The 47,394-nt window shown below is 68.8% G+C and carries 33 protein-coding genes and 1 pseudogene; 18 read left to right on the top strand and 16 right to left on the bottom strand.

The annotated features are described in order from the left end of the window. Positions 1 to 69: 69 nt before the first annotated feature. From ACFV2X_RS48725 to ACFV2X_RS48715, 3 genes are all read right to left on the bottom strand, one after another. Entirely contained in the window at positions 70 to 1,014 is a 945-nt protein-coding gene (locus ACFV2X_RS48725; RefSeq protein WP_385629144.1) for an aminoglycoside phosphotransferase family protein, read from the bottom strand. A gap of 118 nt (positions 1,015 to 1,132) precedes the next feature. Further along, complete coding sequence (locus ACFV2X_RS48720; protein WP_385629141.1) at positions 1,133 to 1,645, bottom strand: ferritin-like domain-containing protein; 513 nt, start codon at positions 1,643 to 1,645, stop codon at positions 1,133 to 1,135. Positions 1,646 to 1,702: 57 nt separating this feature from the next. Continuing rightward, positions 1,703 to 2,251 carry a hypothetical protein gene (locus ACFV2X_RS48715; protein ID WP_385629139.1) on the bottom strand — a complete coding sequence of 183 codons (549 nt, stop codon included), beginning with the start codon at positions 2,249 to 2,251 and terminating at the stop codon, positions 1,703 to 1,705. 290 nt (positions 2,252 to 2,541) lie between these two features. On the opposite strand from ACFV2X_RS48715, the gene rimP reads away from it, so the two are divergent. The 8 genes from rimP (at position 2,542) to ACFV2X_RS48675 (ending at position 11,031) form a co-directional block, all read left to right on the top strand. Further along, entirely contained in the window at positions 2,542 to 3,084 is a 543-nt protein-coding gene (rimP, locus tag ACFV2X_RS48710) for a ribosome maturation factor RimP (RefSeq protein WP_385629136.1), read from the top strand. A gap of 2 nt (positions 3,085 to 3,086) precedes the next feature. Continuing rightward, on the top strand, positions 3,087 to 4,079 hold the full coding sequence (gene nusA, locus ACFV2X_RS48705) for a transcription termination factor NusA (RefSeq protein ID WP_089510706.1): 993 nt from the start codon (positions 3,087 to 3,089) through the stop codon (positions 4,077 to 4,079). A 97-nt stretch (positions 4,080 to 4,176) separates the two neighbouring features. Next, a complete protein-coding gene (locus tag ACFV2X_RS48700) occupies positions 4,177 to 4,467 on the top strand; it encodes a YlxR family protein (RefSeq protein ID WP_385629133.1) in 291 nt (96 codons plus the stop codon). Positions 4,468 to 4,645: 178 nt separating this feature from the next. After that, a complete protein-coding gene (gene infB / locus ACFV2X_RS48695) occupies positions 4,646 to 7,771 on the top strand; it encodes a translation initiation factor IF-2 (protein WP_385629131.1) in 3,126 nt (1,041 codons plus the stop codon). Positions 7,772 to 7,894: 123 nt separating this feature from the next. Then, complete coding sequence (locus ACFV2X_RS48690) at positions 7,895 to 8,191, top strand: DUF503 domain-containing protein (RefSeq protein WP_089510703.1); 297 nt, start codon at positions 7,895 to 7,897, stop codon at positions 8,189 to 8,191. A 71-nt stretch (positions 8,192 to 8,262) separates the two neighbouring features. Next, positions 8,263 to 8,781 carry a 30S ribosome-binding factor RbfA gene (rbfA, locus tag ACFV2X_RS48685; RefSeq protein ID WP_385629126.1) on the top strand — a complete coding sequence of 173 codons (519 nt, stop codon included), beginning with the start codon at positions 8,263 to 8,265 and terminating at the stop codon, positions 8,779 to 8,781. Beyond that, entirely contained in the window at positions 8,778 to 9,710 is a 933-nt protein-coding gene (gene truB, locus ACFV2X_RS48680) for a tRNA pseudouridine(55) synthase TruB (protein WP_385629124.1), read from the top strand. Before rbfA ends, truB begins: the two co-directional genes overlap by 4 nt. 337 nt (positions 9,711 to 10,047) lie before the next feature. After that, on the top strand, positions 10,048 to 11,031 hold the full coding sequence (locus ACFV2X_RS48675) for a bifunctional riboflavin kinase/FAD synthetase (protein WP_385629122.1): 984 nt from the start codon (positions 10,048 to 10,050) through the stop codon (positions 11,029 to 11,031). Between the two features lie 117 nt (positions 11,032 to 11,148). Here ACFV2X_RS48675 and ACFV2X_RS48670 read toward each other — a convergent pair whose 3' ends face one another. Then, positions 11,149 to 14,829: an SCO5717 family growth-regulating ATPase gene (locus tag ACFV2X_RS48670; RefSeq protein ID WP_385629121.1), complete on the bottom strand. Its 3,681-nt coding sequence runs from the start codon at positions 14,827 to 14,829 to the stop codon at positions 11,149 to 11,151. 499 nt (positions 14,830 to 15,328) lie between these two features. On the opposite strand from ACFV2X_RS48670, the gene ACFV2X_RS48665 reads away from it, so the two are divergent. Further along, positions 15,329 to 16,876: a hypothetical protein gene (locus ACFV2X_RS48665; protein ID WP_385629118.1), complete on the top strand. Its 1,548-nt coding sequence runs from the start codon at positions 15,329 to 15,331 to the stop codon at positions 16,874 to 16,876. A 39-nt stretch (positions 16,877 to 16,915) separates the two neighbouring features. Here ACFV2X_RS48665 and ACFV2X_RS48660 read toward each other — a convergent pair whose 3' ends face one another. The 3 genes from ACFV2X_RS48660 to eccE all read right to left on the bottom strand — a co-directional run bounded on the left by ACFV2X_RS48660 (position 16,916) and on the right by eccE (position 19,403). Further along, positions 16,916 to 17,146 (bottom strand): DUF397 domain-containing protein, encoded by a 231-nt coding sequence (locus ACFV2X_RS48660; RefSeq protein ID WP_014175992.1) that lies wholly within the window; start codon positions 17,144 to 17,146, stop codon positions 16,916 to 16,918. A gap of 206 nt (positions 17,147 to 17,352) precedes the next feature. Continuing rightward, on the bottom strand, positions 17,353 to 18,219 hold the full coding sequence (locus tag ACFV2X_RS48655; RefSeq protein ID WP_385629115.1) for a hypothetical protein: 867 nt from the start codon (positions 18,217 to 18,219) through the stop codon (positions 17,353 to 17,355). After that, positions 18,219 to 19,403, bottom strand: coding sequence for a type VII secretion protein EccE (gene eccE, locus ACFV2X_RS48650; protein ID WP_385629113.1), 1,185 nt, complete (start codon positions 19,401 to 19,403; stop codon positions 18,219 to 18,221). Before eccE ends, ACFV2X_RS48655 begins: the two co-directional genes overlap by 1 nt. Before the next feature lie 359 nt (positions 19,404 to 19,762). Here eccE and eccB point away from each other — a divergent pair, with 359 nt between their 5' ends. From eccB to ACFV2X_RS48620, 6 genes are all read left to right on the top strand, one after another. Further along, the gene (gene eccB / locus ACFV2X_RS48645) at positions 19,763 to 21,334 is read left to right on the top strand and encodes a type VII secretion protein EccB (protein ID WP_385629111.1); all 1,572 of its coding nucleotides are present in this window, start codon (positions 19,763 to 19,765) and stop codon (positions 21,332 to 21,334) included. A 3-nt stretch (positions 21,335 to 21,337) separates the two neighbouring features. Beyond that, positions 21,338 to 22,615 carry a type VII secretion-associated serine protease mycosin gene (mycP, locus tag ACFV2X_RS48640; RefSeq protein ID WP_385629109.1) on the top strand — a complete coding sequence of 426 codons (1,278 nt, stop codon included), beginning with the start codon at positions 21,338 to 21,340 and terminating at the stop codon, positions 22,613 to 22,615. 133 nt (positions 22,616 to 22,748) lie between these two features. Next, entirely contained in the window at positions 22,749 to 23,216 is a 468-nt protein-coding gene (locus ACFV2X_RS48635; RefSeq protein WP_385629106.1) for a hypothetical protein, read from the top strand. A gap of 1,667 nt (positions 23,217 to 24,883) precedes the next feature. Then, positions 24,884 to 26,146 carry a type VII secretion-associated serine protease mycosin gene (mycP, locus tag ACFV2X_RS48630; RefSeq protein WP_385629103.1) on the top strand — a complete coding sequence of 421 codons (1,263 nt, stop codon included), beginning with the start codon at positions 24,884 to 24,886 and terminating at the stop codon, positions 26,144 to 26,146. Between the two features lie 256 nt (positions 26,147 to 26,402). Continuing rightward, positions 26,403 to 26,807 carry a WXG100 family type VII secretion target gene (locus tag ACFV2X_RS48625; protein ID WP_385629101.1) on the top strand — a complete coding sequence of 135 codons (405 nt, stop codon included), beginning with the start codon at positions 26,403 to 26,405 and terminating at the stop codon, positions 26,805 to 26,807. 88 nt (positions 26,808 to 26,895) lie between these two features. Next, positions 26,896 to 27,201, top strand: a complete 306-nt coding sequence (locus ACFV2X_RS48620; protein WP_358646122.1) for a WXG100 family type VII secretion target — start codon at positions 26,896 to 26,898, stop codon at positions 27,199 to 27,201. Between the two features lie 231 nt (positions 27,202 to 27,432). Here ACFV2X_RS48620 and ACFV2X_RS48615 read toward each other — a convergent pair whose 3' ends face one another. From ACFV2X_RS48615 to eccCa, 9 genes and pseudogenes are all read right to left on the bottom strand, one after another. Then, positions 27,433 to 29,571 carry a hypothetical protein gene (locus ACFV2X_RS48615; RefSeq protein ID WP_385629099.1) on the bottom strand — a complete coding sequence of 713 codons (2,139 nt, stop codon included), beginning with the start codon at positions 29,569 to 29,571 and terminating at the stop codon, positions 27,433 to 27,435. 29 nt (positions 29,572 to 29,600) lie between these two features. Further along, positions 29,601 to 30,074 carry a hypothetical protein gene (locus ACFV2X_RS48610; protein ID WP_385629096.1) on the bottom strand — a complete coding sequence of 158 codons (474 nt, stop codon included), beginning with the start codon at positions 30,072 to 30,074 and terminating at the stop codon, positions 29,601 to 29,603. 1,664 nt (positions 30,075 to 31,738) lie between these two features. After that, positions 31,739 to 32,359 (bottom strand): annotated as a pseudogene (locus tag ACFV2X_RS48605) (DUF6531 domain-containing protein). Beyond that, positions 32,250 to 32,951 (bottom strand): hypothetical protein, encoded by a 702-nt coding sequence (locus tag ACFV2X_RS48600; RefSeq protein ID WP_385629148.1) that lies wholly within the window; start codon positions 32,949 to 32,951, stop codon positions 32,250 to 32,252. Before ACFV2X_RS48600 ends, ACFV2X_RS48605 begins: the two are co-directional and overlap by 110 nt. Positions 32,952 to 33,439: 488 nt before the next feature. Beyond that, complete coding sequence (locus ACFV2X_RS48595) at positions 33,440 to 34,645, bottom strand: IS256 family transposase (protein WP_385629146.1); 1,206 nt, start codon at positions 34,643 to 34,645, stop codon at positions 33,440 to 33,442. Between the two features lie 225 nt (positions 34,646 to 34,870). Then, entirely contained in the window at positions 34,871 to 35,443 is a 573-nt protein-coding gene (locus tag ACFV2X_RS48590; protein ID WP_385629094.1) for a hypothetical protein, read from the bottom strand. A gap of 7 nt (positions 35,444 to 35,450) precedes the next feature. Continuing rightward, positions 35,451 to 37,751: a hypothetical protein gene (locus ACFV2X_RS48585; RefSeq protein WP_385629092.1), complete on the bottom strand. Its 2,301-nt coding sequence runs from the start codon at positions 37,749 to 37,751 to the stop codon at positions 35,451 to 35,453. A gap of 9 nt (positions 37,752 to 37,760) precedes the next feature. Then, positions 37,761 to 38,174 (bottom strand): hypothetical protein, encoded by a 414-nt coding sequence (locus tag ACFV2X_RS48580; protein ID WP_385629090.1) that lies wholly within the window; start codon positions 38,172 to 38,174, stop codon positions 37,761 to 37,763. A 304-nt stretch (positions 38,175 to 38,478) separates the two neighbouring features. Then, entirely contained in the window at positions 38,479 to 42,435 is a 3,957-nt protein-coding gene (gene eccCa, locus ACFV2X_RS48575; RefSeq protein ID WP_385629089.1) for a type VII secretion protein EccCa, read from the bottom strand. Positions 42,436 to 42,610: 175 nt separating this feature from the next. Here eccCa and eccD point away from each other — a divergent pair, with 175 nt between their 5' ends. The 3 genes from eccD to ACFV2X_RS48560 all read left to right on the top strand — a co-directional run bounded on the left by eccD (position 42,611) and on the right by ACFV2X_RS48560 (position 47,352). After that, entirely contained in the window at positions 42,611 to 44,077 is a 1,467-nt protein-coding gene (eccD, locus tag ACFV2X_RS48570) for a type VII secretion integral membrane protein EccD (RefSeq protein WP_089510714.1), read from the top strand. A gap of 301 nt (positions 44,078 to 44,378) precedes the next feature. Beyond that, positions 44,379 to 44,666, top strand: coding sequence for a 30S ribosomal protein S15 (gene rpsO, locus ACFV2X_RS48565; protein WP_014175967.1), 288 nt, complete (start codon positions 44,379 to 44,381; stop codon positions 44,664 to 44,666). A 433-nt stretch (positions 44,667 to 45,099) separates the two neighbouring features. After that, positions 45,100 to 47,352, top strand: coding sequence for a polyribonucleotide nucleotidyltransferase (locus tag ACFV2X_RS48560; RefSeq protein WP_385629085.1), 2,253 nt, complete (start codon positions 45,100 to 45,102; stop codon positions 47,350 to 47,352). Positions 47,353 to 47,394: the final 42 nt, after the last annotated feature.

The raw sequence follows: 47,394 nt of genomic DNA, 5'->3' as shown, positions 1-47,394 counted from the left end.
CCCGCGCCCCCCCCCCCGCGCGCCCCGGCCAGGACACGGGGAGGGACGCGGGAGGGGCGCCGGGCCGGCCTACAACCAGCCCGCGAACTCCAGCAGCAGCTCGCCCCGCCGCCGGTCGCCGACCGCGGCGTGCCGCAGCCCGGCCTCGACCGCGCGGAACAGCGTCCAGCCCCGCAGCCGGTCCCGGTCGACGTCCAGTGAGTCCGCCAGCTTCGCGACGCGGCGCCGCGCGGCCGCGGCGGGCCCCGAACCGGCCGCCAGGTCCTCGAAGCGGTCGAGCACCAGCTGCGCCAGGTCGTACGCCCGCTCGCCGACCAGCGGCGTGGGCCCCACGGCCAGCCACGGGGCGCGCTCCCCGGCCAGCACCTTGCCCTGGCGGAAGTCGCCGTGCAGCAGGAGGTGTTCCGGTGCCTGCCCGGACAGCGCTTCGCGCAGCTCCAGCGACTCGTCGACGAGTGGCCGCGCGTCCACCGCCCAGGTCCCGGCGGCGATCAGCCGCAGCGTTTCGACCCCCTCGCCGGTCCGGGCCGCGACCGAGTCGTAAGGGTGCCCCTCGGCAGGCGCCACCCACAGCCGGCGCACCGTGCCCGCCGCCTCCAGCAGCGCCTTGGCCTCGGGGAGCGAGCGCAGCGACACCGCGCTGTGCAGCCGCTCCAGCAGCAGCGCCCCGCTCTCGGGGTCGTCGCGCAGCAGGTGCACCGCGCCCCAGCCGTTCCAGTGCGCGAGCGCCGCCCGCTCATGCCCCGAGTACGGGCCCGGCACCGGGAACTTGAGCGTCGCGGGCGTGCCGTCGGCCTGCCGTACGAGCACGATGAGGCTGCTCCGGCCGCCCGGGCTCGGCACCCGCTCGAGCGTCAGTTCCCAGGCCCGCAGCTGGTGCGCGACCAGCTCGGGCAGTTTGGCCAGCCAGACGCGGGCCGGGCTCTCGGGGTCGTTGCTCAGCGAGTCCAGCAGCCGCTGCGGCAGGGTGATGGGGGCCGCCTCAGGGCCTCCGGGCTGCGGTGCCGATACCATCGCCGAGCTGTCCCCTTTTCATCTGCTTTGTGCGCGGTTACGTCTGCAGCTCACCGGCTTCCGTACGGGTTCGGTCGAGACTGCCGACAGACCATGATCCAACAGCCGCGGCCGACCGTCACAACTCGCCCGCGGACGCGCTCGCCGAGGGCACCCCCGGCGTCGGGCCTGGCGCGGCGGCGCGTTCGGTGAGCCCAGGGAAGGCTACGCCGCTGCCCCGCCAGCGCACCGCGCGGACCGCCGCCTCGCGCAGCGCCCCGGCCGCCTCGCGGCGCAGGGCGCCGTCGGCGGCCCGCACCAGATCGGCGTAGACGGCGGCCACCCGGTTCTCCAGCTCCGCGGCGAGCCGCACCGCGGCCGCGGCGTCCGGCACCGCGAACGGCAGCGCGTAAGCGGGCGCCGCGCCCTCCGGCGTGCCACCCAGGTCGCGCACCGTACGCGCGAGCGCGTCCCGCCGCGCCCGATGCGCGGCGTACCCGTCCCGGGCCTCTTGCAGCCGGTCGTCACCGATCCGCCCACCGACCACGCCGTACCCGTAGACCGCGGCATGCTCGGCGGCCAGCGCCGCCTGCGTGGCCTTGAGCGCCATGGCGCGTTCCTCGCGACGCGCGCGAGCCGTCGAGGCGGTCATCTCAGTCCCCTTCCGCGGCGCCCGGCGCCGCTGTTCGGTAGTTGTCGGGCGGCGGGGTCATGAGTTGCCCGATGTGAGCAGGTACGCGTGGGCGGCGCCGCAGGCGGCGATCGAGGCCAGGAGACGGGCGAGCTCGGGTGGGGCGTCGCGGAGCGCGGCGGTGCGGGTGTCGGCGGTGTGGCGTTCGGCGCGGGCGAGCGCGGCCAGCGCCTTCTTCTCGTCCTTCGGGACATCCGGGACACGCGTCGCGCCCGCGGAAGCGGACGGGGACGCGGAAGCGGAAGGCGAAGCGGAGGAGGGCGAGGCGGGCGCGGACGCGGGCGCGCGGAAGGCCTCCAGGTGGCGGGCCGTCTCCTCGCGCAGCGGCCGCAGCCGGTCCGCCAGCTTCGGATGCGCGTCGGCGGTCGCGTCGTAGCGCGCCAGAAGCGCGGCGGAGTCGCGCGCGCCCCGGGTGCGCAGCCGCTCCTCGCCCGCCCGGGCCCCGGCCGCGTCGGGCCGGGACCCGGAGTCGTCGGAGCAGCCGGCCAGCAGCGCGGTGGCCCCGATCGCACCGCCGGCCAGCAGGAGATTCCGCCGACCCGGGGACGGAGACGGGGACCGGGACACGGACGAGGGCGAGGACGAGGGGCGCGGCGGCTCGCCAAAGGACGAGCCAAAGGACAGGGGCGCGCGGGCAGGGCGCGGGGGCGGTGGGGGAGTCGTGATCGGCACGTTCCTCTTTCCCGGCTGCGGCCGCTCACGGCCGCCATTGGTGATCACAGCAGGCGAGCGTACCCTCGCGCGGGGCGACCACCTGGCACCAGCCACCGAATCGTCAGTCGGCCGCCGGAACGGATAGGCTTTGACCTGACACGCGACCTTCCCACAACAGCACACGCGGCCGAGGAGTCACCCGGATGAGCACCACCCAGAGCGAGAGGCTGCGCGGACTGCTGGAACCGCTCGTCAGCGCGCGGGACCTGGATCTGGAAGAGGTCGAGGTGACGCCGGCCGGGAAGCGGCGCGTGCTCCGTATCGTGGTGGACTCCGACGACGGCGTGCAGCTGGACGCGTGTGCGGAGCTGAGCCGGGCGATCTCGCAGACGCTCGACGACACCGACGCGATGGGCCAGCACCCGTACGTTCTGGAAGTCACCTCTCCCGGTGCCGACCGTCCCCTGACCGAGCCGCGCCACTACCGCCGGGCCGCCGGCCGTCTGATCAAGGCGCGGCTGGCGGAGGGCGGCGAGCTGGTCGCACGGATCACCGCGGTGGACGACGACGGGCTCGACGTGGAGGTGCCGGGCGTGAAGGGGCGCAGGCCCACCGCCCGACGGCTGGCCTTCAAGGAGATCTCCAAAGCACGCGTGGAGATCGAGTTCAACCGTAAGCCCGCTGAGCCCGCCGACACCGCCGAGAAGGCCGCGGGCGCGAGCGACGAGAGCAAGGAGGAGGCGTAGCCGTGGACATCGACATGAGTGCCCTGCGGGGTCTGGTTCGGGAGAAGGAGATCTCGTTCGACCTGCTGGTCGAGGCGATCGAGTCGGCCCTCCTCATCGCCTACCACCGCACGGAGGGCAGCCGCCGCCGGGCCCGTGTGGAGCTGGACCGGGCGACCGGCCATGTGACGGTGTGGGCCAGGGAGGACGCCGAGGACCTGGCGGAGGGCGAGGAGCCCAGGGAGTTCGACGACACCCCCTCCGGTTTCGGCCGGATCGCCGCGATGACCGCCAAGCAGGTCATCCTGCAGCGGCTGCGGGACGCCGAGGAGGAGATCACCTTCGGCGAGTACGCGGGGCGGGAGGGCGATGTCGTCACGGGCGTCGTCCAGCAGGGCAAGGACCCGAAGAACGTCCTGGTGGACATCGGCAGGCTCGAGGCGATCCTGCCGGTGCAGGAGCAGGTCCCGGGCGAGGACTACGCGCACGGCACCCGGCTGCGCTCGTATGTCGTGCGCGTCGTCAAGGGCGTGCGCGGCCCGTCCGTCACCCTGTCGCGCACCCACCCGAACCTGGTGAAGAAGCTCTTCGCGCTCGAGGTGCCGGAGATCGCGGACGGCTCCGTGGAGATCGCGGCGATCGCGCGCGAGGCGGGCCACCGCACCAAGATCGCCGTTCGTTCCACCCGTTCGGGTCTGAACGCCAAGGGCGCGTGCATCGGCCCGATGGGCGGCCGGGTCCGCAGCGTGATGGCCGAGCTGCACGGCGAGAAGATCGACATCGTGGACTGGTCCGACGACCCGGCGGAGCTGGTGGCGAACGCGCTGTCACCGGCCCGGGTGAGCAAGGTCGAGGTGGTGGACATGGCGGCGCGCTCCGCGCGCGTCACCGTGCCCGACTACCAGCTCTCCCTCGCGATCGGGAAGGAAGGGCAGAACGCCCGGCTGGCTGCCCGGCTGACGGGCTGGCGGATCGATATCCGGCCCGATACGGAACAGCCCGCCGAGCAAGGCTGATTCACCGGACGGCCGTCCGGGATTCAGCCGAAAACATCTGGCTGTCCGATCACATCCCCCAAGGGGTGCGGTCGGCTCAGGGAGGTAGACTTAATCAGTGTCTGGCCGCACGCGTGCTTGCGCATGCCCTGAGAGAACCTGTGTGGGATGCCGGGAGCGGGCGGCCAAGGACGATCTGCTGCGGATCGTGACGGCCGAGGGCGCGTGCGTCCCCGACCGGCGCGGTACGCTGCCCGGTCGGGGTGCTTATGTGCATCTCACACGGGTCTGCCTCGACCTGGCGGTCCGCCGCCGGGCTTTTCCCCGGGCCTTCAGGGGGCCGGGGCCGCTCGACACCACGGCGCTGCGCCGCTACGTCGAGCACGCCGAGCAGGCAGCGGCGCAGTAAGAAGGCGCGTAAGCAGCCGTAAGAAGCAAGAAGAACGGCACGGGTCACCGTGCGGTCAGGTACCTCGCGAGTCGGAAGTAGGTCGAGATTGCGATGAGCACTCGATGAGTACGCGATGAGTACGCCCATGAAGTAGCGACGGTCCGGCGGACGACCACCCCGGACCAGAAGGAGCGAAGTGGCTAAGGTCCGGGTATACGAGCTCGCCAAGGAGTTCGGAGTTGAGAGCAAGGTCGTCATGGCCAAGCTCCAAGAACTTGGCGAATTCGTCCGTTCGGCGTCTTCGACGATCGAAGCGCCTGTTGTTCGCAAGTTGACTGACGCTTTCCAGCAGGGCGGCTCCGGCCGGGCCGCTGGTAAGCCCTCGGCGCCGCGCAAGGCGGCGCCCGCCAAGCCGTCCGCGCCCACTCCGGCGTCGGCGGCACGTCCTGCTGCCCCCAAGCCCCCGACCCCCGGCCCCAAGCCGGTCGTGGCGGAGGGCCCCAAGAGCATGCCGTCGGCGCCCACTCCGGGCCCGCGGCCCACCCCCGGCGCTCCTGGTGCCCCTGGTGCACGGCCGACCCCCGGCCCCAAGCCGGCTCCGGCCCAGCCCGCGGCTCCGGCGCAGCCCGAGTTCACCGCCCCGCCGTCGCCGGCCCCGGCGGCCCCGCGGCCCACCGGCGCCAAGCCGGCTGGTCCGGGCAAGCCCGGCGGTGCCCCCGGCCCGCGCCCCGGCGCCCGTCCGGGTGGCCCGGGACAGGGTCGTGACCAGGGTCAGGGTGGCCGTCCCGGCGGCGCTCCGCGCCCCGGCGGCGAGCGCGCCCCGCGTCCGGGCGGTCCCCGTCCGGCCGGTCCGCGTCCGGGCAACAACCCCTTCACCTCCGGCGGCTCCACCGGTATGGCGCGCCCGCAGGCGCCCCGTCCCGGCGCCGCCCCGCGCCCCGGCGGCCAGGGCGGCGCCGGTCCGCGTCCGCAGGGCGGCCAGGGTGGCGGGCAGCGTCCCGCCGGAGGCCCTGGTGGCGGACACGGCGGTCCCCGTCCCACCCCGGGCGGAATGCCGCGTCCCCAGGGCGCGCAGGGTGGCGGTCCCCGTCCCGGCGGCGGCCCGCGCCCGAACCCGGGCATGATGCCGCAGCGTCCCGCCGCGGGCCCGCGTCCGGGCCCCGGTGGCGGCGGTCGCGGTCCCGGCGGCGCCGGTCGTCCCGGTGGCGGCGGCGGTCGTCCGGGCGGCGGCGGCTTCGCCGGTCGTCCCGGTGGTGGCGGTGGCGGCGGTGGCCGTCCCGGTTTCGCCGGCCGTCCGGGTGGTCCCGGCGGCGGCGGTGGTGGCGGCGGCTTCGGTGGCGGCGGTGGCCGTCCCGGCTTCGGCGGCCGTCCGGGTGGTCCCGGTGGCCGTGGTGGCACGCAGGGCGCCTTCGGCCGTCCCGGCGGTCCGGCGCGTCGTGGCCGTAAGTCGAAGCGGCAGCGTCGCCAGGAGTACGAGGCCATGCAGGCCCCGTCCATCGGCGGCGTGATGCTGCCGCGCGGCAACGGCCAGACGGTCCGGCTGTCGCGGGGTGCCTCGCTCACCGACTTCGCGGAGAAGATCAACGCCAACCCGGCGTCCCTGGTCCAGGTGATGTTCAACCTGGGCGAGATGGTCACCGCGACGCAGTCCGTTGCCGATGAGACGCTGCAGCTCCTCGCCGACGAGATGAACTACAACATCGAGATCGTCAGCCCGGAGGAGGAGGACCGCGAGCTTCTCGAGTCCTTCGACATCGAGTTCGGCGAGAACGAGGGCGGCGAGGAAGAGCTCGTCTCCCGTCCGCCGGTCGTGACCGTCATGGGTCACGTCGACCACGGTAAGACCCGACTGCTGGACGCGATCCGCAAGACGAACGTCATCGCGGGCGAGGCCGGCGGTATCACCCAGCACATCGGTGCGTACCAGGTCGCCACCGAGGTCAACGGCGAGGACCGGAGGATCACCTTCATTGACACTCCGGGTCACGAGGCGTTCACCGCCATGCGTGCCCGCGGTGCCAAGTCGACCGACATCGCGATCCTCGTGGTGGCGGCCAACGACGGTGTGATGCCCCAGACGGTCGAGGCGCTGAACCACGCCAAGGCGGCCGATGTGCCGATCGTGGTCGCGGTCAACAAGATCGACGTCGAGGGCGCGGACCCGACCAAGGTGCGCGGTCAGCTGACCGAGTACGGCCTGGTGGCCGAGGAGTACGGCGGCGACACCATGTTCGTCGACATCTCCGCCAAGCAGGGTCTGCACATCGACGACCTCCTGGAGGCCGTCATCCTCACCGCCGACGCCTCGCTCGACCTGCGGGCCAACCCCGTCCAGGACGCGCAGGGCATCGCGATCGAGGCGCACCTCGACCGCGGCCGCGGCGCCGTGGCCACCGTGCTGGTCCAGCGCGGCACCCTGCGGGTCGGCGACACGATGGTGGCCGGCGACGCGTACGGCCGCGTCCGGGCGATGCTCGACGACAACGGCAACGCGCTGGAGGAGGCAGGCCCCTCGACCCCGGTCCTGGTGCTCGGTCTCACCAACGTCCCCGGCGCGGGCGACAACTTCCTCGTCGTCGACGAGGACCGCACCGCCCGCCAGATCGCCGAGAAGCGCGCGGCACGCGAGCGCAACGCGGCCTTCGCCAAGCGGACCCGCCGGGTGTCGCTGGAGGACCTGGACAAGGTGCTCAAGGCCGGCGAGGTGCAGCAGCTCAACCTCATCATCAAGGGCGACGCGTCCGGTTCGGTCGAGGCCCTGGAGTCCTCGCTGCTCCAGCTCGACGTGGGCGACGAGGTCGACCTGCGGGTGCTGCACCGCGGTGTGGGTGCCGTCACCGAGACCGACATCGACCTGGCGACCGGCTCCGACGCCATCGTCATCGGCTTCAACGTGCGCGCCGAGGGGCGTGCCACGCAGATGGCCGAGCGCGAGGGCGTGGACGTCCGCTACTACTCGATCATCTACCAGGTGATCGAGGAGATCGAGGCGGCCCTGAAGGGCATGCTGAAGCCGGAGTTCGAAGAGGTCGAGCTCGGTACGGCGGAGATCCGCGAGGTCTTCCGCTCGTCCAAGCTGGGCAACATCGCGGGTGTTCTCATCCGCTCCGGCGAGGTCAAGCGGAACACCAAGGCGCGCCTCCTCCGCGACGGCAAGGTCATCGCGGAGAACCTCAACATCGAGGGTCTGCGCCGCTTCAAGGACGACGTCACCGAGATTCGCGAAGGCTTCGAGGGCGGTATCAACCTCGGCAGCTACAACGACATCAAGATCGACGACGTCATCGCCACCTACGAGATGCGCGAGAAGCCGCGCGGCTGACGCGCTGCTGCTCATCCGGGGCCGGTCGGCGGAGTATTTCCGTCGATCGGCCCCGGCCATTGCGTGTACGGTTTCGAAGAGCCTGCACACCTAAGGCCCCACGGGTGGCTTGACCCGGACTGCATGTATGTAGGGACGCTGTCCTTCGACCTGCTCCTCGGCGACGTACGGTCGCTCAAGGAGAAACGCTCCGTCGTCCGCCCGATCGTCGCCGAACTGCACCGCCGCTACGCGGTGAGCGTGGCGGAGGTCGGAGACCAGGACCTCTACCGCAGGGTCGAGATCGGCCTCGCGGTGGTCTCGGGGGACGCGAGCCATCTGACGGACGTACTCGACCGCTGCGAGCGCTGGGTCGCCGCACGGCCCGAGGTGGAACTGCTGTCGGTGCGGCGCCGGTTCCACGGCAGCCACGATGAATAGCCGTGTGAGTGCATGAACGCTGAGCGTCCCCGACCATCGATTGTCGAACCGAAGAAGAGAGAAGAAGACGCATGACCGACACCGCGCGGGCACGCAAGCTGGCTGACCGCATCCGGGTCGTGGTCGCGGAGACCCTGCAGCGGCGGATCAAGGACCCGCGGCTCGGCTACGTCACGATCACCGACACCCGGGTCACCGGTGACCTGCGGGAGGCGACCGTCTTCTACACGGTCTTCGGTGACGACGAGGAGCGGGCGGCCTCCGCGGCGGCTCTGGAGAGCGCCAAGGGCGTGCTGCGGTCCGAGGTCGGCCGGCAGACCGGGGTGCGCTTCACCCCGTCCCTGACGTTCGTCCCGGACGCGCTGCCGGACAACGCCCGGACGATCGACGACCTGCTCGCCAAGGCCAAGGCGGCGGACGCCCAGGTGCGCGAGGCGTCCTCGGGCGCCACGTACGCAGGTGACGCCGACCCGTACCGGAAGCCCGGCGAAGAACCCGGGGAGGCCGAGGAGGCTGCCGAGGGTCCTGTCGCCGCCGACGGCGCCCGCGATGGCGCCCGCACCGATGGCAAGGGCTCCTCGGACGCATGACGCGCAAGGGACGGGCCGGCTCCACGGCCCCGGACGGCCTGGTGATCGTCGACAAGCCGGCCGGCTTCACCTCACACGACGTCGTGGCCAAGATGCGCCGCTTCGCCGGGACCCGGCGGGTCGGCCACGCCGGGACGCTGGACCCCATGGCCACGGGCGTGCTCGTGATCGGCGTGGAGAAGGCCACCCGGCTGCTCGGGCATCTGGCGCTGACCGAGAAGGGTTACTCGGCGACGATCCGGCTCGGCCAGACCACCGTCACGGACGACGCGGAGGGGGAGATCACCTCCTCCGCCGGCGTCGCCGGGACGGCCCTGACCGCCGTCGAGGCCGTTGAGGCCGTCAAGGCCGGGATCGCCGCGCTGACCGGGGACATCATGCAGGTGCCCTCCAAGGTCAGCGCGATCAAGATCGACGGCAAGCGCTCCTACGCACGGGCGCGGGAGGGTGAGGACTTCGAGATCCCGGCACGGCCGGTGACCGTGTCGTCCTTCACCCTCCACGCGCACCGCGAGGCCAAGGCGGAGGACGGCACCCCCGTCCTCGACCTGGACGTCACCGTGGTGTGCTCCTCGGGCACCTACATCCGGGCGCTGGCCCGCGACCTGGGCGCCGGTCTTGGCGTCGGCGGCCATCTGACCGCGCTGCGGCGCACCAGGGTCGGTCCGTACGGGCTGGCCGCCGCCAGGACGCTGCCGCAGCTGGAGGAGTCCCTTCAGATCATGCCCATCGCCGAGGCCGCGGCCGCCGCCTTCCCGCGCTGGGACGTCGACGAGGACCGGGCCCGGCTGCTGGGCAACGGCGTACGGATCGGCATGCCGGAGCGAGAGGAGACCGGGCCGGTGGCGGTCTTCGGTCCGGAGGGGCGCTTTCTGGCCCTGGTGGAAGAGCACGAGGGCAAGGCGAAGAGCCTGGCCGTGTTCGCCTGAGGCTGCCCGTCTCAGGGGTGCTGCCCGAAGCGTGGCCCCCTTGGGCCGCTCCGCACCGCGGGGCGGCCTTCGCCGTTCCGCGGTGCGTCGCGCCCCCCTTTACCCCCCTAGGGTCTCTGTCCACCCCAACGCCCGAATTCACCCCATCGAGCAGGCGCTCAGGAGGGTCGGCGGGAGCGGAAGGGGGCGCGTTCCGGTGTGTGGGCACCGCTGTCACCTGCACGGACGCCGGTCGGGGCGGCTTGTCGTGCCGACCGATGCGAAGCGTACGCCGACGACATGGCAGTCTTAGACCTGCGAAGTGGACAGACATGAGTTCGGGCGAGGAGCGGGCACAGTGCAGCGCTGGCGTGGCTTGGAGGACATCCCCGAGGACTGGGGACGCAGCGTCGTCACCATCGGCTCCTATGACGGGGTGCACCGGGGACACCAGGTGATCATCAGCCGTACGGTGGCGCGCGCTCGTGAGCTGGGCGTACCGGCGGTCGTGGTGACCTTCGACCCGCACCCCAGCGAGGTCGTGCGGCCGGGCAGCCATCCGCCGCTGCTCGCCCCGCACCACCGGCGGGCCGAGCTGATGGCCGGTCTTGGCGTGGACGCGGTGCTGATCCTGCCCTTCACAGCGGAGTTCTCCCGGCTGTCGCCCGGCGACTTCGTGGTGAAGGTGCTGGTCGACAAGTTGCACGCACGGGCCGTGGTGGAGGGCCCGAACTTCCGCTTCGGCCACAAGGCCGCCGGGAACGTCGCGTTTCTGCAGGAGCTCGGCACGACGTACGACTACGAGGTCGAACTCGTCGACCTGTACCAGCGCGGGGCGGCGGGCGGCGGTGAGCCGTTCTCCTCCACCCTGGTGCGCCGGCTGGTCGCCGAGGGGGACGTCGCGGGCGCCATGGAGGTCCTGGGGCGGCCGCACCGCGTCGAGGGCGTGGTGGTGCGCGGTGCCCAGCGCGGTCGCGAGCTCGGCTTTCCGACGGCCAACCTGGAGACGCTGCCGCACACCGCGATCCCGGCCGACGGGGTGTACGCGGGCTGGCTGACGGCCCAGGGCGAGGCCATGCCGGCGGCGATCTCGGTCGGCACGAACCCGCAGTTCGACGGTACGGAGCGCACGGTCGAGGCGTACGCGATCGACCGCGTGGGCCTGGACCTGTACGGCCTGCACGTCGAGGTGGACTTCCTCGCCTATCTGCGCGGCCAGGAGACGTTCTCGTCCATCGAGGCCCTGCTCGAGCGCATGGCGGTCGATGTGAAGCGGGCCCGTGAGCTGGTCGAGGCCGCCGACTCTCCCGAGGCCGCCTTCCGGGTCGGCGACAGCCGCTGACGCTGCCTGCGCGGCGGCGGCCCAGGCGGGGACCGGACGACGAAGACGAAGACGCCGGGCGGGCTGGATCCATTCAGCCCGCCCGGCGTCTTCGTACCTGCCTCGCCGGCGCGGCGCTCAGCCCTGGGGCCCGCCCGGCTGCTGCTGCCAGCCCTGCCACGGCTGCCCGGGCTGGCCCGGCTGCTGGCCGTGCTGAGCGGGCTGGCCCGGTTGCTGGGCCTGCTGAGCGGGCTGGCCGGGCTGGCCCGGTTGCTGGGCCTGCTGTCCCGGCTGCGCCGCGCCCGGATAGGGCTGCTGAGGCTGCTGCTGCCAGCCCTGTTGCGGTGCACCCGGGTAACCGGGTTGAGCCGGCTGACCGGGCTGCGGATACCCGGGCTGCGGCTGTCCAGGCTGCCCCGGTTGACCGGGTTGCCCGGGCTGTGGGTACCCCGGCTGTCCCGGGTACTGGGGCTGGTGCTGCTGCGGGTACGGCTGCTGAGGCTGCTGCCCGTACGCGTCGCCGTGCTGCTGCCCTGGCAGCGGCGGAGCCATCTGCGGCGGCTGCTGGCTGCCGTCCGCCGTCCACAGCCCCTGTGCCTGCTGCGCGCGGGCGAAGTCCTCGGCGACCATGGCGGAGAGGTTGAAGTACGCCTCCCGGGTCTTGGGCCGCATCATGTCCAGGTCCACCTCCGCGCCCGCCGACAGATGCTCGTCGAACGGCACGACGATCACGCCCCGGCACCGGGTCTCGAAGTGCGACACGATGTCCTCGACCTTGATCATCTTGCCGGTCTCCCGCACCCCGGAGATGACCGTGATGCTGCGCGAGACCAGATCGGCGTAGCCGTGGGCGGAGAGCCAGTCGAGGGTGGTGCTGGCGCTGCTGGCGCCGTCCACGGAGGGGGTGGAGATGATGATCAGCTGGTCGGCGAGGTCGAGGACCCCGCGCATGGCGCTGTAGAGCAGGCCGGTGCCCGAGTCGGTGAGGATGATCGGATACTGCTTGCCCAGTACGTCGATGACGCGGCGGTAGTCCTCGTCGTTGAAGGTCGTCGAGACCGCCGGGTCCACGTCGTTGGCCAGGATCTCCAGACCGGAGGCCGCCTGCGAGGTGAACCGCCGGATGTCCATGTAGCTGTTGAGATACGGGATCGCGGTCACCAGGTCGCGGATCGTCGCCCCCGTCTCGCGGCGCACCCGGCGGCCGAGCGTGCCCGCGTCCGGGTTGGCGTCGATCGCGATGACCTTGTCCTGCCGCTCGCTGGCGAGGGTGGAGCCCAGAGCGGTGGTCGTGGTCGTCTTGCCGACGCCGCCCTTGAGGCTGATCACCGCGATGCGGTAGCAGGACAGGACGGGCGTACGGATCAGCTCGAGCTTGCGCTGCCGCTCGGCCTCCTCCTTCCGGCCACCGATCTTGAACCGCGAGGGCCCGCTGTTGTTGTTCTTCTTGGGCTTCTGCTTGCCGCGGATCAGCCGGTCCGAGGACAGCTCGACCGCGGCGGTGTAACCGAGCGGGGCCCCCGCGCCGCCCGCCGGGCGCTGCCGCTGCTCAGGGTTGATGACGGGCCAGCCGCCGGTGCGCGGGTCGAGGGGGGAGTCGTTGTTGTCACTGCTGGGCGTGTTCGCGGCCTCGCCGGGGCGCGGGTAGCCGTAGCCGTCCTGCGGGTTCTGCTGCGGGTAGCCGTAAACGGCCTGGGGGCCGGGCGCGGCGGGGCCGGGCTGCCCGGTCTGCGCGGCGGGGGTGCCACCGGTGGGGGTGGCGTCGGCGGGGCGCGGGAAGCCGTAGCCGCCCGGCTGGCCCTGCGGGCCGGGTGCGGCGGGTCCTTGTGCGCCCTGGCCCTGGGGCTGCTGTTGCGGGTTTCCGGGTCCGGCGGCCGGGCCGGGGAAGCCGTAGCCGCCCTGCTGCGGGCCTGCCGGGGGCTGGCCGACGGCCGGGGGCGTGGGCTGTGCGGGATTCGGAACGGGGGCTCCGGGCTGCGGATATCCGTAACCACGGTTGTCAGGGCCGGGTTGCGCCGGACCGCCCTGTGGCACGGCGCCCTGTGGCACGGCGCCCTGTGGCACGGCGCCGTGCGGACCAGGCGCGTTCATGGCCTGGGGCGGTACGGCCTGCCCGGCGATCGGGGTGCCGTCGACAGGAGTGCTGTCAACGGGGCGCGGGAAGCCGTAGCCGCCCGGCTGGCCCTGCGGGCCGGGGGCGGCGGGTCCCTGCGCGCCCTGGCCCTGGGGCTGTTGCTGCGGGTTTCCGGGTCCGGCGGCCGCGCCGGGGAAGCCGTAGCCGCCCTGCTGCGGGCCCGCCGGGGCCTGGCCGGGGGCAGCCGGGGAGGCCTGAGGGCCGGTCGGGGTGCCGGGGGCGGGCTGCCCCTCGGTGCCCGGGGCCGGTGGCGGCCACGCGGCGGCCTGCTGTGCGAACGAGCCGTCCGCACCGGGCCCGCCGGTCGCGCCGGGCGCCTGCTGTGGGGCGTCCGTACGCTGCTGCGGAAGCGGTGCGCCCGGACCCGCGGCAGCGGCGCCCTGGGCCGGCCACGCCGCGCCCGGGACGGGCTGTGCGCCGCCACCCGGCGCTTCGGCCGCGCCCGGCGCGCCCGTAGCACCGCCGGCGCTCTGCGGCGCGGCGGGCTGGAAGTCCGGGGGCAGCGGTGGCAGACCGGCCTGCGGAGCGCCCGGCGGGGCCCACGCGGCGGGCTGCTGGCCGGACTGCGGCGGCTGCCCGGCGGGCGGCGCGTCCTGGGGCCCGGGCTCGGAGCCCTGGCCCTCAGGCGGCACAGGGCCCGCCCCTTCGGTGCTCTTGGCTCTGCGCTCGGCGATGTCGCGGCGCAGGGCGGCGGTGGAGAACCGCAGGGTGCCCTCGCTGCGCACATCGCCGCTCTGCGCCGCGTCGGTGGGCGCGGGAGGGGCCGGGGGCACGTCGGCGGGAACAGCATCGGACGGCTCGGCCCCACCAGTTGCGGCGCCACCAGCCGCGCCGACGCCAACGGGGCCACCGGGACCATCAGCGCCGCCGGCCCCGTCGCCCGCCCGCTCCGCGATCTCACGGTGCAGGGCGGCGGGGGAGAACCGCATGGTGGCGTGGCCACCCACGTCGCCGGAACCGGAACCGGAACCGGCACTCGAACCGGAACCGGAACCGGAACCGGAACCGCCGGGCTGCGGCGCCGCGTCGTCCCGGACGTCGCCGGAACCGGCGGCGGCCGTGCCGGCGTCCGCTGTCGTGGGGCCCTCGGCGGCATCGGCGACCTGGGGAGCCGCGGGCTCCCGCCCCTCGGGGGCGTCGCCCGCGCCCGGGGCCTGGCCCGCCGCTTGGCCGTCCCCGGCCGGTCCCTCCCCACCGGCCCCGGACGGCGACGCGGTGTCAGCTGCCGGGGCGTCAGCCGTGGGATGGGCGGGAGCCGTGGAAGGGGCGGGAACGCTGGGCTGGAGCGTGTAGTCGGATGAATCCGGCAAATCCGACGGCGCGCCCGACGCTTGGGGTCGCTCGGCAGTGAACTCGCCCGCGGCCTGCCCCACGGGCGTTCCGGCGGGGGGAGTACCGGGGGCGGGCGCACCCGCCGCCGGCCACGCGGGTGTGAAGCCGTTCGGCTCGGGAACCCCGGGCGTAGTCACCGGACCGCCCGCCGGGGGCGGAGGCGGCGCCGATGCGCTCCCGCCGATCCCGGCACCCGGACCGCCCGGAGTCGCCGACGACGAGGCGTTCTGCGTGTACCAGGCAGGCGGGGTGTAATCGATGGTGAATTCGCCCGTGTGCTCGGTCTCCGCGTCGGACCGATCATCGCCGGGTGTGGTTCCGCCCGCGCGGATCTCGTCCCGATCGCTACTCACAATGCCTCCTGGTGTGGTCGAGCACCTTTGAAATTCTTGGCGAGGCCGATCGTTGCCGATCGTTACTGTCGTCCGACCGCTCGGCTTTCCCCGTTGCGACGCCGGGAACCCGAGATCAGGTTCTCCATCGTGCACACCAAGACTAATCACCATGGGCGCCGTGGGGGCAGGCCCGTCCCCGCCCTCAAACCTGTCCGGTACCGGACGCACGTGTCATGGCAACATCCCGTACGCCGCGCGCACACTTTCTCCTTGTACATCTCGGCGCGCTGTGACGCCCAATACGCCCACGGCCCGGCCCGCGTACGGACCGGCCAGCGCCAACAGATGGCCGCACGACCATCGGTGTACCTCTGCCCCGGGTGATACAAAGATTCCCCGCTCGAATGCCCTTCGTACAGCGGGATCCCGACCGAATCGCTCCTTTCCGGGAGGAACGGCCTTCTGGATCGCGGGGGGAGGCCGACCGGTCCGAGGACCCGGGTAAGAGGTAAGCGCGATGCCGCAGCCGCCCCAGCCCCCCGACCGGCCGCCGTCGCCTCCGGCGGGCGGCGGACGAGAGCGTGACAGACGTCGCAAGTCCCTTGTCGTCGGCGCGGCCGTGGCCGCCCTGTTCGCGGTGGGAGCCGGGGTGTGGGCCGCGGTGGGGCACGGCGGCGGGCGGTCCGACGCCGGGCCGAGGACGCGGGACACCGACCGGGCCGGACGGCATACGGACGTGGTCCCGACCGGGCCCAGCGGCGGGACCGGCACCACCAGCGGTCGGCACGGCGGTGAGAGCGGCCCCGACGATGCGCGCCGACCGGGCGAGGCGAGGGTGCTGTTCCGGAAACCCGCGCCCCAGGCCCCCAAGACCGGCGCCGACATCCCCGGCTTCTGGGTGATGGACGGTTATGTCGTCAAGCCCGTCCAGAACCGGGTCATCGCCTACGGCGACCACGGCGAGCCCAAGTGGACCGTCAAGCTCCGTGACGCGGTGTGCGCGGTCCCCGAATCCCCCACCGACGGCAAGGTGGTCATCGCCTACCGCGGCGGCGGTAAGGACGAGTGCGGTCGGCTGGCGCTCATCGACCTCGACAAGGGCGTCAAGCTCTGGGACCGGCGCGCCCCGTATACGGCCCCCTCCGCACCGGGCGCCCCCACCCCAGGAGCCGCCACTCAGGGCGCCTCCCCTCCCCATGCCCCCACCGCCTCCGGCGGCGACCACCTCGGCATGGGCCTGGCCCAGAGCGGTGATCTCGTCGGCCTCTCCTGGTACGGCGGTTCGGCCGTCCTCAAGGTCGACGACGGGCGCCAGGTCTCGCCCGGCGCACCCGGCCCGGGCTGCGATGTGGACGGCTTCGCGGGCGGCCGGGCGTTGCTGCGCGCCTATTCCTGCGACGACGGCACCGCGGGGCTGCAGCGGATCAACACATCCACGGACGAGGTCTCCTGGACCTACCGCGTACGCAAGGGCTACAAGGTCAGCACGATCTTCTCCACCGCCCCCGTCGTCGTCGCCCTCGCCGATGACCACCACAAGTCGGGTGGCGTTCTCGCGCTGTCGGATCGCGGCAAGCGGCGCTCGTCCCTCGATCTGGGCAAGCGGTCCTATCAACCGGAGTGCGGCCTCGACCTCTTCGGCACCAAGCTGGGCGGCTGCCGGGGCGTCGCGGTCTCCTCGGACACGCTCTACCTCCCGACCGAGCTGACGCTGGCCCGCGATGGGCGCCCGAGCAGCGAGATCCACGCCTTCGACCTGAGGACTGGGCAGCGGAAGTGGGCGGCCAAGGTGCCCGGCCGGACGCTGTTTCCGCTGAGCGTGGAGGGCGGGGCCCTGATCGCCTACGAGGAGCCGACGGACCGTACGGCGGGCTCCGTCGTCGGCATCGGCACGGGCGGAGGCAGGCCCAGGACACTGCTGCGGCTGCCGAGCGCGACCCGGGTCGCGGAGGCCGGCCTCGCCTCCGCGACCCGGGTCTACCGGAACGGCGTTTTCTATATCGCGTCCGACCGGTTGACGGGTTCGGGAGCGGCCGAAGAGATGATCATGGCTTTCTGCCGCTGACCGCCGTCCCCTGACCGCCGTCGGACCGCTCACCGCGGCTCACTGCAGGTCGAATTCACCGTCCCGCGCGCCGAGCACAAAGGCGCGCCATTCGGCTTCGGTGTAGCGCAGCACCGTCTCGGGATCGGCCGAGTTCCGCATGGCGACCGCGCCGCCCGGCAGATAGGCGATCTCCACCCGGTCTTCGGAGGCGCTGCCGGGCGCGCTGAGCCACTCGACATCGGAGATGTCGAGCGCGTACAGCTCTGCCTTCTCGTTGGCGTCGGCCATTGGTGCGTACGTCCCTTCGGAAACTGCGGAAACTGCGGAAAGCCAACGTGTTCACGGAAAGGAGCCGCGTGGACACTGTCGCGGCCAGTGTCGTCCGCCGAGCGCGCCGAGGCAATCGAACTTGACAGCCGCCCCGGAGCCCTGAAGCGCGGCCCGGCCCCTCGCTCGCCTGACTCGGCCCATCTGCCCGTCAGCCCATCTGCCCGTCAGTCCATACGGCGGGGCGCGCCCAGCAGACCGGACTCGGCGTCGGTCGGCTGCGTCGCCACGTACAGCCGCGCATGGCGGGTGCACCAGAGGGTGACCCCGTCCGCCAGCGTGGACAGCGCGGACACGTCGACGGCGGGCAGCCCCATGATGCGGCCGATCTGCGTCGCCTCGTCCGGGGACACCCGCTGGATGCCCACCAGGCCCGCGTTCTCCATCAACCGGGGGGCGACCGGGCTGAGATACGGCAGCAGCGTCAGTACGGACTGCCAGGGCGCGGCGGTCACCCGACCCCGTGGCGGCCGCATCCCGGCGTCCCGGACGACCAGTACCGGGCTGCTCACCGAGGCGCCCTGCGGCGGCACCCGCCCCACGTCATGCAGGGTGATGCACTGCTGGTTGTTGTTCGCGGCCTGGGCCAGCGACGTCCACATCTGCTGCCGGCCGGTCTCCACGGTGACCCGGGCGCCCGTGGCGACCGCGCGCAGGCCGATCACCTGCGCCGTCCACAGGCCGCCGACCAGCAGGACGTTGAACGGAGAGGGGCGGTGCAGCCCCAGCACCGCGGGCTGCCCCTGCCCGTCCGCGCCGATCACGATGCCGTCGTCGCCGACGGGCAGCGCAAGCGACTCGAACTGCTCGGGCGGCACCTCATGGCGCTGCCGGCGCGGCCCGAGCAGCCCGAAGCCCGACCACTGCTTGCGCGGCGGCGCGGGCGCGGGCTCCGGCTCGGGCGCCTGCCCGGGGCCGGGAAGACCCGGGCCGGAGCCAGGGCTGGGGAATCCGGGGCCCGGGACGGGGCCAGGGAAACCAGGACCAGGGCCGGGGAAAGCTGCCCCGTTCGGGGCGGTTGCGGGCGTGGCCATCAGCGGGTCCCTCCCAGGGGCAGAGTGGCGAGGACACCGGGCACCTGCTCGCGGTCCAGCCGCACCAGCCCGATCCGCACCCCGCGCGCCGTACGCTCCAGCTCCTTGCGGATGCTGACCAGCTCATCGGCGCTACGGCCGGTGATCCGCACATGGCCGCTGATGGTCGGCGCGTGCCGACCGCCCAGCTTGCCACCGCGGCGCAGCGTGAGGCTGAGGGTCGTCGACAGCGCGGGCAGCGAGGTCAGCAGCGCGGCCAGCTGGGGCAGCGGCGCCGACGCCGCATCCAACTGCGGCCAGCGGCCGATCCAGTAGGCGGTGTGCCAGCGGTCGTCGCACCGCCAGGCACGCGCGCTCTCCAGGGTGCGGCGGTTGAGCGTGTCCCGCCGCCCGGCCTGCGCCGTGGCCCGCTGGTTGGCGCTCGCGGCGGTCGCGACCGCGGCGGTCAGCGACTCCTCCGTCAGCACCGTCACCCCGAAGCCGGCCCCTTGCAGCCTGCTCGCCAACTGGTCCGCCGCGCGCAGCAGACACCGCTGCGCGCCGCCCATGCCGCCGCCGCGCGCGGCCACGGCCTCCGGGCACAGCTCCGGGTCGAACTTCAGCGCCACCCACGTCATACGGACCGCGGGCGCGCCGGTCTGCGCCTGCAGCGGCGCGTAGTTGCGCAAGGCCAGCGACTGGGCCGGCAGATGGTACGCGGGCGCGGGCAGCGTGTGCTGGACGACCTGCACCGACTCCAGCAGGATCCCGTCCACCTCCATGGCGTCCCGCAGCAGGGCCAGCGGGAGCGGCTGCTGCGCGCGCTGCGGCCGCAGCGGCGCGTCCACCGCCTTCACCTGAATCACCGCCGTCAGGAAGGTGCCGTCCCCGACCATGCCCACCGCCCGCCGGTCGCGGTCGATGAACGTCAGGGTCCGCAGCGCCGGTTCGCACTCCACGGCGATCGCGAAGCCGGGGTCCGTGCCCGCGTCGAGCGGCTTCGCCGCCAGCCGCTTGCGCCGCCGCAGCGAGCCGGCGGTGCTCAGCCACTCCGATATGGGCTGCTGACGGCGGCGTACGACGGCGAGCAGCACCAGCACCAGGCCCACGGCCGCGGCCGGCACCAGCAACAGCTCGTCGACGACCCACGCGACCAGCACGATCGCCGCGGCCACCTCGATCAGCACCAGCTGCTGCAGCCGCACCGGCCCGAAACTGCCCGACCGGGAGGCCGGCCGCGGCGTGACCGCTCCCGAGGCGGGTGGCGCCGCCGATGCGGGCGCGGGGGCGGGCGAAGACCCGGAGGACGCCCGCGAGCGGGATTCGCCCGATCCCCTCCGACCGGATCCGCTCCCCGCGGTGCGTGCGCGCGTGGCGGCAGCCATCCCCGTCAGCCCCTTAAAGTCCGAAACACACCCGAAAGGCCCGGCGGACGTCCGTGGCCGGATCGTCCCCGAGCGACACGAGCCAATTCCTTCCCGGCATAGTAGAGGGTCGGTACGACACCCGGACCGAGGGCAGTGCCCGAAGGCCGAGGCCGAAAAGCGGGGAGATACGGCTAAAGATGGCATCACGGCGGGATGAGCTCAACGCCTATACATTCGCGAAGAAGCGGACAGTCGCCGCGTTCTTGCAACCCTCACCGAGCGGTACGGAGGAGGGCGCCCCGCGCCCGCTGCGTACGGTCCTCCCCGGCGTCGTCATAGGCGCCCTGATCCTCGCCGGATTCGGGGCCTGGGGCATGTTCAAGCCGGTCGCCCCCAAGGGCTGGGACGAGGTGGGCGCCCATGTCATCGTCGGCTCCAACTCCACCACCCGCTATGTCATCCTCAAGACCGACGGCAAGGTGCAGCTGCACCCCGTCCTCAACTTCGCGTCCGCCAAGCTCCTGCTCACCGGCGACAAGTCCAGCGTCGTCAAGGTGAAGGAGTCCGAGCTCGACAACGGCCACATCCCGCGCGGCCCGACGATCGGCATCCCGTACGCTCCCGACCGGCTGCCCAGCGCCGACGAGGCGGGCAAGCAGAAGGAGTGGGCCGTTTGCGAGCAGCCCGGCGGCAAGGGGAAAACCATCCAAAAGGCGGTTTTCCTGTTCTCTGACGGCGACCCGAAGGGCAAGAAGCTGCGGAGCTCGCAGCGGCTGAACGGCGCCCAGGCCCTCTATGTGCAGGGCCAGGACGACGCCCGCTATCTGGTCGATCCACAGGGCACCAAGTATCTGATCGGCGGCGCCAAATGGAAGCAGCTGCCGTCGGAGAAGTACGACCTCCTGCTCCGCTCCATCTTCCGGGACGGCGCCAAACCGCAGCGCGTCACCAAGGACTGGCTGGCGACCTTCCGGGACGGTGCACCCATCTCCTTCCCCGAGGTCCCGGGCCGGATCGGCGCCGACGCCGGAGTCGGCACCCTTCCGGACGAGGCCAACAAGGTCGGCATGGTCCTCGAAGCGAACACCGGCACCGGTACCCAGTACTACGTCGTCCTGCAAGGCAAGGTGCAGCGCATCTCGGAGTTCATCGAGAAGCTCCTCCTCAACAGCGAACAGCTCAAGGACCTCGGCCAGGCCGGCCGGGCGGAGCGGGTGAGCGGCGCGACCTTCACCCCGGAGGGGGACTTCTACGACACGTACGAGTGGCCGACGAAGATCCCGGAGCAGGCCAACTCCATCGAGCAGCAGGAGACCCTGGGCAGCGCCGAGCGGGACACCGTCTGCAGCATCATGAGCGGAATGACGTCCAAGCACACGCCCGAGCTGGCCACCTGGGCGGGCACCGACTTCCCCGCCACCATCCCGGACGGCGCCACCAGCGCCTACGTGACCCCTGGATCCGGCCTCCTCTATCGCCAGGTCACCGGCCGCCAGAACACGAGCGGCGCGATCTTTCTCGTCACGGACACCGGACTTCGCTATGTGGTCCAGTCCAATAACGACAGCGATACAGACAAGTCGAAGATCAACGATGGCAGTTCCGATCAGTCGGGAACCAATTCCGCGCAGCAGGACGTCAATCAGGCTCAGATAAGGCTCGGTTACAAGGAACTCATTCCGGTGCCCGTACCCGCCAACTGGTCGGAGTTCCTGCCGAGGGGACCGCGCCTGGACACCAACAGCGCCAAGCAGCCGCAGGGGTCGTAGCCGATGAGCAACACTCAGCGGAAGAGGACGAAGAAGGCACTCTTCCTATCAACAGCGGCGGCCCTCACAGCCCTCTCCGCGTCCCAGGGACCGGTGATACCGGCGGGACCCCTCTCCCTGGCGGGCACAGGCGAGTGCACGTACCCCGCCAAACAGATCAAGGGCACCCCCTGGTCGCTGCAGCGCGTCCTGCTCGACCAGCTGTGGCAGGACACCAAGGGCATCGACAAGAAGTCCGGCCGCCCCGTTCTCGTTGCCGTCATCGACACGGGCGTCGACAACAAGAACCCGCAGCTCACCGACGCGGTCGACGCCAAGCTCGGCTTCGAGGTCCGTAAATCCGGCAAGAACAGCCTGGAAAAGGGCAAGAAGGGCGACGGTACGGACGACCTGGTCGGCCACGGCACCAAGGTCGCCGGCATCATCGCCGCCCGCCCCCACGACGGCACGGGCTTCGTCGGCCTCGCCCCGGCCGCCAAGATCCTCCCGATCCGCCAGAACGACGAAAAGGGCTCGGGCACCACGGACACGATGGCCACCGCCATCGACAAGGCGGTTGAGAAGCGCGCCCGAGTGATCAACATCTCCCAGGACACCGTCAAACCGCTGCAAGCCAACAACAACCTCGAACGCGCGATCAACAACGCCCTTCAGAACGACGTCGTCGTGATCGCCTCCGCCGGCAACGACGGCATCGACGGCAAGGTCAAGAAGACCTACCCCGCCGCCTACAAGGGCGTCCTCGCCGTCGGCTCCTCCGACCGCAACAACGAGCGCGCCCCCTTCTCCCAGGCCGGCGACTTCGTCGGCGTCGCGGCCCCCGGCGTCGACATGGTCTCCACGGTCCCCGGCGGCGGCCAGTGCGTCGACAACGGAACCAGCTTCTCCGCCCCCTACGTCGCCGGCGTCGCCGCCCTCATCCGCGCCAAGCACCCCGACTGGAAGCAGAACCAGGTCGTCGCCCAAATCGAGCAGACCGCCGAACGCGCCGTCAATGGCCACGACCCCTACGTCGGCTGGGGCGTCGTGGACCCCGTCCGCGCCCTCACCGAAGACGACCACCCCATCTACCACGTCACCCTCGACAAAAGCGCCGCCCACAACGTCGACGCCCCCCAACCCGCCACCCTCACCCTCGGCGAAACCCCCCAGGAACGCCGCGAGCGCCTGGCCACCTACGCCCTGGGCGGCGGAGCCCTCCTCGTCGCGATGATCACCGGCGCGGCAGCCGTACTCCACGAACACAAGCGACGCCGCTCCGCAACTGCGGGACGTCCCTGATGACTTATGGACACCAAGGGATAACGTCTGTTACAGAGTCGTCGAGTTAGTTTGACCATATGCTAGTTGGGCCGCACTGGTGAGACCACTAGAGTGGCTTAGGGCATCGTGGGTGTCATACGGGGAGGATGCGATGGCGAAACCAGTCGAACCAGGCGGTCCGGCTCCACAGTCGCCGTTCGGCAAGAGCATGGCCAAGGAAGCCGAGACCTTGGCCAAGTTCAAGGGCCGGATTGACAAGGTTTTGTCCGAACTTGAGAAGTCGCCGGCGTCCAAGAAGAAGATTGACGAGCAAACAATCACCAGGGCTTCGTACGGGGGCAAGATCAGCTCTGCTGACGATTTGTCTAAGCTTTACGATCAGGTTCACGAGAAGCTCAAGAGCTGGTCCAAGATCTTTGGTGATCAACTTGAGGCGATGGGTATTGCGGCACTGATTGCCGAAAAGGGAATCGATGGCGTTGACGCTGAGCAGAGGCGCCGCTTGCAGCAGATCCAAGCCGAGTCGATGAAGAACTATCGTGACCCCAAGACCGGCAAGCCGGTGATAGGGGACACCACGCCACACGGCGCCAAGTCTGTCGGCCCGGATGCACTTTGAGGGGGTAGAAGCAGATGGGTGAGGGGAAGTCCGGGAAGTTCGAAAGCGCCAGCCACTATGAGCTCTACGAGATGGTGCGGGCCTCCAACCCGACTCAGTTGAGCGACGCGGGACTTGCGCTGATGACCGCGTATACCGACTTGGACGGCATTGCGGACGAGATGCTCGCACATGCCGACAACGTCAAGTGGAAGGGCACGGGAAGCGAGTCTTTCCGTACGTGGGTCGAGGAGATGTCCAAGCAGACCCGCAAGATGGCTGACTACACGTTGCTCGTCGGCACGAACATGAGCATCGCCGGTCAAGGGTTGTCAGACGTCAAGTCGGCTATGCCGAAGCCGGACACGATGTGCTACGCGGACGAGGAGAAGGAGAAGGCTCGGCTGAAGAATGCCGAGCCCAACCGTCAAGAGGCCATCAAGCAGATCGAGAAGCTGGACTCTTACTACACGACGGCACAGACCGATATTTCGGGGCTTGAAGAGCCGAACTTCCCGGTCCTGCCACCTGATTTCGTTCCGAGCGACGCTGGCGGCGAACGCGCCATCCCTGGGACGGGAACGGCGTCATACGCAGCGGGCGGCGGAGGAGGCGTTCCTCATGCTACGTCGCTGTCCGCTTCTGACCACATTGCGGTAGGCCCGAAGGCTGCGCCAGTACACCCGGCTGAGGTGAGCCCCCACACACCTGTGACCCCGAACGGCGGCAGCGTGATCCCGGGAGTGGGCGTCCCGGATCCGACCAACACTGCGATTGACTCCGTCAAGGTCCCGCCGGCGCCGGACACGATCAACAGGCCCAGCACTCTTCATCCGATGCCCGACGTTCCCAACGTGCCGTCGCAGGGGCCCTCGATGCCTCCGGCCCCCGGCCTCCCTGGGCCGAGGCCGGTCATCCCCACTGCTCCGTCTGTTGGTCGAACTGCACCGATCCCTGGACCCGGACAGCTGGGCAAGCTCCCCCCGACCGCACCAAGCACACCGCGGACGTCGAGTCTGACCCCGCGTATTCCGACGAACGATGGAATTGTCGGAGGAAAGCGCACCGTCGGGCCGACCAACGCTCCTCGGATTCCGCGTGGCATGGTGGTCGGTGAGGAACCGCATGCCCCGATGGCACGTGGCCCCGTCGGACCGGGCGGTCATTTCCTTCACGGCCCCACCCCCACTACGGCCAGCGGTTCCGGACGACGACTTGTGACGGAGCCGGGAGGCATGGTTGACCGCCCGAAGGGGACGAACCCGCCTGGGCGGAGTCTGCCGCGCAGCATGGTTGTGGGGGAGGAGCGCGGTGTTCTGCCTCGTGGACCTCTGAGCGCGGGAGCTCACCCGGTCGACGGCAGTGCGCACACTCCCGGCGGCACAAGCTCGGGCCGACGGTTGACGTCGGAGCCTGGCGGTGTCACGGGAGGGCCGCGTGTCCCACGTGAGGGGCGCTCCGAGTTCACTCAGGGGGGTTCGGGGCTCGTGCGCGGGATCCAGAGCCCTGGGGTGGCACCGCACTCCGGAAGTGTGCCGGCTAATGGTGGTCAGCGCACTCACGGGACCAGGCCTGGCTACCTTGAAGAGGATGAAGAGACGTGGTCCGGTGGGCGGCGCAACACCGTTCCGCCTGTCATCGAGTAGTTCAACTCGCACCCTCCGAAACTTTTGAGGAGACCACTCCACATGCCACGGGCGAACTCCAAGCTGCGTCAGCGGGCCTTGTCGGCTCTGGCGTCGTTCGGTGTCGGGCTCATTCCGCTGATTGGCTCTGCATCCTCGGCGGCAGCACAGGATGTCAGCTCTCAGCAGTGGTATCTGAATGCGATGCAGGCCGAAGGCATGTGGGGCGTGAGTAAAGGGAAAAGCATCACGGTTGCCGTGATTGACACGGGCGTGAATGCAGAGGTTCCTGAGTTGCGCGGTCAGGTCTTGAAGGGGGTGGATGTATCCCGTACACCGACAGATGTCCGTGAGGACAAAAACGGCCACGGGACCAACATGGCTGCGCTGATCGCGGGTACGGGAGCTGGCGATGGGATTCAAGGACTGGCACCCGGGGCAAAGGTACTGCCAATCAAAGCGATGGTGAGTGGCTCGGACGTCGCTGGGCCGCTCATGGCCAAAGCTATTCGGTATGCTGTTGATCACGGTGCGCGAGTCCTGAACATCTCGCTTGGATCAGCTGGAGTTCCCTCCCAGTTCAACGAAACTCAGCATGCCGTGGATTATGCGCTCAAAAAGGGAGCGTTGGTATTCGCTGCTGTCGGGAACACAGGAGATGCGGCTAACTCGGCAGAGTTCCCCGCGTCTCTGCGTGGTGTGGTTGGAGTTGGCGCGATTGACCGCGAGGGCAAGGCAGCCAAATTTTCAACCACTGGGAATCAGGTTGCCTTGGTCGCGGTGGGCAGCGAGATCGTCGGGCATTGTCTGACGAAAGCCGGAAGCATGTGCATGTCCCGAGGTACTAGTCAAGCCACTGCCATCGCCTCTGCCTCCGCCGCCCTCATCTGGTCCAAGCACCCCAAGTGGACCAACAACCAAGTCCTCCGCGTCATGATGCAGACCGCCGCGAAACCCGAAAGCGGCGAAATCCCAAGCTCCTACGTCGGCTACGGCTCCATCCGCCCCCGCAAGGTCCTCCTGGACGGAGAGGGAGACCCCGGCCCAGCCAACGTCAACCCTCTCCTGGCCCGCGAGGGTGCGACGAAGCCGGCCCCCTCCGCATCGGCCTCCGCTTCCAAGTCCCCGAGCTCCGACCCACAGTCGACGCCCACGGCCACCGACGACAAAAAAGGCGACAATAAAACCGTCGCGGAGTCCAAGAAAAACGACGACAACAGCAGTACCCTCTGGATCGCCATTGGCGTAGGTATCGCGGTACTCCTCGCGGCCGCCGTCGCCATCGTGCTAGTCCGTCGCCGCGGCAGCGCATCGGTTGGCCTATGACCAGCTGCCACTGCCAGGTGCCGGACTGGGTACTTCGCCAAGACACCCCCAGGGAGCTGGGGTGCTGCCGAGCACTGAGCTCTCGTTCAACAAATGAAATAACCGTGAACGTTGAGCGAGGTGTTGCGGACGCTTACTACAATGTGTAGGACACCTGTAAGCAGTACGATGAATCCCAAGGGATTCGCGCACAGCGGTGAGTTGAAGAGCGAAACCCCATGTCAACTCACCAACACTTCATGGGGGAAGGTGGAAAATGAGCAAGCAGCGGGTTAGCGATGACGCGTTCCGGATATTCACGAATGAGCTCGACCAGTCCATCCAGGGATTCGCCAGCAACATGAAGCTCATGGCGGACATCCTCGCCACGGTGGACTCGGGCTGGCAGGGGCAGGGCGCCGGCGCCTTCAAGAAGGCTCAGATGGACCTGGAGCAGGACCACGACGCCGTCCGCCGCCTGGTCGACGGCATCCGTGAGGCCGTGGCCCTGACCCACCGTGCCAGTGGCGCGAACGACGACGACATCGCCAGTCAGCTGAAGGGCATCGACGTCAACGGCGCTGCCGCTGGCGGACACATCACCCCGGGCAGCGGCGTGGGCGGCCTCGGTGCTGGCACCGACGCCCCGATCACTTCGTACTCGAAGGTCGACGGCTTCTAAGCCATGCAATAAGGGGTGCTTGATGGCACAGTGGCACCCCTTCAGCGACCAACAACAACGCATACAGAACTATCGAGTTGGGGGACAAGTGTCCACACCAGACGGAATTCTCGTCGACTACGAGTCGGTACTGCAGCTCGCCACGCAGCTCCGCACGGCGGCCGGCAACGTCCGCAAGGAGATGCAGGACATCCAGGGGGCTGTGAAGAAGGTCACCGCGGGCTGGGAGGGTGAGGCTCACCAGGCCATGCTCGCGGCCGAGAAGCAGTTCCAGGCCCGCGCCGACCACATCCAGGCTCTCGTGACCAAGGTCGCGACTCTGGTCGAGTCGGGCAAGGACGCGTACCACGCGACGGACGTGAAGGCGTCGAAGCTGTTCAGCGTGAGCTACTGAGCTGAGCGATTTGCCTCCGCGATGGGGTGGGCAGCGGTTACACCGCCGCCCACCCCATCGGCGTTCTACGGAGTCCCGCACAGGCGCCGAACGGCTGAACAGTGACCGGCTCTTGCGCCATATGCAAAAGCCGCCGGGGAGGCAGAAGCCTCCACCGGCGGCTGATGGGCAGACACAGGCAGGTGAGCCAGCAAGCCGAACGGTTGCCCGGACGATCGGCTCGTCGGCTCATCAGTCCAGATAAATGAGCGCTTCCGACCGCGCGCTGTCGTAACGCTCCTGCCCGGAGCCGACGAGGTGCCGCGACAGCCCGGTCTCCTTGTCGTAGCCGTTCTCCTGGGCCCACCCCGCGACCATATGGTTCACCTGCTTCTGGCCGGTGGTGAAGTGATACTCGGTCTTCTGGGCCGCCGCGGCGTTCGCCTGGGCGATCTGGTCCTCTTTCCAGTCGTAGGCGGCCGCGTAGAGAACGCGGTAGGCGGCATCCGTGATGAAGCCGGTGGGTTGGCCTTTGAGGGCGCTGGCAGCAGCCTGCATGCCGCCTGTGACGACGAATTCGGCTGTCTGAATGTGATTCGCTCGCGCGACGGCGTGGTCCTTGTCGTCGCGAACAATGTCGGAGTTGATGCCGTCGTAGAAGCCGAAGACGTGCGACGCCCCTTCGATGGCTGCGGCACGTTCGTTCGGATCGCTGAAGTTGGTTTGGGAAAGGGTCCCCGCAGAGTAGAACTTCTCAGCTTCGAACATCTCGCCGAACGCCTTACCGTCCTCCGCCACACCACGCATGATGCGGGTGAGGCTCTCTTTGGGAACGGACATATGGGCGTCCTTGCCACCCGTGCCGTCGTGCCACACGCCGTCCTTGTCCATGTACGGACCAGTGCCGCTCAGGATTTCATGGGTTTCGGGCGTGTAGTCGACAAGCATGTGGCCCAAGTTCGACCGCAAATTGTAGTGTACGTCGGTGCCCTTCCGGCCGTCGTCGAGGATCTTGATGGTGTCGTGCATCACCCGGGACTCAGCCTCGGTGTGGTAGCCGAGGGTGTGGTCAGAGCCCGGGACGTTCCCGGTGGCGGCCGCCTCCAGCGCCGCGCCAAAGCCCATACGGGTGCCGGGGAGGTCCATGTGGCTGACGCCTATGTAGTTGGGCGAGGCCGTCGTCGGCCAATGACGATCCTTGAGCAGATACTGCAGGTGGTCGTTCTTGCCGTCCGCACCGGGGTCGAGGAACGATGTCGCGACGTCGGGCTGCTGGCTCATGATGCCGAGCAGGGTGTCGAGCGGATCGGTCGCTATGTTCTTGTGGGGGGCCAGTCCGTTGCCCACCCATGAGTCCCATCTGCCTGTCCCCTGACCATCGCTCTTCTCCAGAGTGATGATGTCGTTGCCCACGTCGGTCAGGAACTGCTTTCCGTAGTTCTTTCCGTGTGTCATCAGCTCGACGAACGACTGATACCCGTAGAGCGGGACCGTTCCCCCGTCGAAGTCCTTCGCACCCGCTTTGCGCAGGTCCTCGCGCCACTTCTTGTAGAAGGGATCGGAGGGGGACTGGGTGGCGGTGGCCAGGGAGGTGGCCACGCCTTCCTGGAGGGCGCGGAAGTCCTTCTTGTCGTCGCCCTTGGCCAGGTCGTTGAACTTGAGGTTCAGATCGATGGTGCCCTTGGGGCCGAGGCCGGCCAGGAACGTCTGGCTGAACACCTTGTTGTGCTCGTTATCCCGGAACAGCCGCTGGAACTCAGCCATCTCCTTGTCGCTGAGCTTGTCGCCGGAGTTGATCCGGGTAGCGAGGTCTTCGGCTTCCTTGGCCTCGACCTTCTCGATGTCGCCTTCCGCCTTGCCGTTGAACCCGCTGCCCGCCGGGTCGAGGACGTTGGGGTCCTGCACCGCCGCCTTGAGGGCGAGCTTCACGCCCTGGTCGGCGTCATCGACCGCCCTGACCGCCGCTTCGATGTACCGGGTCCATGACTGCTCGGTGCTGTGCAGATCCGGGTCATGACGCGCGGCATTCGCATCGGAGGCGCTGGCCTTCGCATAGTCATAGCTCGCGATGCCGGCCTCCGAGACCTTCATACCGGCCTTCACGGCGTCCGCGACCGCGGACTTCACCTTCCCGCGCAAATCGACGAACTGGGTGTGCGCGTCCCGCAGGATCGAGGCGATGGCACGGGCTTCCTTCGGCGCCGCGGTGAACTGCTCGTCTGTCACCTGCATGTTGGGGCGCGCGACCAGCAGCGACACACCATTCCAAGTCCCGTCGAGTCCGACCGACTTGACCTTGCTGTCGTAAATCTTCCGGACTGCCTCGAACTGTTTGGCGGCCTCATCCCACTTGGTGGCGGCCGTCTCGAGGAGGGACAGGTCGATGGTCATGACCTGGTGGTAAGTGAGCACGAGCCCCCCTAGCGGTAGTAGTCCGAGATACGAGACGAGAACGGAGTGTTGTCCGAGTACTGGGCAGGCGGAACGGCTGTGGTGAGCTCCGACCCAACCTGGAAGTCATTGCCCAGGAAATACCTGTTGGTCCCGCTCAGCGCGGACTTCTCCTGCGAGAGGCGTGCTTGAAGTGCCTTGACCGAGGTGTGCCAGCCCTTGAGGGCCTCGGTGAGCCCACTCCCGGTGGCCCAGTCCTTGAACTCCTTCTGGGCCTTCTCGGTCGTTTCGTCGACGCACTCGCCGGCCTTCTTCGTGTCCGGCTCGACGTCGGTTGTCAAAGCATTGACGGCGCTCTTCTTCTTGGACGCGCTCGACTTCAGGGTGAGTGTTCCAGGAAGGCTCGGACCAGGGGGGTTAGTCTGGTTGAGCTGCATGTGGGTGGACTTCCGCCCCGCCGCGGCGTCGGTGCGGAGCTTGGACCACTCGTCCTCAAAGGTCATGATTCCCCCATGGCTAGGCATCAAGTGGCGCGTCGCATACGGCGATTAGCCTTCCGAAGTTAGCACGCTGGTGCCTTGTTATTCACCCCTTTCGGGGCACACTGGTCGAACGATCGGTCGGTTTGTGCGTTTCGGCCCCTGAGTGCACGGCTTCTCCTTGCGGAGAATGACGCACCGACTACGCCGCGTGCTGGAGGCTCGAACCAGTGGTGTCCGGAAGGGAAACTTACGGGGTAAGACGCGCGCGCGTCTCTATGGGTTCCACGATGGATGTCATTCATGGGCTATGAACTGATCGCGACCCAAGAGGTGGTGGCTCGCACTTTAAGTCATCTCGCCGGTGCCTTGGGTTAGCGGCACGTTAAGTTGAGGATGCCTCTCGTTCTGTGCCCTCGGATGAGGGTGCCTGCTGCGGCGGCGGAGGGCGCGACTCTCGGCTTTCACTGCTTCGGAGTGGCTGCGGGAAAACGTTGAGCGTAAAAGAACCGTATAGGCCGAGCGGGTGACCTCGCTCAGGGTTGGCTCCGTGTTTCCGCGTAATTCCCTTGACAGGGCCATGAGTTGGCGGGAGTAAGCGGTCAAGCGTACGAAGCGAAGGCATGCTGTCCGCCTGGACCGCGCGTAGGTACCCGCGGAGTGCCGGCCATCCCAATGCCGAGCGGGGCGACCACGGATGCGGACTGGACATGGTCACGGGACTGACGGTCGGCTGGAGGCGGCACCGTATGGGGGCGGACCCGAAGGAGGTGTGGTGTGAGATCACCCTGCTGCTCAGCGCGCTTCCGTGGTACTCGCGTGGGCGCCTGGGAGGCCACCCCGCGCCTTGAGGGCCCCCGCGTGCTGCTGACGACCCGATGGGAGGGCCGCGGCGAGCTTATGGGTTGCTTGGCGTCACCCTTCTGGGACCGGTTCACGTCCACCCGTTGGCGGATGACGGCTATCTCGGCAACCGGGAACGCGATGGCCCCAGCGATCTCGCGGTGGATCCGGACGAGTTCTTTGTAGGGAGGGGCGGTCCAAAGAAAACTTGGGCGCTGTCGCTGGGCTCGGGCGGCGGCGTCCGCAGTCACGCCACGCCGAGGCTCGGCCGGGATGCGGCTGGCGGGCCTCAGTGTGTCAGTGCATATCGGATGAATTAGTCAAGAACATTGTTTTTGCCATTATTGAGAGAGGTTGAATCCTTTGCCGGCTCTCATGTTGGTCTCGCCATGAAGTCTCTGGTGGAGAGCGGTTTTCGCTTCTGGTAGCGACAGGCCGAGAACTCGGGAAGCTGCAAAGATCGCCTCGATAGGGGATTTTCCAAGCTCGCGCAACTTATGGAGTCAGGCCGCTTAAATATTGATCCATCCGGTTTTGGGGCGTGGCGCTCAAAATCGAGCACAGCGGTACTGCATCCCTCGGCGCGTGCTTGTGTTGCAGAGCGTATTTCATCTGCCTGAGCGCATCGGGGCCGACTGATGCTCGGCTGAGCCCTTCTGTTCCCTTCGGAATACCATGACACCATCCAGATGGAGGGTGTCGTCGTTCACGCGTACCGTCGCCATGGTCTCAATCGTCTGCCCAGAAAGCTCGAATAAGTCATCCCAGATGGAGCAGTCCACCTCGCCCGGTTGGGTGGGGAGGGGTGCCTCAGGGTGGTGCGGTGTTGCCAGGCGACGGTGCGGTCAGGGGTTACCGGCTCGGTCGGCGTGCCGACCAGGTCCGTGATGATCGCGTGGAAGCGCGTGTCGTACTCGGACTGGGTCGGTGATTGCGGCAGGCGGACCTGTCGCATTGGTGTCGACCTGGGTGGTGTGGCCCAATGGGTCGGCGACGGCGATGGGGTGGCGGTTGCTCTCGTGGATCGTGCGGTGGTGTTCCGGGACGGTGACGGTGAAGGCGCTGTCGGGCTTGCCGTCCCAGCACAGCGGCCAACGCGCCCCGGACGTGGGCAGCGTCGGGCCATCGGGCTCCGGCACCGGGTACGTGAGGAGCATCCCGTCGTCGGTGACGTAGACGACCCCGGCGTCGTCGATCTCCAGATGCTGGTCGAGCGTCCCGGCCCAGGTGCGGCCGAACCAGCCACCACACGGATGCCCCCGAAACATAGTGGCGCTCCAGCACTAGGGGGGAACTCCGGGTAACCGGACATCGGTGGCCGACATCACCATCTCGCCGGTCGCCACGTCGATCGGCTCACCGGCCGTGCAGCGCTCCGTGCCCGGGGTGCAGTTCCCATGGGGATCGCTGTCTGTCCGTTTGCGGGCGCTGCCGTCCCGGCGCAGCCCGCGTTCGCGGTTGAGCAGGCGCTGGGCGGCGTTCTTGGCCACGGAGCCGCCACGGCGCACCGCGCCGGAGCCGCCGGTGGCCAGGGCGAGGAGGAGTTCGAGGCGAGCTGGCTGGCGGCTCGGGCGGGGTTGCGCTGCCACTCGTCCCAGTCGGTGACGGCCTTGGCGAACTCCTTGGGAGGGGCGACGGCGTAGGCGATGCTGTGCTGGACGCCGGCCAGGTGGAGGCCGAGACCGTCCTGCCCGTCTTCGGCGAGGCTGTCGAAACCTTCGTACCACTCGCCCACGGTGTCGCCCATTCTGCCAACGAATTCCCCGAACTCCTTCTTGACGCTGTCCTAGCCTTTCGGCGTTGGGGGCTTGTCCGAGGCCTTCTTCGCCGTGTCGATGACCGGCCGCAGCTCACCCTCCAGCTTGTCCAGACGGCGGTAACCCCCTCCAGCGCCCCGATCCCCGGATCGTCATCCGGTGGATGCTCGGGCAGGGTGTCGTCCTTGCGGTCCACAGCGGCGTTGTACGCGTTGACGTCCTTCGGGTACGCCTTGGACGCCGCCCGCGCTGCTTCCACGTCCTCAATGAACGGCTTGACTCGCTTCTGCACCGAACGCAGCCTGTCCGCATAAGAGTCCAGGGCATTCGCGGCAGCATGGAAGTACGTCTGAGCGGAGTCCAGCTCCAGCAGAAGCTTCTCCGTCGCCTTCCGGGACCCCCCCCGAGCCGGCCCCCGTCCAGTCCATCAGCGACAGGACATCCAGCTGCCCCTGACCGTCCTTGAACACCCCTGCGTGAGCCCGAAGCTTGACCACCAGATCGTCGACATCGGACGGATTGCCACAGATCACGACGTCGAGCCGGGGCTCCTGACAGATCTCAGGCGGCGGGTCGAGTGTCGGCTTGGCCGCTTCACGCGCCAAAGCGAATTCCCTACATCCCCAGGCAGTAAGCCCCGTATCGCCCTCGACGGTTGCGGAGCACATCCGCATACCCCGCGAACAGCACAGGCCGATGGTGCAGCCTCTCTCTCGCAGCATGAGCGTCACCACGGGGGCCGATGCCGAGGGTGTGTCAACTTAGCGGCTGATCTTGGTTGTTGAGGTGTCAGTTGTTGGTCGGGGTCAGGCGGCTTTCGAAGGCGATCTGGAAGGCGTTCAGGGGTGCCTTCCAGCGCATGGTCCACCGCTTGCGGCCCTTCCCCGTCGGGTCCAGGCTCATCAGTGCCATGTAGATGCACTTGAGGGCGGCGGCCTCGTTGGGGAAGTGTCCGCGGGCGCGGACGGCCTTGCGGATGCGGGCGTTGACGCCCTCGATCGCGTTGGTGCTGCAGATGACCTTGCGGATCTCGACGTCGAAGGAGAGGAAGGGCACGAATTCGGCCCAGGCGTCCGACCACAGCTTCACGATCGCCGGATACTTGCCACCCCACGCTTCCTGGAACTCCAGGAACCGCTCCGTGGCCGCATCCTCGCTGGGTGCCGTGTAGACGGGCTTAAGGGCCTTGGCGACCTTGTCCCAGTCCTGACGGGCGGCGTAACGGAACGAGTTCCGCAGCAGATGAACCACGCACGTCTGGACGATCGTGCGAGGCCAGACGGTCTCCACGGCGTCGGGGAGGCCCTTGAGCCCGTCGCAGACCAGCATGAGCACGTCGTCCAGGCCGCGGTTCTTCAGCTCGGTGAACACGTGCAGCCAGTACTTGGCGCCCTCGCCACCGTCGCCGGCCCAGATGCCGAGGATGTCGCGGGTGCCGTCCACGGTTACGGCCATCACCACATATACCGGGCGGTTCGCGACCTGCCCGTCCCTGATCTTGACGTTGATGGCGTCCACGAACAGGACCGGGTAGACGCGGTCGAGCGGCCGGTTCTGCCATTCGGCCATGCCGTCCATAACCTTGTCGGTGATGGTGGAGATGGTCTGCTTGGACACCTCCGCCCCGTAGACCTCGGCGAGATGAGCGGATATCTCCCCGTGAGTGAGGCCCTTCGCGGACAAGGACAGCACCATCTCGTCGACGCCGGCCAGGCGGCGCTGCCGCTTCTTGACGATCTGCGGCTCGAAGGTGCCGGCGGTGTCGCGTGGCACCCTCACCTCCACCGGGCCGACGTCGGTGAGCACGGTCTTCGCCCGGGTGCCGTTGCGGCTGTTGCCGTTGTTCTTCCCGGCCGGGTCGTGCTTCTCGTAGCCGACGTGGTCGGTGATCTCGCCTTCCAGGGCGGACTCGAGCACCCGCTTGGTCAGTAGCTGCAACAGCCCGCCCTCGCCGGTCAGCTGCAGTCCATCGTTCCGGGCCCGGTCGACGAGCATCGCAACGAGTTGCTCGTCCGACACCGCACTCGACGGTGCCCGAACCACCTGCTCAGCCTGCTCGTTCTCCACGGCGGTCTCCGTCATCAGACGTGTCTCCTTGATCATCAGATCCGCCGTTGATTAGACACTCCCGATGCCGACGTACACGAGCCCGTTAGCTAATCGGATCGGCCACGCAGACAGCCAAGTTCGGCGCGATGTGGAAATGGTGAGTGCGTGGTGTCACTGGCAACGGAGTTTTTGCTGTGCGAAGGGGACAAACTTTCGCATCAAGGAGGTGAGCGCCTTGCGGTTTTTATCGGGATCGCCGGGCGAGTCCCATGTGTCGATCTGTAGAATGATGTATTTTTCCGAGTTTGGATGCCAGCGATCCTGGGGTAGATTGGCCGGGCGATTGCAGGTGAAGTATGAGGCTGCACCGCTGTCGGATAGCATGCCTTCCTGGCCGACTTGGATCCTGGAATCGTAATCCTCTTTTCTGAATCCCCAGCTCGTGTAACTGTCAAACCTTCGGGCGGCCGCAAGGAATCCTGTGTTGCCATCGATGTACACGATGCAGCTGGTGTCAACTTTCCCGCTGTATAAATCGAAAGGTTGCTTGGCCTCTACGCTCAGCTGGGACCCTGGTTTCAAGAGCGTTCTTACCTCGTCTCCCGGAAATGCGCCCCAGCAGATTCGATTAGGGACTTTTGGTGCTGTCTTATCGGAACCGCCATGTGAGCATGCGGCAAGCACCGATGAAACCAGCAGCGTGCCGATGCAGCGCGTTAGTGTGATTCTTTTGCGCTTACTCATCTGGCCTTCACTCCATCCCTGTGCGCCCCGTAGAATGTGCTGACGCCGCGCTGGTACTGGCTGATCCCGCAAGTGTGTTGATGAAGTCCTGAGACAATCCACTACCTTTGCAAGCCGCTCGCACTGCTCGCTCTGCGGCGGATTTGGTGGCCGTTTCGGATTTTGTGTAGGCTGCGACCGATTCCTTGCGGGCCTCGTCGGTCGTGTCCTGTTTGGCACGGTCGGCAACCGCATCGATTGTGTCTTCCTTGTACCACTGGATGAGGTCGCCACCCACGGGGATCATCTCCACGTACTTCGATCCCACCAAATCCCAGATCCTATTGCTCCACTTGGCATTATCTGCGACCGCGCTATTGAAAGCATCATTCTCGGCTGTATGCTTGTCATAGATGGCCTCAGCGCGTGCTTCAGTCATGATTCCGGCGATTTCGCTCCCAGGCCACACCGCGTGCTCGATGGTCTCTGCCAGAACATGCTCACCCTTCTCCTTGATGATGTCGTGGACGAGCGACGTGGTGAAGGCTTGTTGTGACTGGGTGATTGCTCCGTAAGCCTGGGGGTCCTGGGCCACCGCTCCGAGAAATAGCTTGAGGTCAGCTTTGTCGAATTCCGCCGGATACCCGAACGGCTTGATCAGTTTCTCGCCGTTCTCCATAGTCATCTGCACGTCAGCCATGTAATCAGCCGTGATGTTCCCGAAATTCTTGGAGAGAGCGCCGAGCGGGCCGGGCTCGCCCGGCTCTCGCCCCGATACGAGTTCGGGGCTGTGACCGATCTTCTCTACGATTCTCTCCGCCACATTGGACATCGCCTCGTTGTGGCGCATGAGGGGCGCGTCATCGTCCCCGGGAACCCTGCCCGTGCTGGCCGCCTCCAGCGCGTTGCCTGCCGCGGTCACCGCGGGCCTCGGTTCGCCGCCGACGGTCTGGTCTCTGGGGTCCATGCTCTCGGAGCGATCGAGAATGTAATCCACCATGCTCATGGGACGCTTGTCGTCGCTGTTGACCTTGCCGTCGTAGTTGGAGTCGTAATCCGTGACGGGCTTGTCGTCCTTGGTGACGATTCCATCGCCGTCGGTGTCCGTGCGCACCGGCTCGTTGAAGAACTCGGTGGAGGCCTCCGGGCTGTGGCTGAACGCCTCCATGAGGCCGGTGATCGGGTCGAAGCCCTTGCCGCCCTTCTTGTCGAGGTTCAGCGCCATGTTCATGTTGGAGGGTGCATTGCGAGTCCAGACGCCCGGATCTTTGCGATCCATGGCGACCATGTCGCGCCCCACGGCCGTAAGGAGGTCGGAATCGCTGTAGTCACCGTGCCTGATGATCGAGCTCAGCGCCTGATAGCCGTAGATCTTTTTGTCGTAGCCGGCGATATCTGATACGTCGATTCCTTTGCGTCCGGCGCGCAGCATGCCGTCGATCCATGTGGCGTCGAGATGCCCCTTGGTGTCCTTGTCCGTTGCGACGCCGAGCATCGTGCCCATATCGGTCTGGATAGCATGGACGAGGTCGAGGCGTGTCTTCTCGTGCATCCCTGTGGAGTCCAGCGAGACATGGGCATAGAACTTCAGGGCCTTCTCCTGCCCCAGTGTCTTGTAGAAAGTGACATCGAAATCGGGGTCTTGCGCATGCTCATGCAGGAGGCTCTTCAGCGCCTTCAGATCATCAGGATTCCTTGCCACACGCTCGTTGGTGAGTTTCTCGGCGAGTTTCGCGGCCTTCTTGGCGTCCGCGACCGCCTCCTGCTTCTTGATCTTGTTCGCCGAGTCGAGAGAGTCGTATTTCGTGGTGCTGAAGTTGTAGGAGTCGTCGCTGAGCGTCTTCAGTGCCCAAGCGGCCTCTGTGTCGACTGAGGCGGCCTTGTTGAGCACGGCCTCGATCTTTGCGACCATGGCATCGATCTTCGCCTGGGACCCCTTGGGAGGGTTGGCGCTGTCGCTCGAGTCCGCGGGCTTGACGTCGACCACGCCCTCGGCGCTGACGGTGAGGCCCTGAGTCCTGGCCTCGTGCACCAGGTCCTTGAGATCTTCTTTCGCGATCTTGAGCGCATCGTGGGCGTCGCGCAGGATGTTGCGGAAGCTCGTGGCCTCGGTGATGGCGTCGTGAAATTCCTTCGCCGTCTTCTCGATAAAGGGCTTGGTCACACCGGCGTTCTTGCCCCGCCAGTCGGCGCCCTTCGCCTTGGCCAGCATGCCGTCGTCGGCGTCTTTTGCGAGCGTCTTGAGCTTCTTGATCGTCTCTGTCCAGTCGGTAACTGCATCACCGAGAGACTTCAGCCTGAGGTGATAAAGATCCTCGAACGATGGCACTGAAGCTCCTCAGTGGAAGTACTTGTTGATTTTGGACAGGGTCAGCCGTTCGCCGTTGATGCCGCGCATCGTGTAGGCGAGGTCCGCGTCGTCCTTGGCGTGTGACTTGGCGGAGAAATCGAGGTGATTGGAGATATGGGCACAGGCTTGCTGCAAGGTGCCGAGCTTCGTTTGCCATGCTTCGTCGGCTTCGCCGAGCGCGGCCCCTGTCTCCAGGTGTCCTTCCACGAGGTCGGTGGAGGCCCGGAGCGTGGTCATCTGGGCCCATCCGCCGTCCGACATGATCCTGCCGTGCAGCAGGAACGCGTCGTGCCCGATTCTGCCGAGCTCGTCGGTCTTCACCTTCAGGTCCGGCTGTGTCGACCCACCGCCTCTTGGGACGCCCCGACCGCCGCTTCCGTCATCGACGTGGTTGAGCCGCATCTGGGCTTGTTGCCCCCGAGTCGCCTATTCGCGAAGTTCGCTCCACTCTTCTTCGAACGACACGCTTCTCTCCCCTGGTATGCGTGTGGCATGCGCGTATCTGAGACAACGTCACAAGTGACTGCCAGCTTACGAGAGTTGACCGTGCGTATGCCGAGCTGAGGGGGTGTTTCGTCGTTGCGAAACGGCCTCCGCGCAAAAAAAGACCTCTGCCCCGGGCCAAGCGGCCCGGGGCAGAGGTCTGTGAGTGCTCGTATGCCTCGCGGCGGCAGGCTTTGCCGCGCCGCGAGCGAAGCGGGTGCGCTTACTGGTCCGGCAGCCACCCCAGCTGCACCAGCGGCGTCCCCCGCTTGCGGGAGACGAAGAAGCCGCGGCCCGGGGGCATGGGGCGGGGGCGGACGCCGCCGAGGAGGTCGCCTTCGGTGGGGTCGCCGGAGAGCATGACGCCCTGGGCACCGAGTTCCTTGATGCGCTGCATGAAGGACTCGAACATCGAGCGCGAGGCGCCCGCGGAGTTGCGGGCGATGATGAAGCGCATGCCGACGTCGCGTGCGAAGGGCAGGTTGTCGGTGAGGACGGCCATCGGGTTGCCGCTGCTGGTGGAGACGAGTTCGTAGTCGTCGATGATGATGAAGAACTGCGGTCCGCTCCACCAACTGCGGTCGCGCAGCTGCTGGGGGGTGATGTCCGGCTTGGGGGCGCGGCGTTCCATGAGGCCGTTGAGGGCCGTGGTGTGGACCTGGAGGGCCGAGGCGATCGGGGCGTACTCCAGGAGGTGGGTGTCGGGGATGACGTCGAGCAGGGAGCGGCGGTAGTCGCCGACCACGATCTTCGCCTCGTCCGGGCCGTACCGCTCGGTGATCTGCTTGGCGATGAGCCGCAGCAGGGCCGTCTTGCCGGATTCGCTCTCGCCGAAGATGAGGAAGAAGGGGTCGGATTCGAAGTCGACGAAGACCGGTTCGAGGTTGGTCTCGTCGATGCCGATCGCGACGCCCTGCTGGGGGTACTCGAAGCCCTTGGGCAGGTCCTCGGCGCGGAGTCGGCGGGGGAGGAGGCGTACGCGGGGGGCGTGGGGGCCGTTCCAGTTGGTGGTCACCGCGCGGACCAGCTCGCCGGCGGCGTCCGTGATCTCCTCGGGGTCGCTGCCCGAGTCGATACGCGGCTGGGCGCCCATGAAGTGCAGCTTCTCGGGGAGCTGGCCGCGGCCGGGGACGCCCACGGGGACGTTCGCGGCGACCTTGCGGTCGAATTCGGAGTCCATCGTGTCGCCGAGGCGCATCTCGAGGCGGTTGAGGAGCTGGTCCTTCAAGGAGGCGCGGACTTCCATGTTGCGGGAAGCGGTCACCACGATGTGGATGCCGTAGCCGAGGCCGCGGCCCGCGATATCGGCCACGACCCCTTCCAGCATGTCGTACTCCTGCCGGAAGTTGGCCCAGCCGTCGATGATGAGGAAGACGTCGCCCCAGCCCTGTTCTGCGTGCTCGCCGCGGGACCGCTGGCGACGGTAGGTGCCGATCGAGTCGATGTTCTTGGCGCGGAAGTACTCCTCACGCCGGGCCAGGATGCCGGCCACCTCGGCGATGGTGCGCCGCACCCGCTCCGGGTCCAGTCGGGAGGCGACGCCGCCCACATGCGGCAGGTCGGCCACGGCGCTCATACCGCCGCCACCGAAGTCCAGGCCGTAGAACTGCACCTCGGCCGGGGTGTGGGTGAGCGCGAAGGCCGAGATCAGGGTGCGCATCAGCGTGGACTTGCCGGACTGCGGGCCGCCGACGACCAGCATGTGGCCCGCGGCGCCGGAGAAGTCGCGGTAGAGCACGTCGCGCCGCTGCTCGAAGGGCTTGTCGATGAGGCCGAGCGGGACGACGAGGTTGCCCAGACGCGGGTATTCGGGCGCGGTCAGGCCGCGGCCCTCGACCGGGGACAGCGCGGGCAGCAACTGGTCCAGCGAGGGGGCCTCGTCCAGCGGCGGGAGCCAGACCTGGTGGGCCGGGGCGCCCTGGCCCTCCAGGCGGCGGACGATGACGTCGAGGACCGTATCGGCCAGCGCGTCGTCCTCCTGGCGGGACGGGGTGGTGAGGGTCGCCGGGTCCGGGGTGGTGTAGGTGACCGGGACCGGGGTGGCCGTGAAGATGACCGGCCGGCGCTCGATGGGCAGCGAGGTGCCGTCGAAGTCGGCGGGCGCCGCCCCGGTGCGGTACACGCCCGAGACGTACGCGGCCTTGAAGCGTGTCATCTCGTCCGTGCCGAACTTCAGATAGCCGGAGCCGGGGACGGACGGCAGGTGGTACGCGTCGGGCACGCCCAGCGCCGTACGGGACTCGGCGGCGGAGAAGGTCCGCAGACCGATGCGGTACGACAGATAGGTCTCCAGGCCGCGCAGCCGGCCCTCCTCCAGCCGCTGCGAGGCCAGCAGCAGATGTACGCCCAGGGAGCGGCCGATACGGCCGATCTGGATGAACATGTCGATGAAGTCGGGCTTGGCCGTCAGCAGCTCGCTGAACTCGTCGATCACCAGGACGAGTGAGGCCACGGGCTCCAGCGGGGCGCCGGCCGCCCGCGCCTTCTCGTAGTCGTGGATGTTGGCGTAGTTGCCCGCCGCGCGCAGCAGCTCCTGGCGGCGCTGCAGCTCACCGGTGATCGAGTCGCGCATACGGTCGACGAGCGTCAGGTCGTCGGCGAGGTTGGTGATGACCGCCGCCACATGCGGCAGCTGCGACATGCCCGCGAAGGTCGCACCACCCTTGAAGTCCGCGAGAACGAAGTTCAGCGTCTCGGACGAGTGGGTGACCGCGAGCCCCAGCACCAGGGTGCGCAGCAGCTCGGACTTGCCGGAGCCGGTGGCGCCGACGCACAGGCCGTGCGGGCCCATACCGTCCTGCGCCGCCTCCTTGAGGTCCAGCATGACCGGCGAGCCGTCCTCGCCGACCCCGATCGGCACCCGCAGCCGCTCGGCCAGCGACCGCGGCCGCCAGGTCCGGGAGACATCCACCGAGCCCGCGTCGCCGAGCCCCAGCAGATCGGTGAAGTCGAGGTTGGCCAGCAGCGGTTCGTCGTCGTCGCCCCCGCCCATGCGCAGCGGCGCCAGCTGCCGCGCGAGCGCGTCCGCGGCCTCGAGGGACAGCGAGTCCGGGGCCCCGTCGTACGCCGCGACCTGCGACAGCAGCTCCAGCTTGCCCGGCCGTACGATCACCGAGAGCCCGCCGCGCAGCTCGTCGAGGTCGCCCGCCACCACCTCGATGACGGTGACGCCCTGCAAGCCCTCCTGCGCCGCGAACGCCGACTCCGGCGGCACCATTCCACCGTCCAGTACGACCACCAGATGAGGCTGGTCGAGCAGCGGCTGGGCGTCCTTGCTGAACCGGGACCGTCCCTCCAGGCGCCCCTTGAGCAGCTCCTCGATCTCCGCGAGGGAGTCGCTGAACAGCCGCCGCGAGCCCGCCCCGTCGAGCGCGCCCGGCAGCTGCAGATGGGGCAGCCACTTCGTCCAGTCCCAGTAGGCCGCCGAGCTGCGCGGCGCGACCACCGCGATGACGAGGTCCTCGGGCGAGTGGAAGGTGGCCAGCTCGCCGACGAGGGCCCGCGCCGTGCCCCGTACCGAGTCCGGCTCGCCGGACACCGTCACGTGGTAGAAGGCGCGCAGCGACACCGCCATCGGCATGTGTTCCAGAGACCCCTGGGTCGCCAGGAACTTCTGCATGGCGCCCGCCGTCAGCGGCTCCAGATCGTCGACCGCGGCCGTGTCGGGGGCGACCAGCGGGGTGGACAGCTGCTGCGAGCCGAGCCCGATCCGGATCTGTCCGAAGTCGTTGTCGCTCGCCCGGCGTTCCCACACCCGGCTGCCCTCGGCCACGACCGACCACAGCTGGTCGGGGGAGGGGTGCAGATAGAACTGGGCGTCGCGCTGTGCCCGCGCGGTGCGCCGTACCGTACGGCGGGTCTGCGCGAGGTACTTGAGGTAGTCGCGGCGCATGTCCGCCAGCTGCCCCTGCGAGCCCTGCCGGTGCCTGATGAACATCGCCACGGTCATACCGAGCGTGGAGAACATCATCATGACGCCCATGATCTTCATCATCGGCGCGGCGCCGGGCATGAAGAAATAGACCATCGACGAAGCCATGCCCAGTGTGGGCAGCAGCTGCATCAGGACGCCCTCTTGCTGGCCGCGCGGCAGCTCAGGGGGCGATTCGAGGCGGAGTTCCTCGCTCGGCACCTCGGGCGGGAGAGCCCGCGGTTGGCGCTTGACGACGACCTGGCTCACCGGATCTCTCAACCCCTCAACGCAGATGAACAGTTCCTCTCCGGCACCCCCGTGGCGACGGACTCCCTCTGCGAGACGGCGATCCTACCGACGTACGAGCTGCCAGGCCCCGGTAGGGTGGCCGCCGCACGCGGTGGTACCGGTGCCGCGCCACAGCGAACAGGGGGCCTTTAAGGTGAGTACGTCCGCCACGACCGGCTTCTGCAGGGTGACCGTGGTCGCACCCGACAGTCGGATCGATGTGGCTCTTCCGGAGGACATCGCCGTCGCCGACGTCTACCCCGAGATCCTCCGCCTGACCGGCCAGACCCAGCCCGTGGGCGCTCCCACCGGCTACCACCTGGTGCGCCGCGACGGCACGGTCCTGGACGGCGCGCTGTCGCTGGGCGCCCAGCAGGTGCTCGACGGCGAACTGCTGTCGCTGCGCCCCTTCGCGGAGTCGCTGCCGCCCGCCGTCTACGACGACGTCTCGGACGCGATCGCCTCCGCCGTCACCCGTGACCGCACGCTGTGGAGCGATCGGTTCCTGCGTGCCTTCGGGCTGTTCGGCGGCTCCCTATTGCTGGTCCTCATGGGGTTCGTGCTTTGGTTCGCCGATCCTCTCAAACACGATATGCACGGCCTGCCGGGCATCATCGCCGCCGCCGTCGCGGTGCTGCTCACGGCCCTCGCGGGGGTACGGGCGCGGGTCTATGAGGACCGCGCCTCCGCGATCGCGCTCGGTCTGGCCGCTCTGCCGCACGCCATGATCGCGGGCTCGGGGCTGCTCGCCCTGGACAAGGGCGAGGGCATCGGCCGGCTGCAGTTCCTGCTCGGGTGTGTCGCCGTCCTCGTCGTCTCGGTCGCCCTGGTGGTCGCCATGCCGACCGGTGACGCGCCGTTCGTCGCCGCGGTCTTCGCCTCGACCGTGGGCACCCTCGCCACCTTCTGCGCGATCCTCACCGAGGTCAGCCCCACCGAGACCGCCGCGGTGTGCGCCGCCGTCGCGATCGGCGCCGTCGCGTTCCTGCCGGGCCTGTCGGCGCGCGTCGCCCGGCTGCCCATCGGATACGCCGCGCCGCGCTCGGCGGCCGAGGACGACGACCTCGACCCGGTGTCCGGGCCCGCCCCCGAGCCCGTGGACGCCGAACGGATCGCCGCCCAGGCCCGCCGCGGCCACGAGATGCTGCTCGGCCTGGTCGGCGGCTGCTCCGCCGTCGTCGTCGGCGCCTCGGCCGTGCTCGGCTTCTCCGACAACGTCTGGGGCCAGGTGCTGGCCCTCGTCTCCGGCCTCGCGATGCTGCTGCGTGCCCGACTCTTCCGCTACACCGCGCAGGTCGCCTCCGTCCTCGCCGCGGGCCTGGTCGGCCTGGGGCTGCTCGTGCTCGGGCTGTCCCTGAACCCGCCGGCCGACGCCATGTTCAAGCTGCTGGTGCGGCATGACAGCGGGCCGCTGGACGTCCGTACGATCTGGCTCGCCGCCTCCGTCGTGGCGGGGGCCGCGCTGATCACCGGTATCGCGCTGATCATTCCCAAGAAGGGGCTCTCCCCGTTCTGGGGCCGCTTCTCCGACCTGGCCGAGAGCGCCCTGCTGCTGTCCCTGGTGCCCCTCGCCCTGGCCGTGCTGGACGTCTACTCCTCCGCGCGCAGCCTGACCAGCTAAAGGCAGCCTGACCAGCTAAAGGCAGCCTGACCGGCTGAAGCAGGGGCCTGACCGGCTGAAGCAGGGGTGGGGCAGGAGCGGGGCCGTGGGTGAAGCCTTCAGATGAGGCCGACGGGTAAACGGATGGCCGTCGGCTGGTACGCTGTGTGACGGCCGTTTGTGTACGCGCCCCCGGAGCTCTCGTATGAGCACTCTGGAGACAGCGCCCAGCGGACCCCGCCTCCCGAGTCACGGAAGCTCCCCTGAGACCAAGACCAGGGGCACTCGGCGGCTGAACAGAAGAACCCTGAAGGAGTACCGCGTGTCGCTCGACGCCGCTACGAAGAAGCAGATCATGGCCGACTTCGCCACCAAGGAGGGCGACACCGGTTCCCCCGAGGTCCAGGTCGCGCTGCTGTCGCGCCGCATCTCCGACCTGACCGAGCACCTCAAGACCCACAAGCACGACCACCACTCCCGCCGTGGTCTGCTGCTCCTGGTCGGCCAGCGCCGCCGTCTGCTGCAGTACCTGGCGAAGAAGGACATCACGCGCTTCCGTGCGCTGGTCGAGCGCCTGGGCATCCGCCGCGGTGCGGCGGGCGCCAAGTAAGACGCCGTGGTAGGGAGCGGTTCCCGGAACAGGGGGCCGCTCCCTTTGCCGTACGTGCCGCGGATCGGCTTGCCGTATCTGTCGCGGATCGGCTGCCGTACGAGCCGTAACGCCCGCGCGGGGCGCCGCGCCCCGGGACCTGCCGACGCCCGCGCAGCGCACGCACCGTCCTCGTCGATATCCACAGCCGTCGTGAGGACGGGCGAAGCTTTGTAGTCTGGTCCCAACAACGCCATAACGAACGAGGAGGAGCGCCTCATTCCCTGCGGCACCGGCGCCACAGGAGCCGGTCCTCGGTAGTGGCTCCCGGAACTGGCAATTCCGGTGGCTTCGATCGAAGACCGGCCCGGCCGCCGGACCAAGGCCAGGGGCGCTGCTCCACCACCGTTCCTCCGTCACACGGACGAGGGACGCAGAAGAGGAGATTTTCCTGGTGGAGAACGAGACCCACTACGCCGAGGCCGTCATCGACAATGGCGCCTTCGGCACCCGCACCATCCGTTTCGAGACGGGCCGCCTGGCCCGTCAGGCCGCCGGCTCCGCCGTGGCCTACCTGGACGACGACACCATGGTGCTGTCGGCCACCACCGCATCCAAGAACCCCAAGGACCAGCTGGACTTCTTCCCGCTCACGGTCGACGTCGAGGAGCGGATGTACGCCGCCGGGCGCATTCCCGGTTCGTTCTTCCGTCGTGAGGGCCGCCCGTCCGAGGACGCGATCCTCACCTGCCGGCTGATCGACCGCCCGCTGCGCCCGTCCTTCAAGAAGGGCCTGCGCAACGAGATCCAGATCGTCGAGACGATCATGGCGCTCAACCCCGACCACCTCTACGACGTGGTCGCGATCAACGCCGCCTCCTGCTCCACGCAGCTGGCCGGCCTGCCCTTCTCCGGGCCGATCGGCGGCACCCGGGTCGCCCTGATCAAGGGCCAGTGGGTGGCCTTCCCGACCCACTCCGAGCTCGAGGACGCCGTCTTCGACATGGTCGTGGCCGGCCGCGTCCTGGAGGACGGCGACGTCGCGATCATGATGGTCGAGGCCGAGGCCACCGAGAAGACCATCCAGCTGGTCAAGGACGGTGCCGAGGCACCGACCGAGGAGGTCGTGGCAGCGGGCCTCGAGGCCGCGAAGCCCTTCATCAAGGTGCTCTGCAAGGCCCAGTCGGACCTCGCCGCCAAGGCCGCCAAGCCCACCGGCGAGTTCCCGATCTTCCTCGACTACCAGGACGACGTCCTGGAGGCGCTCACCGCCGCCGTCCGTGACGAGCTCGCCCAGGCGCTGACCATCGCGGGCAAGCAGGAGCGCGAGACCGAGCTGGACCGCGTCAAGGGCCTGGCCGCCGAGAAGCTGCTGCCGCAGTTCGAGGGGCGCGAGAAGGAGATCTCCGCCGCGTACCGGTCGCTGACCAAGACCCTGGTCCGCGAGCGCGTGATCAAGGAGAAGAAGCGCATCGACGGCCGCGGCGTCACGGACATCCGTACGCTGGCCGCCGAGGTCGAGGCGATCCCGCGGGTCCACGGCTCGGCGCTGTTCGAGCGCGGCGAGACCCAGATCCTGGGCGTCACCACGCTGAACATGCTCCGCATGGAGCAGCAGCTGGACACGCTGTCGCCCGAGACCCGCAAGCGCTACATGCACAACTACAACTTCCCGCCGTACTCCACCGGTGAGACCGGCCGCGTCGGCTCCCCGAAGCGCCGCGAGATCGGCCACGGCGCGCTGGCCGAGCGGGCGCTGCTCCCGGTGCTGCCGTCCCGCGAGGAGTTCCCGTACGCCATTCGCCAGGTCTCCGAGGCGCTCGGTTCCAACGGCTCGACCTCGATGGGGTCGGTCTGCGCCTCGACCATGTCGCTGCTGAACGCCGGTGTGCCGCTGAAGGCCCCGGTCGCCGGTATCGCCATGGGCCTGATCTCCCAGGAGATCGACGGTGAGACCCACTACGTCACCCTCACCGACATCCTCGGTGCGGAGGACGCCTTCGGCGACATGGACTTCAAGGTCGCCGGCACCAAGACGTTCGTGACCGCCCTCCAGCTGGACACCAAGCTGGACGGCATCCCGGCGTCCGTGCTGGCCGCGGCCCTCAAGCAGGCCCGCGACGCCCGGCTGCACATCCTCGACGTGATGAACGAGGCCATCGACGTCCCGGACGAGATGTCGCCGAACGCGCCGCGGATCATCACCGTCAAGATCCCGGTGGACAAGATCGGTGAGGTCATCGGCCCCAAGGGCAAGATGATCAACCAGATCCAGGAGGACACCGGCGCCGACATCACCATCGAGGACGACGGCACCATCTACATCGGTGCCGCCGACGGTCCGGCCGCCGAGGCCGCCCGCGCCACCATCAACGGCATCGCCAACCCGACGATGCCCGAGGTCGGCGAGCGCTACCTGGGCACGGTCGTGAAGACCACCACCTTCGGTGCCTTCGTCTCCCTGCTCCCGGGCAAGGACGGCCTGCTGCACATCTCGCAGATCCGCAAGCTCGCCGGCGGCAAGCGCGTGGAGAACGTCGAGGACGTGCTGAAGGTCGGCGCCAAGGTCCAGGTCGAGATCGCCGAGATCGACCAGCGCGGCAAGCTCTCGCTGATCCCCGTCATCGAGGACGAAGAGGGCTCGGACGCGTCGAAGGACGAAGCGAAGGACGCCGCCGACAGCGGCTCCGCCGCGGACGCCAAGTGACGTCCCGCGCCCATGCGGCGACGGCCCGCCCCTCCTCGGAGG

The organism is Streptomyces sp. NPDC059679, from assembly GCF_042734105.1.
In the GTDB taxonomy this organism is placed as follows: domain Bacteria; phylum Actinomycetota; class Actinomycetes; order Streptomycetales; family Streptomycetaceae; genus Streptomyces.
The sequence above is the reverse complement of the archived record's forward strand: the minus strand, read 5'-3'. Positions and strand labels throughout refer to the sequence as shown.

What these genes read in the sequence shown, in the direction of transcription:
- ACFV2X_RS48725 (WP_385629144.1), bottom strand. Translation starts at nt 1,014, where the DNA reads ATGGTATCGGCACCGCAGCCCGGAGGCCCTGAGGCGGCCCCCATCACC.
- ACFV2X_RS48720 (WP_385629141.1), bottom strand. Translation starts at nt 1,645, where the DNA reads ATGACCGCCTCGACGGCTCGCGCGCGTCGCGAGGAACGCGCCATGGCG.
- rimP (WP_385629136.1), top strand. Translation starts at nt 2,542, where the DNA reads ATGAGCACCACCCAGAGCGAGAGGCTGCGCGGACTGCTGGAACCGCTC.
- ACFV2X_RS48690 (WP_089510703.1), top strand. Translation starts at nt 7,895, where the DNA reads ATGTATGTAGGGACGCTGTCCTTCGACCTGCTCCTCGGCGACGTACGG.
- rbfA (WP_385629126.1), top strand. Translation starts at nt 8,263, where the DNA reads ATGACCGACACCGCGCGGGCACGCAAGCTGGCTGACCGCATCCGGGTC.
- truB (WP_385629124.1), top strand. Translation starts at nt 8,778, where the DNA reads ATGACGCGCAAGGGACGGGCCGGCTCCACGGCCCCGGACGGCCTGGTG.
- ACFV2X_RS48665 (WP_385629118.1), top strand. Translation starts at nt 15,329, where the DNA reads ATGCCGCAGCCGCCCCAGCCCCCCGACCGGCCGCCGTCGCCTCCGGCG.
- ACFV2X_RS48660 (WP_014175992.1), bottom strand. Translation starts at nt 17,146, where the DNA reads ATGGCCGACGCCAACGAGAAGGCAGAGCTGTACGCGCTCGACATCTCC.
- ACFV2X_RS48655 (WP_385629115.1), bottom strand. Translation starts at nt 18,219, where the DNA reads ATGGCCACGCCCGCAACCGCCCCGAACGGGGCAGCTTTCCCCGGCCCT.
- eccB (WP_385629111.1), top strand. Translation starts at nt 19,763, where the DNA reads ATGGCATCACGGCGGGATGAGCTCAACGCCTATACATTCGCGAAGAAG.
- mycP (WP_385629109.1), top strand. Translation starts at nt 21,338, where the DNA reads ATGAGCAACACTCAGCGGAAGAGGACGAAGAAGGCACTCTTCCTATCA.
- ACFV2X_RS48635 (WP_385629106.1), top strand. Translation starts at nt 22,749, where the DNA reads ATGGCGAAACCAGTCGAACCAGGCGGTCCGGCTCCACAGTCGCCGTTC.
- mycP (WP_385629103.1), top strand. Translation starts at nt 24,884, where the DNA reads ATGCCACGGGCGAACTCCAAGCTGCGTCAGCGGGCCTTGTCGGCTCTG.
- ACFV2X_RS48625 (WP_385629101.1), top strand. Translation starts at nt 26,403, where the DNA reads ATGAGCAAGCAGCGGGTTAGCGATGACGCGTTCCGGATATTCACGAAT.
- ACFV2X_RS48615 (WP_385629099.1), bottom strand. Translation starts at nt 29,571, where the DNA reads ATGACCATCGACCTGTCCCTCCTCGAGACGGCCGCCACCAAGTGGGAT.
- ACFV2X_RS48610 (WP_385629096.1), bottom strand. Translation starts at nt 30,074, where the DNA reads ATGACCTTTGAGGACGAGTGGTCCAAGCTCCGCACCGACGCCGCGGCG.
- ACFV2X_RS48595 (WP_385629146.1), bottom strand. Translation starts at nt 34,645, where the DNA reads ATGCTCGTCGACCGGGCCCGGAACGATGGACTGCAGCTGACCGGCGAG.
- ACFV2X_RS48590 (WP_385629094.1), bottom strand. Translation starts at nt 35,443, where the DNA reads ATGAGTAAGCGCAAAAGAATCACACTAACGCGCTGCATCGGCACGCTG.
- ACFV2X_RS48580 (WP_385629090.1), bottom strand. Translation starts at nt 38,174, where the DNA reads ATGCGGCTCAACCACGTCGATGACGGAAGCGGCGGTCGGGGCGTCCCA.